Annotated in this window: 78 protein-coding genes; 29 read left to right on the forward strand and 49 right to left on the reverse strand. The window is 59.9% G+C overall.

Annotation, left to right across the window (positions count from 1 at the left end; translation table 11 throughout):
• Positions 1 to 116: 116 nt before the first annotated feature.
• The 3 genes from IEX85_RS22875 to IEX85_RS22885 all read left to right on the forward strand — a co-directional run bounded on the left by IEX85_RS22875 (position 117) and on the right by IEX85_RS22885 (position 1199).
• The gene (locus tag IEX85_RS22875) at positions 117 to 308 is read left to right on the forward strand and encodes a hypothetical protein (protein ID WP_188862964.1); all 192 of its coding nucleotides are present in this window, start codon (positions 117 to 119) and stop codon (positions 306 to 308) included.
• A gap of 2 nt (positions 309 to 310) precedes the next feature.
• Positions 311 to 475 (forward strand): hypothetical protein, encoded by a 165-nt coding sequence (locus IEX85_RS22880; protein WP_188862965.1) that lies wholly within the window; start codon positions 311 to 313, stop codon positions 473 to 475.
• A gap of 145 nt (positions 476 to 620) precedes the next feature.
• Positions 621 to 1199, forward strand: coding sequence for a formyltransferase family protein (locus IEX85_RS22885; RefSeq protein ID WP_188862966.1), 579 nt, complete (start codon positions 621 to 623; stop codon positions 1197 to 1199).
• Here the strand turns inward: IEX85_RS22885 and IEX85_RS22890 are convergent.
• From IEX85_RS22890 to IEX85_RS23115, 47 genes are all read right to left on the reverse strand, one after another.
• Complete coding sequence (locus IEX85_RS22890) at positions 1177 to 3279, reverse strand: exo-alpha-sialidase (protein ID WP_188862967.1); 2103 nt, start codon at positions 3277 to 3279, stop codon at positions 1177 to 1179. The genes IEX85_RS22885 and IEX85_RS22890 overlap by 23 nt on opposite strands.
• Positions 3279 to 4025 carry a hypothetical protein gene (locus IEX85_RS22895; RefSeq protein WP_188862968.1) on the reverse strand — a complete coding sequence of 249 codons (747 nt, stop codon included), beginning with the start codon at positions 4023 to 4025 and terminating at the stop codon, positions 3279 to 3281. Before IEX85_RS22895 ends, IEX85_RS22890 begins: the two co-directional genes overlap by 1 nt.
• Complete coding sequence (locus IEX85_RS22900; protein WP_188862969.1) at positions 4025 to 7057, reverse strand: phage tail protein; 3033 nt, start codon at positions 7055 to 7057, stop codon at positions 4025 to 4027. Before IEX85_RS22900 ends, IEX85_RS22895 begins: the two co-directional genes overlap by 1 nt.
• An 11-nt stretch (positions 7058 to 7068) precedes the next feature.
• Positions 7069 to 8088 carry a phage BR0599 family protein gene (locus IEX85_RS22905; protein ID WP_188862970.1) on the reverse strand — a complete coding sequence of 340 codons (1020 nt, stop codon included), beginning with the start codon at positions 8086 to 8088 and terminating at the stop codon, positions 7069 to 7071.
• Entirely contained in the window at positions 8085 to 9251 is a 1167-nt protein-coding gene (locus IEX85_RS22910) for a hypothetical protein (protein WP_188862971.1), read from the reverse strand. Before IEX85_RS22910 ends, IEX85_RS22905 begins: the two co-directional genes overlap by 4 nt.
• Positions 9251 to 12622 carry a hypothetical protein gene (locus IEX85_RS22915; protein WP_188862972.1) on the reverse strand — a complete coding sequence of 1124 codons (3372 nt, stop codon included), beginning with the start codon at positions 12620 to 12622 and terminating at the stop codon, positions 9251 to 9253. Before IEX85_RS22915 ends, IEX85_RS22910 begins: the two co-directional genes overlap by 1 nt.
• Positions 12623 to 12660: 38 nt before the next feature.
• Positions 12661 to 12993 (reverse strand): hypothetical protein, encoded by a 333-nt coding sequence (locus IEX85_RS22920; RefSeq protein WP_188862973.1) that lies wholly within the window; start codon positions 12991 to 12993, stop codon positions 12661 to 12663.
• 32 nt (positions 12994 to 13025) lie between these two features.
• Positions 13026 to 13394 (reverse strand): hypothetical protein, encoded by a 369-nt coding sequence (locus tag IEX85_RS22925; protein ID WP_188862974.1) that lies wholly within the window; start codon positions 13392 to 13394, stop codon positions 13026 to 13028.
• Between the two features lies 1 nt (position 13395).
• Positions 13396 to 13875 carry a hypothetical protein gene (locus IEX85_RS22930; protein WP_229722076.1) on the reverse strand — a complete coding sequence of 160 codons (480 nt, stop codon included), beginning with the start codon at positions 13873 to 13875 and terminating at the stop codon, positions 13396 to 13398.
• 11 nt (positions 13876 to 13886) lie between these two features.
• Positions 13887 to 14267: a phage tail terminator-like protein gene (locus tag IEX85_RS22935; RefSeq protein WP_268238111.1), complete on the reverse strand. Its 381-nt coding sequence runs from the start codon at positions 14265 to 14267 to the stop codon at positions 13887 to 13889.
• Positions 14268 to 14496: 229 nt separating this feature from the next.
• Positions 14497 to 14910: an HK97 gp10 family phage protein gene (locus IEX85_RS22940; RefSeq protein ID WP_188862976.1), complete on the reverse strand. Its 414-nt coding sequence runs from the start codon at positions 14908 to 14910 to the stop codon at positions 14497 to 14499.
• Positions 14911 to 15068: 158 nt separating this feature from the next.
• Positions 15069 to 16121 (reverse strand): phage minor head protein, encoded by a 1053-nt coding sequence (locus IEX85_RS22945; protein WP_188862977.1) that lies wholly within the window; start codon positions 16119 to 16121, stop codon positions 15069 to 15071.
• 9 nt (positions 16122 to 16130) lie between these two features.
• Entirely contained in the window at positions 16131 to 16538 is a 408-nt protein-coding gene (locus IEX85_RS22950) for a hypothetical protein (protein ID WP_188862978.1), read from the reverse strand.
• Positions 16539 to 16540: 2 nt separating this feature from the next.
• Positions 16541 to 16894, reverse strand: a complete 354-nt coding sequence (locus tag IEX85_RS22955; RefSeq protein WP_188862979.1) for a hypothetical protein — start codon at positions 16892 to 16894, stop codon at positions 16541 to 16543.
• A gap of 1 nt (position 16895) precedes the next feature.
• Positions 16896 to 17393 (reverse strand): DnaT-like ssDNA-binding protein, encoded by a 498-nt coding sequence (locus IEX85_RS22960; RefSeq protein ID WP_188862980.1) that lies wholly within the window; start codon positions 17391 to 17393, stop codon positions 16896 to 16898.
• 1 nt (position 17394) lies between these two features.
• Positions 17395 to 17643, reverse strand: coding sequence for a hypothetical protein (locus IEX85_RS22965; protein ID WP_188862981.1), 249 nt, complete (start codon positions 17641 to 17643; stop codon positions 17395 to 17397).
• Between the two features lie 53 nt (positions 17644 to 17696).
• Positions 17697 to 18827, reverse strand: coding sequence for a major capsid protein (locus IEX85_RS22970; protein WP_229722077.1), 1131 nt, complete (start codon positions 18825 to 18827; stop codon positions 17697 to 17699).
• 121 nt (positions 18828 to 18948) lie between these two features.
• Positions 18949 to 19719, reverse strand: coding sequence for a DUF6651 domain-containing protein (locus IEX85_RS22975; protein WP_188862983.1), 771 nt, complete (start codon positions 19717 to 19719; stop codon positions 18949 to 18951).
• Positions 19720 to 19767: 48 nt separating this feature from the next.
• Positions 19768 to 21150: a DUF4055 domain-containing protein gene (locus IEX85_RS22980; protein WP_229722078.1), complete on the reverse strand. Its 1383-nt coding sequence runs from the start codon at positions 21148 to 21150 to the stop codon at positions 19768 to 19770.
• Positions 21143 to 22528, reverse strand: a complete 1386-nt coding sequence (locus tag IEX85_RS22985; RefSeq protein WP_188862984.1) for a PBSX family phage terminase large subunit — start codon at positions 22526 to 22528, stop codon at positions 21143 to 21145. The genes IEX85_RS22980 and IEX85_RS22985 overlap by 8 nt, the downstream gene beginning before the upstream one ends.
• Positions 22500 to 22943, reverse strand: coding sequence for a helix-turn-helix domain-containing protein (locus IEX85_RS22990; protein WP_188862985.1), 444 nt, complete (start codon positions 22941 to 22943; stop codon positions 22500 to 22502). Before IEX85_RS22990 ends, IEX85_RS22985 begins: the two co-directional genes overlap by 29 nt.
• A gap of 50 nt (positions 22944 to 22993) precedes the next feature.
• Positions 22994 to 23167, reverse strand: coding sequence for a hypothetical protein (locus tag IEX85_RS22995; RefSeq protein WP_188862986.1), 174 nt, complete (start codon positions 23165 to 23167; stop codon positions 22994 to 22996).
• Positions 23164 to 23823 carry a lipase family protein gene (locus IEX85_RS23000; protein ID WP_188862987.1) on the reverse strand — a complete coding sequence of 220 codons (660 nt, stop codon included), beginning with the start codon at positions 23821 to 23823 and terminating at the stop codon, positions 23164 to 23166. Before IEX85_RS23000 ends, IEX85_RS22995 begins: the two co-directional genes overlap by 4 nt.
• On the reverse strand, positions 23808 to 24095 hold the full coding sequence (locus tag IEX85_RS23005) for a hypothetical protein (protein ID WP_188862988.1): 288 nt from the start codon (positions 24093 to 24095) through the stop codon (positions 23808 to 23810). The genes IEX85_RS23000 and IEX85_RS23005 overlap by 16 nt, the downstream gene beginning before the upstream one ends.
• On the reverse strand, positions 24095 to 24553 hold the full coding sequence (locus IEX85_RS23010) for a lysozyme (protein ID WP_188862989.1): 459 nt from the start codon (positions 24551 to 24553) through the stop codon (positions 24095 to 24097). Before IEX85_RS23010 ends, IEX85_RS23005 begins: the two co-directional genes overlap by 1 nt.
• 68 nt (positions 24554 to 24621) lie before the next feature.
• A complete protein-coding gene (locus tag IEX85_RS23015; RefSeq protein WP_188862990.1) occupies positions 24622 to 24807 on the reverse strand; it encodes a hypothetical protein in 186 nt (61 codons plus the stop codon).
• Positions 24804 to 25052 carry a hypothetical protein gene (locus tag IEX85_RS23020; RefSeq protein ID WP_188862991.1) on the reverse strand — a complete coding sequence of 83 codons (249 nt, stop codon included), beginning with the start codon at positions 25050 to 25052 and terminating at the stop codon, positions 24804 to 24806. Before IEX85_RS23020 ends, IEX85_RS23015 begins: the two co-directional genes overlap by 4 nt.
• Before the next feature lie 207 nt (positions 25053 to 25259).
• Positions 25260 to 25574, reverse strand: a complete 315-nt coding sequence (locus IEX85_RS23025) for a hypothetical protein (RefSeq protein WP_188862992.1) — start codon at positions 25572 to 25574, stop codon at positions 25260 to 25262.
• Positions 25575 to 25585: 11 nt separating this feature from the next.
• Positions 25586 to 26038, reverse strand: a complete 453-nt coding sequence (locus tag IEX85_RS23030; protein ID WP_188862993.1) for a hypothetical protein — start codon at positions 26036 to 26038, stop codon at positions 25586 to 25588.
• 12 nt (positions 26039 to 26050) lie between these two features.
• Positions 26051 to 26269, reverse strand: coding sequence for a hypothetical protein (locus IEX85_RS23035; RefSeq protein WP_188862994.1), 219 nt, complete (start codon positions 26267 to 26269; stop codon positions 26051 to 26053).
• Positions 26270 to 26414: 145 nt separating this feature from the next.
• Positions 26415 to 26711: a PDDEXK family nuclease gene (locus tag IEX85_RS23040; protein ID WP_229722080.1), complete on the reverse strand. Its 297-nt coding sequence runs from the start codon at positions 26709 to 26711 to the stop codon at positions 26415 to 26417.
• 47 nt (positions 26712 to 26758) lie between these two features.
• Positions 26759 to 26986 (reverse strand): hypothetical protein, encoded by a 228-nt coding sequence (locus tag IEX85_RS23045; RefSeq protein ID WP_188862996.1) that lies wholly within the window; start codon positions 26984 to 26986, stop codon positions 26759 to 26761.
• Positions 26983 to 27288 (reverse strand): hypothetical protein, encoded by a 306-nt coding sequence (locus IEX85_RS23050; protein ID WP_188862997.1) that lies wholly within the window; start codon positions 27286 to 27288, stop codon positions 26983 to 26985. The genes IEX85_RS23045 and IEX85_RS23050 overlap by 4 nt, the downstream gene beginning before the upstream one ends.
• On the reverse strand, positions 27285 to 27833 hold the full coding sequence (locus IEX85_RS23055) for an HD domain-containing protein (protein ID WP_188862998.1): 549 nt from the start codon (positions 27831 to 27833) through the stop codon (positions 27285 to 27287). The genes IEX85_RS23050 and IEX85_RS23055 overlap by 4 nt, the downstream gene beginning before the upstream one ends.
• A complete protein-coding gene (locus tag IEX85_RS24165; RefSeq protein ID WP_268238112.1) occupies positions 27830 to 27955 on the reverse strand; it encodes a hypothetical protein in 126 nt (41 codons plus the stop codon). Before IEX85_RS24165 ends, IEX85_RS23055 begins: the two co-directional genes overlap by 4 nt.
• On the reverse strand, positions 27952 to 28218 hold the full coding sequence (locus IEX85_RS23060; RefSeq protein WP_188862999.1) for a hypothetical protein: 267 nt from the start codon (positions 28216 to 28218) through the stop codon (positions 27952 to 27954). Before IEX85_RS23060 ends, IEX85_RS24165 begins: the two co-directional genes overlap by 4 nt.
• Before the next feature lie 3 nt (positions 28219 to 28221).
• Positions 28222 to 28614, reverse strand: coding sequence for a DUF968 domain-containing protein (locus tag IEX85_RS24290; RefSeq protein ID WP_444543284.1), 393 nt, complete (start codon positions 28612 to 28614; stop codon positions 28222 to 28224).
• Entirely contained in the window at positions 28541 to 29209 is a 669-nt protein-coding gene (locus tag IEX85_RS23070) for an AP2 domain-containing protein (protein ID WP_188863001.1), read from the reverse strand. The genes IEX85_RS24290 and IEX85_RS23070 overlap by 74 nt, the downstream gene beginning before the upstream one ends.
• Positions 29210 to 29334: 125 nt before the next feature.
• Positions 29335 to 29775 carry a recombination protein NinB gene (locus tag IEX85_RS23075; RefSeq protein ID WP_229722081.1) on the reverse strand — a complete coding sequence of 147 codons (441 nt, stop codon included), beginning with the start codon at positions 29773 to 29775 and terminating at the stop codon, positions 29335 to 29337.
• A complete protein-coding gene (locus tag IEX85_RS23080; protein WP_188863002.1) occupies positions 29768 to 29950 on the reverse strand; it encodes a hypothetical protein in 183 nt (60 codons plus the stop codon). Before IEX85_RS23080 ends, IEX85_RS23075 begins: the two co-directional genes overlap by 8 nt.
• Complete coding sequence (locus IEX85_RS23085) at positions 29947 to 30264, reverse strand: hypothetical protein (protein ID WP_188863003.1); 318 nt, start codon at positions 30262 to 30264, stop codon at positions 29947 to 29949. Before IEX85_RS23085 ends, IEX85_RS23080 begins: the two co-directional genes overlap by 4 nt.
• A gap of 11 nt (positions 30265 to 30275) precedes the next feature.
• On the reverse strand, positions 30276 to 31136 hold the full coding sequence (locus IEX85_RS23090) for an ATP-binding protein (RefSeq protein WP_188863004.1): 861 nt from the start codon (positions 31134 to 31136) through the stop codon (positions 30276 to 30278).
• Positions 31129 to 32025: an LvrA C-terminal domain-related protein gene (locus tag IEX85_RS23095; RefSeq protein ID WP_188863005.1), complete on the reverse strand. Its 897-nt coding sequence runs from the start codon at positions 32023 to 32025 to the stop codon at positions 31129 to 31131. The genes IEX85_RS23090 and IEX85_RS23095 overlap by 8 nt, the downstream gene beginning before the upstream one ends.
• Before the next feature lie 380 nt (positions 32026 to 32405).
• Complete coding sequence (locus IEX85_RS23100; RefSeq protein ID WP_188863006.1) at positions 32406 to 32636, reverse strand: SEC-C metal-binding domain-containing protein; 231 nt, start codon at positions 32634 to 32636, stop codon at positions 32406 to 32408.
• Between the two features lie 7 nt (positions 32637 to 32643).
• Positions 32644 to 32877 (reverse strand): Acb2/Tad1 domain-containing protein, encoded by a 234-nt coding sequence (locus tag IEX85_RS23105; protein ID WP_188863007.1) that lies wholly within the window; start codon positions 32875 to 32877, stop codon positions 32644 to 32646.
• Positions 32878 to 33020: 143 nt separating this feature from the next.
• Entirely contained in the window at positions 33021 to 33455 is a 435-nt protein-coding gene (locus IEX85_RS23110) for a phage regulatory CII family protein (RefSeq protein ID WP_188863008.1), read from the reverse strand.
• 142 nt (positions 33456 to 33597) lie between these two features.
• On the reverse strand, positions 33598 to 33810 hold the full coding sequence (locus IEX85_RS23115; RefSeq protein ID WP_188863009.1) for a helix-turn-helix transcriptional regulator: 213 nt from the start codon (positions 33808 to 33810) through the stop codon (positions 33598 to 33600).
• Positions 33811 to 33913: 103 nt separating this feature from the next.
• Here IEX85_RS23115 and IEX85_RS23120 point away from each other — a divergent pair, with 103 nt between their 5' ends.
• Positions 33914 to 34324 carry a helix-turn-helix domain-containing protein gene (locus tag IEX85_RS23120; RefSeq protein WP_188863010.1) on the forward strand — a complete coding sequence of 137 codons (411 nt, stop codon included), beginning with the start codon at positions 33914 to 33916 and terminating at the stop codon, positions 34322 to 34324.
• Here IEX85_RS23120 and IEX85_RS23125 read toward each other — a convergent pair.
• Positions 34321 to 34515, reverse strand: coding sequence for a hypothetical protein (locus IEX85_RS23125; protein ID WP_188863011.1), 195 nt, complete (start codon positions 34513 to 34515; stop codon positions 34321 to 34323). The genes IEX85_RS23120 and IEX85_RS23125 overlap by 4 nt on opposite strands.
• A 242-nt stretch (positions 34516 to 34757) precedes the next feature.
• Here IEX85_RS23125 and IEX85_RS23130 point away from each other — a divergent pair, with 242 nt between their 5' ends.
• The gene (locus IEX85_RS23130; RefSeq protein ID WP_188863012.1) at positions 34758 to 35075 is read left to right on the forward strand and encodes a helix-turn-helix transcriptional regulator; all 318 of its coding nucleotides are present in this window, start codon (positions 34758 to 34760) and stop codon (positions 35073 to 35075) included.
• Positions 35076 to 35109: 34 nt separating this feature from the next.
• On the opposite strand, the gene IEX85_RS23135 is transcribed toward IEX85_RS23130, so the two are convergent.
• The gene (locus tag IEX85_RS23135; RefSeq protein WP_229722082.1) at positions 35110 to 35496 is read right to left on the reverse strand and encodes a hypothetical protein; all 387 of its coding nucleotides are present in this window, start codon (positions 35494 to 35496) and stop codon (positions 35110 to 35112) included.
• A gap of 552 nt (positions 35497 to 36048) precedes the next feature.
• Here IEX85_RS23135 and IEX85_RS23140 point away from each other — a divergent pair.
• The 24 genes from IEX85_RS23140 (at position 36049) to IEX85_RS23255 (ending at position 46650) form a co-directional block, all read left to right on the forward strand.
• Positions 36049 to 36198: a hypothetical protein gene (locus IEX85_RS23140; protein ID WP_188863013.1), complete on the forward strand. Its 150-nt coding sequence runs from the start codon at positions 36049 to 36051 to the stop codon at positions 36196 to 36198.
• A 9-nt stretch (positions 36199 to 36207) separates the two neighbouring features.
• Positions 36208 to 36423: a hypothetical protein gene (locus IEX85_RS23145; protein ID WP_188863014.1), complete on the forward strand. Its 216-nt coding sequence runs from the start codon at positions 36208 to 36210 to the stop codon at positions 36421 to 36423.
• Positions 36424 to 36522: 99 nt separating this feature from the next.
• Positions 36523 to 36699 carry a hypothetical protein gene (locus IEX85_RS23150; RefSeq protein WP_188863015.1) on the forward strand — a complete coding sequence of 59 codons (177 nt, stop codon included), beginning with the start codon at positions 36523 to 36525 and terminating at the stop codon, positions 36697 to 36699.
• Between the two features lie 12 nt (positions 36700 to 36711).
• A complete protein-coding gene (locus tag IEX85_RS23155; RefSeq protein WP_188863016.1) occupies positions 36712 to 37062 on the forward strand; it encodes a hypothetical protein in 351 nt (116 codons plus the stop codon).
• On the forward strand, positions 37052 to 37396 hold the full coding sequence (locus IEX85_RS23160) for a hypothetical protein (RefSeq protein WP_188863017.1): 345 nt from the start codon (positions 37052 to 37054) through the stop codon (positions 37394 to 37396). Before IEX85_RS23155 ends, IEX85_RS23160 begins: the two co-directional genes overlap by 11 nt.
• Positions 37393 to 37629, forward strand: a complete 237-nt coding sequence (locus IEX85_RS23165) for a hypothetical protein (RefSeq protein WP_188863018.1) — start codon at positions 37393 to 37395, stop codon at positions 37627 to 37629. The genes IEX85_RS23160 and IEX85_RS23165 overlap by 4 nt, the downstream gene beginning before the upstream one ends.
• Complete coding sequence (locus IEX85_RS23170) at positions 37626 to 37823, forward strand: hypothetical protein (protein ID WP_188863019.1); 198 nt, start codon at positions 37626 to 37628, stop codon at positions 37821 to 37823. Before IEX85_RS23165 ends, IEX85_RS23170 begins: the two co-directional genes overlap by 4 nt.
• Positions 37820 to 38644 (forward strand): PD-(D/E)XK nuclease-like domain-containing protein, encoded by an 825-nt coding sequence (locus IEX85_RS23175; protein ID WP_229722083.1) that lies wholly within the window; start codon positions 37820 to 37822, stop codon positions 38642 to 38644. Before IEX85_RS23170 ends, IEX85_RS23175 begins: the two co-directional genes overlap by 4 nt.
• Before the next feature lie 9 nt (positions 38645 to 38653).
• Positions 38654 to 39478 (forward strand): hypothetical protein, encoded by an 825-nt coding sequence (locus IEX85_RS23180; protein WP_229722084.1) that lies wholly within the window; start codon positions 38654 to 38656, stop codon positions 39476 to 39478.
• A 177-nt stretch (positions 39479 to 39655) separates the two neighbouring features.
• Positions 39656 to 39844, forward strand: a complete 189-nt coding sequence (locus IEX85_RS23185) for a hypothetical protein (protein WP_188863020.1) — start codon at positions 39656 to 39658, stop codon at positions 39842 to 39844.
• Positions 39845 to 39903: 59 nt separating this feature from the next.
• Complete coding sequence (locus tag IEX85_RS23190; RefSeq protein WP_188863021.1) at positions 39904 to 40365, forward strand: hypothetical protein; 462 nt, start codon at positions 39904 to 39906, stop codon at positions 40363 to 40365.
• Positions 40362 to 40724, forward strand: coding sequence for a hypothetical protein (locus tag IEX85_RS23195; protein ID WP_188863022.1), 363 nt, complete (start codon positions 40362 to 40364; stop codon positions 40722 to 40724). The genes IEX85_RS23190 and IEX85_RS23195 overlap by 4 nt, the downstream gene beginning before the upstream one ends.
• A complete protein-coding gene (locus tag IEX85_RS23200; protein WP_188863023.1) occupies positions 40724 to 41461 on the forward strand; it encodes a hypothetical protein in 738 nt (245 codons plus the stop codon). The genes IEX85_RS23195 and IEX85_RS23200 overlap by 1 nt, the downstream gene beginning before the upstream one ends.
• Before the next feature lie 59 nt (positions 41462 to 41520).
• Positions 41521 to 41961: a single-stranded DNA-binding protein gene (locus IEX85_RS23205; protein ID WP_188863024.1), complete on the forward strand. Its 441-nt coding sequence runs from the start codon at positions 41521 to 41523 to the stop codon at positions 41959 to 41961.
• A gap of 75 nt (positions 41962 to 42036) precedes the next feature.
• Positions 42037 to 42498, forward strand: coding sequence for a hypothetical protein (locus IEX85_RS24095; RefSeq protein ID WP_229722085.1), 462 nt, complete (start codon positions 42037 to 42039; stop codon positions 42496 to 42498).
• Complete coding sequence (locus tag IEX85_RS23215) at positions 42485 to 42970, forward strand: hypothetical protein (RefSeq protein WP_188863025.1); 486 nt, start codon at positions 42485 to 42487, stop codon at positions 42968 to 42970. The genes IEX85_RS24095 and IEX85_RS23215 overlap by 14 nt, the downstream gene beginning before the upstream one ends.
• The gene (locus tag IEX85_RS23220) at positions 42967 to 43182 is read left to right on the forward strand and encodes a hypothetical protein (protein ID WP_188863026.1); all 216 of its coding nucleotides are present in this window, start codon (positions 42967 to 42969) and stop codon (positions 43180 to 43182) included. The genes IEX85_RS23215 and IEX85_RS23220 overlap by 4 nt, the downstream gene beginning before the upstream one ends.
• Entirely contained in the window at positions 43179 to 43535 is a 357-nt protein-coding gene (locus tag IEX85_RS23225) for a hypothetical protein (RefSeq protein WP_188863027.1), read from the forward strand. The genes IEX85_RS23220 and IEX85_RS23225 overlap by 4 nt, the downstream gene beginning before the upstream one ends.
• Positions 43532 to 44095 (forward strand): hypothetical protein, encoded by a 564-nt coding sequence (locus IEX85_RS23230; RefSeq protein WP_188863028.1) that lies wholly within the window; start codon positions 43532 to 43534, stop codon positions 44093 to 44095. Before IEX85_RS23225 ends, IEX85_RS23230 begins: the two co-directional genes overlap by 4 nt.
• The gene (locus IEX85_RS23235; RefSeq protein ID WP_188863029.1) at positions 44085 to 44531 is read left to right on the forward strand and encodes a hypothetical protein; all 447 of its coding nucleotides are present in this window, start codon (positions 44085 to 44087) and stop codon (positions 44529 to 44531) included. The genes IEX85_RS23230 and IEX85_RS23235 overlap by 11 nt, the downstream gene beginning before the upstream one ends.
• 58 nt (positions 44532 to 44589) lie before the next feature.
• Entirely contained in the window at positions 44590 to 44961 is a 372-nt protein-coding gene (locus IEX85_RS23240) for a hypothetical protein (protein WP_188863030.1), read from the forward strand.
• Complete coding sequence (locus tag IEX85_RS23245) at positions 44958 to 45245, forward strand: hypothetical protein (protein WP_229722086.1); 288 nt, start codon at positions 44958 to 44960, stop codon at positions 45243 to 45245. Before IEX85_RS23240 ends, IEX85_RS23245 begins: the two co-directional genes overlap by 4 nt.
• The gene (locus tag IEX85_RS23250) at positions 45242 to 45442 is read left to right on the forward strand and encodes a hypothetical protein (protein ID WP_188863031.1); all 201 of its coding nucleotides are present in this window, start codon (positions 45242 to 45244) and stop codon (positions 45440 to 45442) included. Before IEX85_RS23245 ends, IEX85_RS23250 begins: the two co-directional genes overlap by 4 nt.
• Positions 45397 to 46650, forward strand: coding sequence for a site-specific integrase (locus IEX85_RS23255; RefSeq protein WP_188863032.1), 1254 nt, complete (start codon positions 45397 to 45399; stop codon positions 46648 to 46650). The genes IEX85_RS23250 and IEX85_RS23255 overlap by 46 nt, the downstream gene beginning before the upstream one ends.
• Positions 46651 to 46748: the final 98 nt, after the last annotated feature.

A 46748-nucleotide genomic window follows, 5' to 3' on the forward strand; every position in this document is an offset into this window, starting at 1 on the left:
CACCGTGCGCCCTATGTGTGTCATTTTCCCACCCGGAGGATGGCGCAGGTAGGGCGCTTTTTTTTGGCTATGCTGTACCTGTCACGGAATGACACAGCAGGCACAGGAGGTGCGCCATGTCCCCCGAGAAGCTGCTTGAGATTGCCGAGCGCGTGGAAGCGCGGATCTATCCGGAATTCAACACGACCACGGACCCGGCGCGCTGGCGTTACTGCAGCGACCAGATCGACAGAGCGTGCGTGCTCAGGATCTGCAGCCATCTGAAGCGTCAGGGATTGCCGCTGCCGAGCATACGGCGACGGAGGTAGGGATGGCAGAGGAAGAACAACCGGACGAACTGCCGACACTGGAAGAGCTTCAGCGCGGCAGCCTCATCGACTATGTCGTCGACCGGATGCTTGATGGAGAGGATTCGGTGGAGGTGCTGGATAGCGGCGAGGTGGTGATTGATATCGGTGGGCTGACGAAGGCTTAGCGCATCTACGGGCGCCACTGTACAGCGGCATAGCCTGACGAGATAATGCCGGCCAAGATGCGGCTGGCGGCGAACTCTACGTATCGCTGATAGTATGAAGTCGACTTCATACTAAATTAGGCTCCAGTTGCAACGAGGTAATGCTATGACTGACACAATACTATTTCTCGGTCCTGAGGATTCGCCGCTAATCAGCTGGCTTCAATCTCAGGGTGAAGTTGTCATCCAAACAGCAGACAAAATATCGTCTAAGTTCATAAGGGACAGCGGTGCATCATTCATAATAAGCTACGGATATAGGCACATCCTGCGCGCCGATGTCCTCGACCTTTTCCCAAGTAGGGCAATAAATCTACACATCTCATATCTCCCATGGAATCGCGGAGCCGACCCTAATTTGTGGAGTTTTGTTGATAACACCCCGAAAGGAGTTACGATCCACTACCTCGATGAGGGAGTTGATACGGGCGACATTATCGCGCAAGAGGTTGTTAGGTTTGACCTAGAATCGGACACGCTTGCCACGTCATACGAGAAACTGCATAAAGCCATCCAGCTACTATTCAAGGCAAACTGGTCGCACATTAAAGACGGCACCTGCCAAAGGCAAAATCAGTCCAGTGGCGGGACTATACACAAGATAAAGGACAAGAGCGCTGTAGACCACCTGATAACAGACGGGTGGAATACAAGGGTTAGCGCTATTGCGTTTTCGAAAACATAACATCAGCAACCGACGCGGCAGAGTCTTCCTGCGCGTATGCTAAGTACAGCTCACCGCTCGAACCTTCTTGAAACTGCCCGTAAATCATTTGCAGGTTTGTGAAGTTTGGCGATTCGTCAAACTTATGCCCCAACTGCCATGTCACCCCATCATCTGGACTAAACAGAACTTGACATCGGCGACCTGTATCGTTTGCCCGTTGTGGTGCTATGATTTCACCTGTGGACAACTTCAGCGGCGTCATCAGCCCGCCAACATCGGCTGCGTACGACACGCTGCCCCATGTTGCCCCATTGTCGGTTGACACGGCGATTCGGCAGGACTCATTAAGATTATCTCTGATCATGGCAACGACATCGCCGTTATTACGCTGGAACAGCCCTGGTTCAACGTAGTCTCTAGCATCAGCAGGGCCATCCGCGACCATTGCAAGATGAGTCCAGGTGCTGCCGCCATCAGTTGATCGCATAACAGCCGAACTGCGACGGTTTGCTGCGTCACCAGTATCCTTACCGTAGTAGGGATACAGAAGATCGCCATTCGCCAGCTCTAAAACGCCTCCGCCCTCTGCGGCCCAGTCTGTAAAAACCGTTCCTGTTATCTGTGTTGGTCCTGTCCATGTCGCGCCATTATCATTGCTCTCAAAATAACCAATTCCGTCAACAACCGGCGACTGATTTACCCGCAGACCCACAGCCATCAGAACACGGTTGTCACCCAGTGTAGTAAACCGAGGAGTGAACCATAGATCGGTACCGCCACCATCGGTGCTGTAGTCCCATAGAACGGATTCGGCGCTCCATGTTTCGCCGGCATCGCTGCTTGATCTGACAACCAGTTCCCCGTCCTGTGATGGATGCGAGGTATTTTTGCTGTATCCGAGTATTAAAGTGCTGTTTGAGGCCAGCCCAAGCCCAGGAAAGTCATTGTGATCAAGCCCACTAGTGTCATGCTGCACGACAACCGAATCCCCAAACCAGGCATTTCTGAATGCGTAATCTTCAGAGAGATAGTCCTGAATTGCTTGGTGATTAGCATCCGACACTGTACCGCTGACTATGAAGATGCGAGCCCAATCCCCGACAAGGTTTAGCGTATTATTTTCTCGCCCACCCACGGCAAGCGCCGAGGTTGGGTTGCTCGTAGACGGGGCTCCGTCAGGCGTGTCGCTACTATAGCCACCAAGATGGCTATCGTTATAATTCTCAAATACCGTTGAGTTCAGTCGCAATGCCGATACATGCCAAGCCCCGGACTTTACGGTTTCTGCGGCTGTCAGGGACTGTATTTCATAATTTCCAGCAGACGCCTTCGATACATTAACCCTTAACTGGTCTGCGAACGATGACCCGGACCTATCGTCAAACTCCAGAGATACGCCAACGCCACCACTCGCCACACCCCCCGTATCCAAGATCACGTATACCGCGTTTGGATTCGCACTTGTCGTCTTCCAGACTATATAGGCGGCGAACTCGGTGCCGTCGTGCATAAATTTCCAATCAGACGCCGTCGCAGCTTTTAGGATATCGCCAGCCGCATGGCGTATCGTCGGCAAGCCATTCAGCTGGCTGGTTTTCCAAACCGGTTTAGCGCTGGGCGTGGTCTGGGTGATATGGCGACCATTCCCGGTCTGGTCCTGCACCTGCCCCACAGCATCACCGTCAGACGCAACAGGGGTAGTTCCGCTGTCGGTGTAAACGCCAGCATTGGCGTCGTACTCAGCGTAGAGCGTCACGTCTGAAAGCTGAAAAACCGTAGCGCTATCGCTGTTGCTCCAGGCGCTATTGCCCGCCCCGTTGGTTGCACGAATGCGGAAATAGTAGGTCTGGCCGCGAGTCAGGCCGGTGATTCTGTGTAGCGTCCGATTGGCAGCCGGGTACACCGTCGTCGGCGATCCGAATCCACTGTCGGTATCGTACTGCAGTTCGAAACCTGTCTCGTTGCTACTGTTATCGCTCCACGTCACCCAGACGGCGGTGTAGCCGCCATCGCGGGCAGCGACCAACGACGAAGGCGCTGCCGGCGCAGATCCGGCCTCCATGGCCACCACAAGCAAGCTGAGACCTCCCGGAAACATTACGCCCACCCCTTATTGATCGCGATGTCGATTTCCGTTGCGCTGCGCACCCGGTATTCCAGCGTGTCGATGGCGTTTGCCGCGGTACTCAGTGTGATACCGGCGCCGCCAGCGGTTTTGTAATAACTCCCGAGCGCCAAAGTTCGACTACCGGTCGCGTCCTGCTTTACCTCAATGAAACCGGACTGCCCGGCCACAATACCGGCGCTGGGATTGGCCAGGGTCCTATTGCCGCCCAGCGTCACGGTGAAGTTGTTGCTGTCCGAAAAATCCGGCGTAATGGTGGCGCCATCGGTCAGCGTGGTGACTTCGCCGCGCTGCGCCTTAGTCCAGGTGTTCGCCGTATCAAGATCGGCGCCGCCGCCGGCACCTACGAACGAGGCCAACTCATCCAGCGTCATTTTGTAACTGGCATCAATCTGCTCGACCGTAACGGATTGACCGGCAGCTTCATCGGCGGTAATCGAGGTCGCCACCACAAGCTTGCTTGCGCTTGATGAGACCACGGTATGATCCGCATTCAATTCCGCCTGCACGTCGGTAAAGCCGGAGACTCGAACAGTCTTTCCAACCGGAATCACCGGCAGCCCCGCAGCGGAATCGTTGATGCTGTTGTCCGAGGCCTGGGCACTGATCGTTGACACAGTGTAAGTCGCGGTCGGAGTGTCTCCGATACAGACAATCTCGCCGCCGGTCACGTTGGCGCCAAGCATGGCGGATAGCGCAGACCATTTAGTTCCGGCCATTATTCACCCTCCAAAATCATAAAGTTGCCGAATTCGTCAAGCATCTGATCGCCCGCCGCTTCGGACTCGAACAGCATTTCCGGCTCACTGGTAAACAGGAATGTATGTGTCAGCGACTGCCAGCCATCCTTCGCATCGCGCACCGACTTCACCTCGAGTCTGACTTCGCCGTCATAACCCGGGGTGAATACCTTCGATGTGGCGTTATCGCCGGAATAGGACTGCAGTACCGCCTCGGTATCCGTCCGGTACAGTGTCCAGGTGTAGGTGACGCCAACCTCCGGGCCGATGTTGCTGTAGGTCGTATCGTGCAGGGTGCCGGAAGTCTGCTGAGTGCGATCCCGGTGTGCGACCGATGCGGCGAATGTCGCGCTACCACTGATCACGGCCGGATACGCCTGCGAATCGATCAGTAGATTACCGGGCGGGTACGGGCGAAATGCCCGGGTCGCCATCGTCACCGTATCGGCGGTGATGTCGGCAATGTCGGCGATGCCCGAGCCAGACTCTGGCACGACCTTGACATCGATCTCATCGCTTGCGACGTAGTCGTCGCCATCCGTTTCGGCGTAGTCGTCCCAGAAGAATATCGAGGCTCCAGCGGTATGCGGAACGGGCACCGTGTCGAGCACGCCTCGACCGACCGTCACCTGGGTGTCAGATATCGCATCAACCCGGAATAGCTCGCCATCGATCTGAGCATGAGAGCCAATCCGCACATCCGTAAGATCGACGCCGGCGGTGATACTCCATACGGTGTCGGTCGGCCCGATATCTACCGCCAGCACCGCATGCGGACAAAAATCGACCTCCTCCGACTCTTCGTAACCGGCACCTGCATCCGTATAGAGGGAGGCGTTGATGGCGTAAGCCGGCCGCACAGCAGTGGCCAGGATAATCCCAACCCCGTTATTTTCCGCGAGCAGGGCATCGGTTGCTGATTGACCGGCGCGCTGAATAAGCTCGAAGTACGGCGCCTCGACAGCAATATGGTAATCGGTCGCCTCTGGCGGCTGTGCGGTGTCGACCCACTCGTCTGTCGGTGCGGATACTGGCGCGATATCCGGCAGCGCATAGACGTCGGTCGAAACCGGCAGTCTGATTTTGTTCCTGCCCTCGACCTTCGGGCCCTGCGTCACGCGCATGATCATGTTGCTGATGCCGTATTCCGGCCAATCCAGCTTGATCACATCGCCAGCGTTGTAGTCGAGCAGCGCCCGGGTGCCGATCAGGTCGGTGGTGAATATCTCAGAGCCGAGTGATTTAGCGTCACGCGCCGCCACCCGGGCCGCCAGATCAGCACGGTGAAACCCGGGGTACTGCAGGGTTGTTTCTTTCTCCCGCTGCTGCAGCGCCGCAAGGGCCGGATTTGAGAATGGCGCCGATGCATCTTTGCCATTGTCTGGGTCGGTGTAGACGACCGTGACCGCTGTCGGCAAATCGCCAAACGTCCTCCAAGCCGGCTTATCGAGCTTCGTGATGACTGACTTGTCGAGCACATCCAGAGTATCCGGATCATAATTGAACCGAATGGGCTTCAGTTCCCACTTGCCCGTTTTGCGGTCTTCATAGAGCGCAGCGTCGGCGTGCGCTAGAAGCACTTCAATAAATTCCTCGATTGGCTTCTGACGGTCCCAGCGCAGACTAATACCCATGCCTTCATCGAAAAACACGTCCGCCGCCGTTGTGAACGAATCACCCATGTCGACCTCAGGTAGACCGCGACCCCAGTCTGGGTCCGTGAGAGCGTCACGAATGTAGTGCGCCACATTGATATCGAAAATGCCGATCGACTGAAGCGCCGATAGCGCCGCCTCTGTGATTTCTCCACCGCCCGCGGATGAAACAACATCCGCACCACCTGTGTTATCAAGCTGATTCGAGTACGTCAGGCTCGCCAAATCAATGTTTAGCACGTGAACTTTGACGTCTGGGATAGTGTTGCGGATGGCAATAGCAGCATCGGTCTCCGTCTGCCCCCCGGTCGGAGCGCCGTCCGTCGTAAACACCACAACAGACTCACCGTCGCCGGCCCACGCGAAGAAATCCGCCGCCCCTTGCATACCATCCGACCAGTAAGTACCTAGCGGAATAGTTATCGGAAAATCCGAAATAAACTGTTTTAGTTCATCAATATCAGAGGAGGAGTCGATGCTCCTGAATAGATTCGCCGGGTTACCTTCGTCGCCATAGATCGTAATACCAACCTTAGCCTTTCCGGCCAGCGGCTTCAGCGCCTCCAGAGCGCTATGTATTTCAGCCTCCTGTATATCCCATCGCGTCGTTGTACCTGAAACAATATCCAACATGGACCCAGACCCATCAAGCACGAATGACAGGTTCAGGCTCTCTCTTGTATCGCGCAAAATTGCGGCTTTCTCGTCATACCACTGCGCAATCCCATCCTGCCGCGTATGGACGCACTGCGCGAGGACGGAGATCTTTTTCAGGTAGGTCGAGGTGCCGAAATAAAACTGACGAAATACTAACGCGAACAATCCGCGATAGGCTGGAATATCGTTTCCGATCTGGCCTTGCAAGTAGGCATTGCGACTCTGGTCCGATGCGCCGAATTCGATATCAACCAAGCCGCCGACACCACCCTCTTTTTTCTTACCCCCGAATAAATTACCTTTATTGACGGTGATCGTGCCGTTCTCGGCCTGCTCACCCTCCCAGCCAATACGCTTATCTTCCCCGAACGCCAGCTTAAGAAACTTGTCGATTGGTCCGATCGACCAGAACAGCTGCAAGCCGAGGTAGTAGTAATACCCGATTGTCTGCTTTTTGCTCCCGCCAAATAACCCACCACCCGATTTGACCTTAATCGCCTTGGCGCGAAAATCACCCAGCCATCCAGTGTCTGACGCCTCCAGCCAGCAAGTGCCGCGAAAAACAGGAAATTCCCGCCCATCCTCCGAGGTCGGCGTGTTGACGTCGTTGATACCGTTCGGCTTGACCGACTGCGGCTTGGGCATCAACGAATAGGCAACGACGACAGCCAGCACAAGGCCAGCAACAAACCAAAACATGTTGGACTTCCTTATGCGATGGAGGCGCCGCCGAGGACGTTCTTTTTCGGGCGATACGGCTGCCCGCCGAAGTTGTCGAGGTTGTCGTTAAACTTTGCACTGCCACAAGTGGTGTGCAGCTTGTCGCAGCCAGGGTAGAGCTTGACGCTGTCACCGGTGGTGACGGTGACAGATGCCCCAGCCGCCTCGTCTGCGGTAATAGAGACTGCCAACACCAACTTGCTCGCTGTCGACGTCACAACGATGTGCACGCCGTTCAGTTCACCCTCGGCATCGGTGAATCCTGAGATCGCCACATGGTCACCCGTGGTCAGCACCGGCAGCCCATTGGCGGAGTCGTTGATCGAGTTGTCTGAGGCCTGCGCGGTGATTGTTGTGGCGGTATAGCTGGTGCTCACGCCGGTCAGTGATGGCAGCGATCCGAGAATGCCGACCTGGTCGCCGGTATGGCTCGAGATATAGCGCAGGATGCCGTCCGAGGCGCGCAGCATCCCGGCCAGGTACCAGCCGTCTGCCTGATTGGCCGCCTCCGGCACCGTGGCAACGAAGCCGGTCGAGCTAAGTGCGGTAACGACCGCCAGCACAGCAAAGTCCTCAGCATTCATCTTGCAGCCACGAGTGCTGTAGTGCGTATGCGTGCAGTTGCGTGAGGTGCGCCGCTTGAGGCCTGGGTCGCGCATCGCTGCAAAGCTGTTCTCACAGCGCAGCACCAGCTTGTCCGGGTTTGGCTGCCGAGACTTCACGACGCCCTTGAATGCCTGCTCGGTGACGCCGTCGACCTGCGTGAATACCGTGACAGACGCGGCGCCATCCATGTATGGAATCAGCAGCGCCTGCGCCACTACGTGCTGCAGGTCGATGCCGATATCGACGTTGTTCTTCGGCACTTTGCTCGAGTAGTCGAGCGACCCCATACCAATCGGCGCAGGCTGGTAGGTGTCGCCGTTGTAGGTGACGAAGCCGTTACCCGAGGTCAGGAACCAGACGTCATCCCGGTAGGCGATCCGGAAGAGCTCGCGATAGCTGCTCATGGCTGGATTTCCTTAATCTTCAGGTCACACTGGCAATTCCCTGCCCCGAGCCAGTCGAGTTCGATGGCGTCACTGTCCAGGCGCTTCAATCCCAGATAGCTGATGCGCGTCACGGTGCTGGCGTCGATACCGCCGAGCGAGGTGTCGAGCGTCAGGTCCAGATGGTCGGCATCCACGGGGGTCACTGTGGTGATGGTGCGCGGATACCAGACCCCGCCCGCCTCGATGGCGATATGGGTGCGGATCTCGGCCTGGTCTTCATAGTCGTCCGGGTAGACGGTGATCGTAGTGGTCAGGCTGCCCGAGTCGTTGAGACGCAGGTCATGCTCCCAGGATGGCTCCCAGTACGGGCGATAGCGACCGGCACGGCGGTACAGCCACGACCGGAACGCGCGTACCTCGGCCAGGCTGTGCATCATTCTGTGCTGCGGGATCGTCTTCTTGTTGTGGTCCCACGCCGAATAGAAGTTCGTCGGACCCAGGTTGAAGTCAGCCACCTGCAGGTCGCGCTCCAGCGTGTGCTCCGGCATCGCCGAGGGCAGCACCACCCTGTCGGTGTAGAAGTCATTGCCGAGGAACTGCGTCGGCACCGTGGTGGCGATGTTCTCGACGTCATCGACTTCCCACTGCGCCCGCACGACGATGTGCTGATGCTTCGCCGGGCGCTTGCGGCTGCCGATCATGCGCCCCACTCGCACCGGGATGATCTTGAGATTCGAATAGGCGGCACTGACCGGGGTGAAGGTGATCGAGTCCGCGGCCACCGCCGATATCTCGACGATCTGCCAGTTGTCCGGGTTGCCCCAGAGCAGCGCCAATGAGTCCTCGCGCAGATCCACTACGGTGGTGTCGATGCTGATGTTGTTGAAGCCGCCGGCATGGGCGCCGATAGTCTGAATCTCCGGCCACACCGGTACCGCCCACAGCGACGCCAGACCGCCAACGAGCGCGTTGGCGGCACGCTGGATTACGCCGTCCGCCAGTGCCGGTAGATCGTAGCCGAGGCGCTGGCGGGCGACAGGGCGGGATTCCAGGGGGGATTCGTCGCCGCCAAAGGATTCCTCGAGGTCAGTCAGCCATTCCAGCCGTTCATTGGCCGTGACGGCGCCGGGCGCCGGGATGAAGTAGAGGTCGCCGAATAGCGATGTCGTGACAATCGCCATCAGCTCGCCCTGCTCAGTCCTTCGCGCTCGAACACTGCCGTCAGGGTCTGCGCACCCTCACTGCTGTTGAGCCAATCACTGGCTGCAGCAGCAAAGTCAGCATCGCCGAACACCGCCTTCACGTTGACGCTGGTGTTGCCGCCACCCCCGCCGAAGCCGCCGGATGCCAGCGCCTCCTTCAGATCAGCATTGGTGCGGCGATCCACGACGCGCTCGCCGCGGTCGAGCAACCAGGTGCCTTCCCGGGGTACGTTGTCGATGCCGTCGTGAGCGACACCGACCATGCCGGCCGACAAGGCTGTGATGGATGCGGCCATCGGCTGTGTGGCGGCCAATGCGGCAGCAGCAGCCGCCGGCGCAGCGGCCGGGCCAACAATCGGGATGGCTGCAGTTGAAGCAAAGGCATTGAGCGCCGCCAGTTGCGACTGCGCCTGCGCCTGAATCCCGATCATGCTGGCCGCTGATGTTGCCGCGGTCTTGCCTGTCAGCTTCTGCACGGCCTGATACATCAACCACTGCGCCGCCATCTGACCGAGAGTATTGGCCGCCTGCCGGCCCAGACCGATGAACATGTTGCGCACAGCATCGCCGGCATTTTCGCTATCGAAGATGGCCGACTCGAAGGTATCGCCGAACCGTTGGGTGATGTTGTCCAGCGTGGCGCCGATCCGCTCATCCATGTTGGTGAGCGCGCTTTCGGCGGACGACAGCCACTTATCCCAGTACGTGGCGTTGAGCTCATCCATCTGCATCTGGAACTCTTCATCCAGGCGGCGCAGAACCTCGTTCTTCTCGATGCCGGTGCGCTGGGTGTAATCGAGGATCATGGCGCGGCGGCGCTCGTAGCTGGAGCGCAGACGCTCCTCCTCGGTCATAAGCGACTGCTCGATGTTGTCGAGGCCGTTGGCATTACTGACGATGCGGACTTCGATATCCTTGCGCTCAGTACCGGACAGACCCTCCATCTGCGCCAGCACCGCCATCTGCTCACGGATAGTCTCGGTGCGCCGCTCCTCTTCGGTGCGGAGGTTGCTGACCAGGTTGCGGTAGTTCTCTTCGGCCTGCTGCCTCTTCTCCAGCGCCTCGATGGTCGAGAGGATGGTGTTGGCGTAGCGCAGTTCGGCGGCGCTGGCGCCCTCGCGCTCCAGGCGCAGCAGTTCGGACTCGCGCCGGGACATGCCAAAGGCGACAGCCTCTTCTTCCAGTGCGCTGATGTGGTTGCGGATCGACTCAGTGGCGTCGTCGGCGCCTTTCGTCTGCTTGTCGTTCAGATCCTGAATGGCGTCGGCGCGCTTTCTGGCGGCCAGCGTCAGCAGTTCCTGCTTCTGCGTCAGCGTGAGATCGGCGTTGGTGATCTCGAGCACGCTGTCGGCGTAGGCCTTATTGATCGCGGCGACATCGTCGAGCTGCGCCTTCAGCTTGCGGTAGGCTTCCAGCTGCTTGCCGGGCTCACCCATACCGCCACCACCGCCGGTCTCGACTTCGCCCGCGTTGGCCTCATCCTTCGCCTGCTTCAGCTTGCTCCAGGCCATCTGCAGGGCTGCCAGGCGCTGCTCCTGGCCTTCCAGGTTGCGCTGGGCAGTGTCATAGCTGCCGTCGAACATATCGCCCCAGAAGCCTTTCGACTGCACCTCCCGCAGTTCATTGATGCGGGTCGCGGTGCGGCCGATCATGCCCTCGACTTCATCCAGGGAGTTTTTGGCCAGGCCACTGGCCATGCTGCTGACCTCGTTTCCGATACGGTTACCGGCGATCAGGTCGTACAGTTCGCGCAGCGACAGCGCCAGCTGGTCAATCGGGCCGATGCTCTGCTGTGCCGACAGCTTGGCCTTGTCGATGTTGGCGGCATAGTAGCCCATCGCAATAGCGGCCAGCGTAGCCGCGCCAAGAGGTCCGCCGACCAGCGCCACAGCACCACTCATCGCGCGCGCGGTGCCGGTCATCACGATCTGTGCAGCGGAGGCGCCACGAGTCGCGACCGTCAGCAGCCCGATGCGGGTGGTGGCTGCGGTGGCCGCAGTGGCGGTACCGGTCAACGCGGCATTGGCGGCTGTGGTGGCGGCGGTCAGCTCCAGCTTGGCAATCCGCAGTGCGCGGGTTGCAGAGGCTTCGGCGGCATTGGCGGCCGTCATGGCGCGGCTCGCGGTCGCGGACTGTGCCGACAGCGCGACCTCTGCGCGACGGATCTCAGCCAGCCGGGCCAGGGACTGCTGCCGACCGATGGCGCTGATCTGCGCCTGCAGCCTCTGTGTTTCCAGGGTGCGCTCGGCGACCAGCTGCTGCTGGGTCAGCTGAATGGACTGCAACTGCGCGGCCGTCTCGACCTTGGCGGCGGCGGCGCGCTGCTGGGCAACCCGGGCACTGGTGACGGCTGATGTCTTCTCGGCGGCGGCGCGTCGGGCCTGCATGGCGGCCATATCGGCTTCCATGGCGATACGCTTGGCGGTCACGGCGGCCGCAGCCTGATCGGCGGCCGCAGCCTCAATGGAGGCAGCCACTTTGGCCCGCAGACTGCCGACCAGATTGACGCCATAGATTGCGGCCAGCGCGATTGCAGCGGCGCCCACCCGATCCATGATCTTCTCAGCACCACCGGCCTCGCGGATTATGGTCGACAGACCCTGAACACCCGCAGCCAGACCCGGACCAAGTCCTGCCAGCAGCTCGTTGGACAGACCGCGGACGTTGGCCGATAGTAGCTTCATGGCGCGCGCCGCATCGGCCACGCGGTCGATGTCGTCGTCGTCCAGTGCGATGCCCAGTGAGCGCGCTTCAGCGCTGTAGCGGCGCAGGGCTTCGGCGTTGTTCTCCAGTAGCGGCAACAGGCGGCTGGCGTCGTCGGCCAGCGCCTCGAGGAAGAATACCCGTTGCGAGGCATCCGGAATGCGACTGATGGCCTCGCCGATCTTCAGCAGCTGCTGATCGGGCGCCAGGCGGCGCAGTTCGGCGATGTCGAGGTTCAGATTCTCGAAAAGGTCTTTTGCCTCGCCGCCACCAGTGGCCACGAAGTCGCCGATCTTGTCGCTGGCATCCTTGAAGATGTCGCCCATCTTTTCGGCGCTGATGTTCACCTGCTCGCCGGCGTACTGCCATTCCTGCAGGGCCCCGGCGCTGATCTTCAGGGTTTCGGCCAGGATCTTGGTGTCGGCGACCAGGCGCGACTGATCCAGCAGACTGCCGGCAGCAAAGGCACCGGCGAAGGCGCCCGCCAGTGGTGCGGCGAGGGAGCGGATCTTGTTGTCGATCGCATCCATCGCCTTGACGGTCTTGCGCTCGACGCGCTCGGACTCGTTGCCGAAGTTGCGCAGGTCGCGCTGGGCCTTGGTCAGCCCGTTACTCCGGACAGAAATTCCAAGTTCGGCCACATCCATAGGGATACTCTCGACAGGTGAGGGGGTTTAAATCGGGGTTACTTGGCGTTCTCACGCTCACGCAAACGCTCGGCGTTGGCTTTGATCTCGTCGATCATGTGGCGTACATAGGTGTCGTCCATCTGGCGCAGGATGCGCCACTCGATGACATCGACCGGGATATCCATCATCTGCGCCCAGGACAGCCAGTTATTGGGCTCGATGATGGCGGGGTATCCGGAATCCCAGCGCCGCATGGTGGAGGCGTCCCGGAACCAGCGGAACAGGTGCGCCCCACCGCGCGGAATCTCGACCTCAGGGGAGTCGAAGCCGAAGCGCTTGTTGCGCTGGCGCCGGGTCTCCCCGTTGGGGTCTGGGCTGTCGTATCGCACCGACAGCCGCACGGCTTCACATAGCTCAGCCGTTAGCCGGGAAAAAAACGCTTCTTGTCGTTCAGCCTCTTCTCGACCTGATCCCGGATCTCATTAACCGCCAGGACTTTGCGCAGGTTCTCGGTGCCGAACTCCAGCTTTTCCCCACCAAAAGAGGCATCGCCCTCCCAGCGCCAGCCGACACAGGCGCCGGCGATCTGGTCGATGCGGCGGCGCTTGTACTGGGAATAGGACGGCGCTTCGCCGCCCTCGGCTTCCGCCATCACACGCTCATACGAGTGCTGCTCGTACTTGTCGTCGTTGACGTAGCGCAGCTCAATGACTAGGCCGGTCGGCTGGTCCGTGGCCGGGTCTTTGATGGCCAGTTCACTGGTTGTGGGCTTGAGGTTGCTCAGATCCATGTTATGCGGCTTCCTTCACGATCTGCAGCTGGTTCATGCCGAGGGAGTAGATCTCGAGGTTGAAGTCCTCGTTCCGGCCGTTCGGGTGACGCGGGCCGCCGACCACGCCACGGTTGTACTTGATAGTGCCGTTGGTGCCGAGCGAATCGTCATGTTCAATTTTGAAGGCGTAGCTGTGCTTGGTCAGCGCAGCGGCGCGCATCTGGATCTGGCCGGGATCGGTACCCACGCGAGCAACTTCCACTTCCGGGTCGCCGCCGTTGGTGATGCCTTTGGCCTTCTGGGAGACGTCAGTGTCCCAGGTGTCATAGGTCAAAATGTTGGTGTTGGAACCGGTCTCGCCGAACGAGCCCACCTGCTTCACTTCCAGCCAGGTCAGGGCGTCGAACTGCGCCTCGGTGAGATCAGTGTTGTGCACTTCGGCATCGCCCAGTCCATCGACTGCGATGTACAATTTCCCGCCGGCATTAGAGTTAGCCATGAGTTAAATCCTCAGCTCGAGTAGTAGATAGAAACCGGGATCTTTACCCGGTCGCCTTCAACGATGTCCCCGGCCGAAGACGGCTTGCGGGTGACTTTGATGGAACCCGAAACCCGGGTGCCTTTTGGAAATGCTGCTTTGATCTGGTCGGCAAGCGTGTCGATCCCCACCAGGCCCTTACCGGGGCGACCGCAGGCGGAGACCTGCAAAATGCCGCGATCAGTCTCGGCGGCGTCATTAGCTAAGCCGTAGCTGGTCGGGTCGTTCTCGAACAGCCGGACCTCGATCCAGTGGCCGGAATTCGGCGGGGTGAAATCCACGCCAGGCCAGCTGATCGGCACACCAAAGGCGGCATCGCTGACTAGCTGCATGAGTGCGCTTCGTATCGTCATAATTCAGGCATCAAAAAACCCGCCGAAGCGGGTTGTTGTGGTGATGTTTATTGATCAGTCTCGGAATGAGTAACTGGTGACCATGGCTGTACCGATCAGCACCACCCACCATGCCGCGCTACCTATCGGCACCCCGTTGGCTGTCAGTCCAAGACTCAGAGGTAACTGGATTGAGGCGCAGCGCCCTATGCTCTTCAAATGCGACTTCATGCTCAGTCCTGATAATGGATTATCGGCCCGCTCGGCGTTTTAGCTCACCAGTGACTTCCCGCACAGTCTGCTGCCACTTCTGGGCAGCCATGCGGACAAAGCCATACCGGAATTCCATGTTTCTCGCGTAGTTGGCGACCCAGCCGATATACAGGGTCTGGCCGGGCTTCCAGGTAATGATGGTGCTGGCGATCTGCTGCTCGCCGCCGGAAGCCGGGCCTGCTGATCGATCACTATTGCCCGAAGGCATCGAGCCGATATTCGCGGTGCAGCTGTTGCGCAGGAAGCTGGTATCGACCGGCATGCGACCGCCCTTGGCCTGCGGGGTCTGGGCTTCGTCGACGGTGCGCTGTACGGATTCCTTGGCCACGGCCTGCATCAGGCGCTCAGACTTCTGGATCCATGCGTCTACGTCGGCGGTGAATTTGCCCATGTTGATTTCCTGCAGGCAACAAAAAACCCGCACTTGGCGGGCTTTCTGGAATTGTTGGAGCAGTCCCGGGATTCGAACCCGGACACCACCATTGTGAGCTCTTCCTGCGGCGATCAACCCGCTTGAGACTTAGTCACTGCTCCACCGATAACGCTACATCAGAACCCCTCCAGCCGCAACGCTGAACCCAGAAAATCCACCTTCGTGCGCTGCCGGCATCGGCATTGAATCGTCTGCTCAGCACTGGCACCCAACGATGAGTCGCCGGGGTACATCAGCCGGGAGCCGTCCGGAGCAATAAAGGGCTGATCGATCGGCACTGCCTGCCCTTCCATGCGGCGATGATCGGAACGGGTGCGCGAGTCTCCCGAGGCATCCCACTCCTTCTGGGCCTCACTGTGCCGGATGCCCTCGACATCCATGGCCTGCAAGACCGACTCCTGCTGACCAGCCCTGAGCGCATTGATCGACTCGGTGCGCCCTATTGTCTCGCCGCGCAGCTGCAGCAGCGAATCCTCGTAGCGGGCTGATATGGCGCGCACCTGCTGCGCGGTCAGGTCTTTGCCCTCATCAATCGCCCGGCGGATCACGCTATCGAAACGGCGGTCGCGGCGGTCGCGGCTGAAGTAGCGCCCGGCGCTAATCGGGTTCTGAATGTCTGTCAGGTCGTCGATCATGTTGCTGACGTACTGCGATTGATTGCGGGTCAGCCCGATCAGGCCGCCAGTGCGGCGCTTGGTGGTGCGATCGATACGCCCGACGATATCCAGCGCGGTGGTCCGCGGGTTATGCCCGGTCACCATTCGGCGCTCCAGGGCGTCGCGGATCATGTCGCGCTGATCCTGAATGATCTCGACGATCAGTTCGCTGGAGCGGTCCTGCAGCCAGCGCTCGGCCCGAGGTGCGCGGACATCGAAGCCGAACACCACGCGGGACTGGCCATTGTTCAGGGTGCCGATCACATTGGCGGTACGGGTGCCGCCGGCGGTATAGGCCGCGATCAGCGCCGCATCCATGGCGGCAAACTTGGCGGCGACCAGGTTGATCGCCGCCAGCGCCCCGTCGATATCTCCGGCCTCGATCCGCGCCACCAGGTCGGCCAGTACGACGTCGTTCTTGATGTCCGTGAAGGCGGACAGTACGGCGCGGCGCATGGCGCTGGAGTGGAGTTTGCGGATCTCCTCGGCTTCTCGACGGGTCAGGCGGGCCATTGTGCGCTGTTAGATCTCGACGCCGGAGCTGAGCATGGAGATTTTCAGCTGCGAGGTACTGAAAGCAATCCCGACAACAATCGGCGTCATGCCCGCAGCGACATCAGCGACCGGTGCAATACCGCCCGGCGTGCCCGACAGGTAGTAAGCGGTGCCGGCAGTCAGCACGGCACCCAAGGTGACCATGGAGCCCGGCGTGGCGTAGGCAACCGGCTGACCAGCAGCGGCGTCGTTCAATGCGATGCCGACTGGCTTGCGCAGCGCGTTGGCTGCACCCGTGCCGCCATTGGCGTCAGCCAGCACCAGAGAGCCGCCGGAGAGCGCCAGCACATCGCCTGCAGTTATAGCTTCGCCTGCGGTGCCAGTACCACCAGTTGTTCCGGAGACGCTGGAGGCGGTAATTACGAGATCTGCCATGGTTATTTCCTCGCCTGGAATTGATAGAGCAGGGTTGTGCCGCCCGGGTTGAGCGGCTGAAGGTCGATAAATTCGTAGGTGTCGCCGTCGATCTTGATCTTGTCCGACATCGCCGGCGCGATATCCAGATCGGTCGAGATCAGCCCGAGCTTGTCGCCCGCCTGAATCAGGGTTTCGCTGCGATAGGCCAGGCTGTAGCCGGTTTCGACCATGATGGCCGCGTGTTCGGTATCAGGCCCGGGTTGCGGATCCCATTCCGGGCCTGTGGGAGCCCCGGCGCGCACAAGGGTCACCGCCTTACCGTTGGCTGCAATCAGCCGCTGGGCGGTCGCCTCGAGTCGGACATAATCCACCATGTCAGATGCGCTCCGTGCGCCCGGTGATCGACGACGTGACGCTGCTGCCGGTCAGTACCGGGGCAATAATGGCGCCGATGATCGGGATGATCTTGCGCACCGAGTTCGGGCCATGCGCGGCGGTGTACTCGACATCGATCGGGCCGACCTTCTCGCGCTTGACCTGCGTCGACGGGTCATAGTCAGGATTCAGCGAGCCGGGTGTGCCCAGTTCGCGCAAGGCCGCCTCATAGGTGGCGTATTCGACCTCGCGCGGGATCTCGTCGTCGGCAATGCTCTGGCCTTCGGTGTCAGACGCGCCAACACGCGGCCATTCGCGCACCTGCGCCCGCAGGCCGGTCTTGTAGCCCGGGAACTGCGACCGGTAGGCGGCATCGATGTATTCGGCAGCGCGCAACAGGGCAGCATCCTTGTCCGCATCCAGACCGGTCCACGCGGTATTGCCGCGTTCGGCGTGGTAGGCGTCAGCACCCGCCCGAGTGCCGTATAGGTCGGCCATGTCAGCCTCTCAACTCGTTGGCCAGGGCTTCAGCCTCAGCCTTGGCAACCGGCTCATCGGTCACCACTTTACCGTCGACCAGTACGTTGTACTTGCCCGCCTGGCCGCGCTTGATTTCGATGGAGCTTGCCTTGCCTGCCGGCGCGTCGTCGTACAGCACATCATCCGGCGCCAGGTCGTCCTTGTTGATCACCACGTAGTCGTGCGGGTGACCCTTACGGACGATGCGTACAGTTTCGATATTGCTCATGCCTGTATGCCTCCAGTTAAAGAGGGCCGCCAATCGCTGGCGGCCCTACCCTGTTAGCCGAGCAGCAGCGCAATGTGTTCCGGCTTCACAGCCTTCACGCCCCAGGCCAGCGCAACCTCGTACTGAACCTGACGGTACTGCTTGTACATGGAGACCTCGAAGGCCAGGCCAGAGCGCGGATCCTGCACGATCTGGCGGTCGTCGGCAGAGTCACCCTCGACCGGCAGTGCCGGGGCACGGGTCGCCAGCGCAATCGCCGAGCGGTTGAAGGCCATGTTGCGCGCAGCGGCTGCAATCACGGTGATGTTGGTGGCGGATGCAGCGATAGCCTTGCGCAGACCTGGCGCGGCCAGGGTGATGGTGCCGCCATCGGTCACGTTGGTATCACCGGACAGCACCACGTACTTGTTGCTGTCACCGGCGAAGGTGATGACGTCACCCGCCACGATGGTGCCGGTACCCGCGGCCGCCAGGGTGATGACGGTATCGCCGACCGCATAGCCTGCGTTGTCGGTGGTGGCGCTGGCGCCGGTGCCGGCAGTTGAGGTCACGATCTGGCCCGACTCGCGGATGTCCATGCCATGCAGCGGCAGCAGGATGCCCTGGCGCTGAATGGTGTCGGAGCCCGCGTAATCGACGCGCGCCTGCTTGCCCAGGAAGGACGCGCCAGCAGCGGTATCGATCACCAGGTGGTTGTCAGCACCCGGGGCGCCGTTGTCCTTCAGGATCTTCAGGACGTTGGAGCCGTCGGTGAAATCACCGGCAGTCGCGAACGGGGTGGTGCCGGCGGTGCCGTAGGCGCGGGAGGCGTAGATGTGCAGCGCTGCCAGGTCGGCCTCGACCTCGTTGGCCAGGGCCCGCATCGCCTGGGCGAACTGATCGCGCATGATGTTGGCGCGGCCCGGGCCGGAGTTGAGACCCAGCGACTGCTCACCGTTCCAGCGCACCGGCACGCGGCGAGCTTTGGTGATCGACATATCGACGTTGCCGATAGTCTGGTCGCCGTCGTTCGGCGGGGTTACCGCCGGGGTGATATCAGACGCAGTGGACGCAGGCGCCACCGGGGAACGCACGGTCTGACCGACCGCGGCGCGCTCGAAGGTCATGTCGCTGGAGACAGCCGGGATCAGGCCGACCAGTTCGCGGGATACCACGTCGAGCGCGGCATAAATATCAGGTATCAAGTTTGTGATCGTGTTCGCCATGAGAAAGTCCTCGGATAGGCATTAGGTTTGGGTATTGCGATCCGTCCGGATCAATCAGCTGCCCCATCCGAGGCGATCTGCTGACAAGGGGTAAAACGGATTAATCGACGATTTTCATCTCGCCTTTATTCGCGGCCTGGGCATACTTCGCCTGATCAGCCGGGCTCAACTGGGAGAACTGTTCGCGTGTCACGGTGCGGACATTGCCGCCACCTTCAGGTGCGCCTGCGCCGGATCCGCTCTGGCCGGAGCCTTTCAGGATGCTGTCGCGGTGCGGGTAGGTTTCAACGATCCGCTCGAGCGCTTCATCGAAGCTGGCGATCTCGCCCGGGTTTGACTTCGAGTAGATCGGGTTGCCGTTGGTATCCTTGGCGACGATCTTGCCGTCCTTGTACTCGAAGTTTTTGCCGAACGCGGCCATTACCATGTCGCCCGGGATGGCCAGCTTTTCACCGATGAACTTGGACCCGGAGAACGCGGCGCTGATACGGTCCTGCGCGTGCTGGGTGCGCAGCTGCTCGGCTTCCGCCTTGGCCTGGTCCAGCTGCTTCTGGAAGGCACTCGAAATCTCCGCCTTGACCTTTTCCACCTCGCCGGCGTCGATCAGCTTTTTCTGATCCAGGTTGCCGACGGTCTCCAGCGCCTTGCGGGCCTTTTCCGGGTCCAGGTCGCCGAATGCGCCGATCTTGGCCTCCAGCGCCTCCTTGGCTTCGCGATGACCCTTGGCCTCAGCATTAAGCCGACCAATGGTCGCGTGCATTGCAGGGGCGTCGTAGGTGGTCACACTGCCGTCATCACCGGTATAGACCGGCTTGCCGTCCTGCACCTCGGCGTATTGCTTGCCATCCACCTCAATGAGCTTGAGTTTCACGTGTCGTTCTCCTGGTCGTCCGACCGATCAGTTGCCCCGTCCAGGGCGTTACATATCCCCGCTGGGGACTTCGTTTAGTAGCCGCTCGCTTTCGCGCTCGACGGTAAATTCAGGGCTCAGTGCGCCGCGGCGCTTGCTCTCTTCCCAAAGGGTTTCTGCCGACAGGTCGCCCTCTTTGCGCATCTCGCGCAGGTGGGTCAGCGACTCGATGTCGTCGTCGTCGGCAATGAAATCGGTGAAGATACTGACCTCGGCCTGGTGCTCGATACCGAGCCACATAGCGGTCAGGACAAACGCCTGTTCCAGCGCATCCTTGAGCTGCATCGCCCAGGCCTGCGCGGCGCTGTTGCCCTTGCTGGAGGCGAAGGAGGCGGCGATCACGGTCAGGTTACCGCTCTGAGCGGTCAGCGGCTGACGGCCCAGTTCGCGCAGTTCCTTGGCGGTGGCGGCAACATCCTCGGCCAGGAATCGCAGCGTCTGCGCATCGGTGCCGATCCACTTCCACTCGCCGTGGGTGCCGTCCGTATTGGGTGGCGCGTACAGCACCGCCTGCGGGCCGACCGGCACAGGGACCGGGTTGCCAGCGGCATCGGTGGGCGGTTCGACGCCATTACCGGCCAGCATCGGGAAGCAGGTCAGCGTCTTGATGTGCTTGAGCGCGGTTTCCTGCTGGTACAACTCGACCTGAAGATCGGCGGCGTCCTTCATCGGCGGCAGGAACTGCCACGCCTTGCCCTTCCTGCGCCCAGTGACGAACGGCACCATCGGGATCTGCTTGATGGTCAGGATGCCCTCATCCTCGAGCACCCAGTCACCCTTATCGTCCTCGACCTCGACACGCCAGGTCACCGCGGCGCCGTCACGCTCAAACGTCCGTACCCGGCCCTTCGCCTCAAGGATGGCAACCAGCGTCAGCTGCTCGCGCCCCTCGATGATCTCAGACTCGATATTGAGCACGTTGTCGGCCGGCACATGGACCCAGTACGGGCGCACCCCGGCGGCGCGCTCCTCGGCGACCGTGCGCAACCCTTCGGCCCGGGTGTAATCGACCAGGATCCAGTCGATCGCCTTGTTGATGCCGTTGAAGAACGTCTCGGCGGCGAACACGTGCAGGTGGTTGCCGCGGCCATCGATATCCTCAACGATCGATTTCACCCGATCTGGGGTTGTATCGCCCGTTAGCGCCACCTCCCGGCTGAACGGCTTCTGCGCCAGCCCTTCCACCACGTCGCGATAGACGTTTGTGTACTTGGCAGACGTCAGGCGGAAGGCGTAATCCTTGTCACTCTCGTTCGGGAACTTCGGCAGGTACAGCTGCCCGGCGGCGATCATAGCGTCGCGGCCCTCGACAATGGCGTTTACCTTGTCCCAATACGGGGACATCGCCTTGTAGTCAGGGCTTTTCCAGTCGGGCTTTTTATCGTCAGCCATTGCCATAAGTTCCAAATATCGGTGAGCGCTTGGCGCTTTCCATCGCCAGATGCGAACAAGCGCCCATGATGAAGGCGTCCGCCAGGTTCGGTGAGGCGATGCCGCGTTTCGCCAGATTCTCTTTCGACTCGACCATATCCAGGCCGCGCTTGCTGTAGGACTTGCGCGGGCTGCAGAGCTCGGTCTTCAACCGCTCCAGCTTGTCGAGGTCGCCGCGGATGCAGATCAGCTCGCTGGGCTCGTACTGCACGCCCTTGTTGACCGCGTTGAAGGTGTTGCGCAACCGGTCGGCGACGTCCTGCCAGGCTTGTGCCTTCAGGTTCTCGAACTTCTCGTCGTTCTTGATCTTCGGCGCGTATTCGGCCTTGGGATTAACCACCGCCGCGCCGGCGTTGAACTTGAAGTAACCGGCCTGGATGTTCATGTTGCGCAGCGTTGAGCCCACATGCGCACCGACCCCGATGGAGTCGTACAGCATCCGACCACCCTGGACGTGCGCCCATGCCCGCTTGGCGGACTCGGCCAGTTCATCCTCTGGGGCCTTCCACTCATCCAGTTCGATACAGATGGCGCCATTGAAGATCGCGGCAGCGTTCTTGTCCTCGCCACTGTCGGCCACGTCGTAGCCCACACAGCGAGCGCCGGTCAGATCCAGCCCCAGCTTCCGGTCAGCATCGATGGCCGCCTCGATCCAGGAGCGCTTGATCACCGCCGCGTCGTCATCGGAGCGCGGCACCCCCAGATAGACGTGCTCGTACTCGTCCCAGTCCTCTTCCCGTTTCGCCGCGATCACCTTTTTCATGGTGTCGGACAGGAACGGGTTATCGGGGTAGTTGACCAGCCGGGCTCGGGTACTGGGCGGCGGGTTGACGATGAACCGCTGGTAGATGAAATCCGTCATCAGCTTCGGGTTGAAGCTGATCCAGACCTCCGAGCCGTCCTTTCGAATCGTCGGCTCCAAGATCTCCCACTGCTCCCTGGTGAGGTTGTGCGCTTCCTCGATCCAGAGGATGTCCGCACCCTCGAAACTCTTGATCTCGTCGGTGTTGCGCTCGATACCGTAGAAGGCGAAGTCCGAGCCGTTGGCGTGGCGGATCTCGTTCGATAGCACTTCAAACCCACCGAGCTTGAAGTTCTCGATCTGGGCGCCGATCAGGGTGTAGACCGAGTCCTTGATCTTGTTCTGATACCGCCGCACACACAGGAACCGGGTGCGGCACTGCTGGGCAATGCTCCCAGCCATACCAGCGAACTCCCAGGACTTCGAACTGGCCCGGCCGCCGTACAGGACGCGGTTTCGAGCCTTGATGAAGTTCTGAGGCGCCGGCACCCCGTCCCGAAACCAGAAGTCACGAAGATTCGGATTCAGGCTGGCCATACATCTCAGAGAAGGACTTGATCGTCTCGCCGTTGCTGGTGTGGTCGACGTGCTGCTTGTCGCGCCACTTCTCAGGCTGCCGGTTCTTCAGCCAGAAGATCGCGGCTGTCGTATCTGGGGCGTACCGCTCTGTGTACGGCACTACCATTTCCTCGCCGCCGTTGTTGAAGATCTTCACGGCGTCGTGCTCGTAACCGGTGGCGCGTTTGTAGAGGCGATCGGCGACAGTGGCGTCAGCCAACTGCTTTCCGCTTTTTATGGACCCCATAAACTCTGCGTGGGCCTTTTTCCAGTTGTCGATAGTGGTCTCTGCCACCTCGAAGAAATCAGCCAGATCCTTGTCGGTCGCACCCAGCAGGCATAGCTTGCGAGCCTGCTCTGCGAACTCCGCTTTGTATCGTGTTGGTCGTGCCATATCGTCGGCCCTCTCCCGGGCTATTCATGCCCAGACTGCCAGGCCAATCGTTACGCTTCCCGCACCCGCTTGATCTCAGCCTCCAGCCGATCGATCTCGGCGGCCAGTTGCAGGATCTTCGATTCGTTCCGAACCTCCGGCGCCATCAGCATCAGCTGGGTGCGCTGGTCTTCCAGATCCCAGATCTGCATGCGCAGGGCGTTGCAGTGCTCGCGCGTCGTCATGCTGTCACCAGTTCCTGAGCAGCCATGGACTCGACGTAGGCCTCAATCTGGTGGCTCTCCCGCGGGCCCAACCCCTCAGTCTCAAGGATCGTGCGCGGTACGGTGCGGCCGTAGCCGGCAGCCTGTATCCAATCCCAACGGGTGCGGTATGACGTCGTCGGAATATTGAGCGCAGCGTAGTTGTCGCGACTACCCCAGTAGTGGCCGCCCGGCTCACCGAACAGCACCACCTCGTCGATCTGCCAGCCGTGCAGCTTCATCATACGGGCCAGTTGGGGCGCGATAGCGGCGCCCAGACTGTGGCCGGTCACGATGTAGCGGGTATTCGTCTTCTGCAGCGTGGTGCGGTACCGGCGGAACCAGGTCAGGGCGGACCAACCGAAACCACTGTGCACCCAGGTGCGGCTGACCGGATCCTTCCAGGGGAAGAACCATAGGTCTCGGGCAACGTCCCGCAGATTGCTCAAGCCTTCCCAGGACCAGTTCCGCGGCCAGGCGTTGCTCCACTCCGTACCACGGACGGCCAGGATGATGACGTCGCCGCGATCCTCGATCAGCACATCCGTCTCGTGACGGGAGCGAACCTCAGGCCCGCGCGCGTCGTAAACCCGGCTGCAGAGGTGCGCCAGTTCGAGGTGGCTTACTTGCTTGGCCATTGGTAACTCTCCGCCAGCTTGCGCTCGTGACGCTTGCGAGCGCGATGCAGCGACCAATCCACATACATACGATGGAGTACGCCGATAGCGCCAAGCGCCATACAGCCGGCAGTGAGGTAGTCCATCGCCGACCATGCCGCAATGTCGGTGATCATATGAGCCGCCCAGCTGGCCTTCGGCTCTGCGTCGCCGACCTTTTGGGCGACATAGCCGGTGCCGCCAGCGCCGACGTATGTGCCATAGCTCATGACCTGGTCCTTGGTGATCATCATCACTGGCTGTCCTTCTGAATTCCGGACAAACACAGCGCGCGCTCTTCAGCGCGTCGATTGACCAGGCCGGGGAGTTTCATGCCCTGGGCGTAGACCCAGCGCGGGAGCTCGTTGCAGGCGCCTGTACGGTCACCTGCGTTGAGCTTGCGCAGCAGTGTGCTGCTTTTGAAGTTGCCGATGCCGACGTTGTAGGCGAAGGAGGTATAAGCCGCCTGCTCTTCATGGGAGAGCGGAACGGTTGTGGCGTTACTGACCTCAAGGCCGAACTCGACGATCTCATCTGTCAGGAATGCCTTGCACTCCTCCATGGTGGCCGTGTCGCCCATCTGCACATCTGTCGTGCGACCGAAACAGATGGTGGGCACTTTGCCATATGGATCCCAGTAAGCCGCCGTGCGCACCCCCTCGAATCCCGCCACAGCGGTCAGAGCTATGGCGAGCCAGGTTTTGCGTTGCATAGCGCTCCTCACGGATGGCGGTTATTCAGTCCCGGAGAGCCCCGGGTGGCGCGTGCCTCACGGCAGGATTACAGCTTGCAGGCGTCGCCGCAGTCGTTCATGTCGAGGCTGTCCAGTTCGATCTGCTCTTCGTAGGTCTCAGACAGACGCTCATGCAGCTGCTCGTCGTCTGACTCCAGAGTGGCGAACGATAACTCAGCCAGACGGTACCAGTTGAGGATGCGGCCAAGCTCTTCGGTTGTCAGGTCGTTCATACCGCCCTCCACTCTTCCGGGCTCATGGTGGTCTGGTACAGCGGAACGCCGCGGTACTGGGCGACGTACAGGCCCTGAATACTGGCCGGGTCAAAATTGAGCTCGACCGGTGTTTCGTCGCCGATCAGTTCGGGATGGCAGGCGCGCAGGTCTTCGATGTCGTCCGCTTCAAAGATGGCGAAGTCCAGATCGGGCAGTTCGCCGTCGATGGCTTCGTCGATGATGTCGAGGATCTCGTGACGCATGCGAACCTCCAACAAAAAGCCCGCGCTGTCGAAACAGTGCGGGCTGATTGTGCTGCGCTGGGCGGGCCTTTGCGCAGTCTCGGAACCGGGCAGGCCGGAAACGAAAAACCCGCCGGGAGGTGGCGGGTTTCTGCTACGGTCAGTGCTGACCAAGATAGCAAAAAGGATAGCGAATGTTCCGTGTTTCGTCCAGTTTACACTGGTAATTTATTCAGGCTGTTTGGGTGTACAGGATTCAACTGCCCGATCAGCCTCAGCTAACACCCGATTACAGCGGTCGATGGTTGAGTTTGGTTTTGGCACACCGCGCTCTTGGCAAATTTCCTCAATGCTACCAACAGCAATGCGCAACGCCTCGACCAGATCATCATGGTGGTTAATAGCGAAGGCAGCGGCGGCGAAGTCTTCTTCATCATCTAGCGAATACCCCTTCGCGTCCCGCAGGCAGTTATGCGTTCGCCCCTCATCATCGATGCGATCGTCAGGCCTTACTGGCAATCTAAAAAAATAACTCATTCCCATTAAAATCACCTTTACGCCGCTGCTTCATTGTCTCCGGAAATTACTTTAGCCCCCTCAGCCTCTCGCAGCCACTGCCCTAGCTTGACCATGGCATGGTAGCGTCGGTGTCGGTATTGCTTCAGCCTGACGCCCAGTTCCAGCGCGATGGCGTTATCCGTCCAATACCGCCCCGTCGCCGGGTTGATGGTGCCCGCATACCGGTGGTGCACGATCAGAGGAATGGAGTGCTTCGGATTCAGCCGACCGATCAGCGATTTAGCCAGCGGCAGCAGCGCGTGTGGCTCGCGCAGCCAACGGATCTCATTGATCATCTTCACGTCGGCTTGATCGTATCCGCCGCCGCCCGGCAGTCGCACGTCCCCGCGATAGTCCCGCGGCTGATGCCAGCCAGCCTCTGCGTCCGTGCTGAGCAGCCAGCCCAGATAGACCTCGACCAGTTTCTCTACGCGCTTACTGTCGCTCATGATCGCCTCTCCTTATGCCTGTTCTCTGATTGACCGGTAAGCCTGTTCGCACCCTTCCGACTTGATCGGCTTGCGCACCGAGTCAGCCAGCCCTCTCGAAAGCACCTCACAGCTGCGCCGCAGCGTGTTGACCTCCTTGCGTTCATGCCTCCACACCACCACGCCGCCGATCATGGCGCCGAGACCGATGGCGCAGGCCGTCAGAACCACAAGGAACGTTGAGTCGATCATGGCTTCCTCCGCTGCTTGTTTACGAAGTCGACGTCGACCACCTTCTGGTCGACCTCGTCTGCGTTTGCCGCCGGACGCTCCGGGGCCGGCCGCTCAGATGGCAGCCAGCCCCAGAACCGGAACCAGGCACACCACAGGCGGATCATCAGAAGGCCTCCCTGATCCATTCACCCTTCTTATGCTGAACGGCGATGAATCGAAATTCCGGGAACTGGGCCGCGGCGACCTTGATCTTCACGCGAGCATCGTCTTCCCAGTAGCCCTTCACCTCGTGCAGTTCAATCTCGCCCGTCTCGTCGTTAACCACCTGGAAGTCCGGGGTATAGAACGTCCGATCAGCCAGGCGCAGCTTGACCGCCTCGAATCGAGCGCTGCGGTAAGTGCCGGCGGCGACAGCAGGCTCAAGCACCTCGGACTGGTACCGAGCTTCGGTCTTGTTCATGGCGCCAGGCGTCTGTCTTGGCCTTGGTCGCGCCTTCCTTGCCTGCCTCATGCCGCTCGCTCCAGCCGTTTCGCCACCCACGCCACTGCGGCCCGCGCACCCCGCCCCAGATCCCGCTCCAGACGCTCGCAAGTTTCCGTCAGATCCTCGCGGGTGATGCCCATCTTCTGCGCGATCTTGAGCAGATCCATTGCCGCGGCTTCACTCTGCGCCTCGAACAGGGCCCGGGTAATGGCCACGCGGTCGCCTGCTGTGAATATGCCGATATCGATCATGCCGCACCTCCGTCAACCTTGGCCTCTACCTTCGCCAACCACTCTTCGACGCGGTTAATCCGAGCACGAAGCTCCTCGTTCTCTGCGACCAGCCTGCTCTGCTCCTGCTGCTGCAGCCTGAGCATTGAGAGTGTGCTGCTGGCGAATTCCGCGTGATGCTCGTTCGTCACGGCTACCGGCTTGAGTGCTTCCGGTCTGGCTCGCTTGTTGGCGGGCAGGACGCCGAGCGCGAAGGCCGCCATGTAGGCAAATAAACACCCTATGGCAAGCACGAATGCGATTGGTATGACTTGCTCGATCATGCAGCACCCCCATCATCAGACCGCTCGCCACTCAGCAAAGCGACAGCATCAGCCCAGACCTTCCATGCCGCGGCCAGCAGATCAGGGTCAGCCTTATCCATTACCTCCAGCAGCGCGCGCTTTTCCTTCAAGTACACGCGCGCAAACTCCTTGTCGTGGACGACGATGCTGCCAGTATTCGAAATCAGGTCGGCACATTTGATGGTTTGCACTCGGTGGCAGCCGTTAGCGATGTGCAGTCGATCGATCGCCTTGCGTCGCTCCCTGTTGCCATCGGCGGGCTTGCTCACATCGGTCAGGCCAGATACAAGGCGCGCCACCTCATAACCAAAATTGTCGTGAACATCTGCAAGCCTGACCTCTGTATCTTCAACCACGTCATGGAGCCATGCTGCTGTGATCATGTGCTGCTCGCCGGTCGCAGTCGCAACGATTCCGGCCACTTCAGCTAGATGCTTCCAGTACGGTTCGCCGGTGTACTTACGCACTTGCCCGCTATGCGCCTGAATGGCAAACCGCATCGCCTCAATCGCAGACCTGTTCATGCAGCACCCCCGTCGTCAGGCCATTCACCGTCATCATCCCGACCCGCCATGCCTTTGATCTCAGCCCAGACGATGGCGGCGATCACCAGTACGATGCCGCCTATGATGTATTCCCAGTTCATGCCTCAACCTCCCACCCGCCGTTCGCCTGATAAACGCGACCAGTAGCGACCGTCGCCTCGATGAACGCCGTAAACGCCTCATGGTCGACGATCACGCCGTGGTTATCGCCCATGCCGGGCACAGGCTGCGTGCCGGGGAAGGCGCGCTTCATGGCGGCAATGAATTGCATGTAGGAGAACGACTCTCCTTCAGTGCCGCCAGCCCGCAGGTACGCCAAATAACGCGGGTTCGTGGCGCTAGTGATCTGTGCCAGGTCGTTCATGCCCTACCTCCCCCAGTCCTGAACAGCCTCGACCACCTCTGCCGGCGGCAGGATCGGTGCCTGTTCGATCAGTTCAAGCCACAGGTCCGCCTGTGTCCCAAACCGCTCCCGAAAGACGCGCCGACTTCCCTGCGTCACCACGCCGTCGTGGAATTCGCAAAGCGGCAAGATGAACCAGTGGCCGCACTTAACCTTGTTGTGCGCCCATGTGGCACCCTCACAGTGATGAGCAACACAGGGCCAACTCTGGCAAACGACGCACGCCTGCTGCTTCACCCATGACATGAACTTTCGCTCCAGGGCGGTCGGCCCTGGGCTTTGTTTAGTTGGGCGACGCCGCATTGTTCGACCCCCAATATTTGATCTCTGCCGCCCTTCTGGCCCTGATAGCCTCATCCAAGCTGTCGAATAGACCGATGTAGATCTGCTTGTAGTTGTGGCAAATATCGACTCGGAACTTATTGCCGTGCTTTCGCACTCCCTTTACGCCCGTCGATCCATTCCTTGTCGATCGATTCTCAGCTTGCTGCTTGTCGGTTGCCCATCGGCAGTTTTCTTTGCAGTAACCGAGAGCGCCATCGATGCGATCAAGCGTCAGACCATCAGGGCACTCTCCCATATCATCGAAAAATGCCTGGTAATCATTCGCCCAACGATCACAGACGGAAATACCAGCACCACCGTATCTTGGATAAGCAATATCGTTCTGGTTAAAACACCGATTCTTCATGCCCTTCCAGATTTGATACGTCCTCGTGCCGACACCGCCATGCCTTGTTTTGCTCCTCGAAATCAGTTCATTCCTTACACACCCGCAACTTGTCGACGCACCTGAACGTAAGTGGCCGCCCTGCACCGCCTTGACGACTCCGCATGAGCATTGGCACCGGTGGTGCCATTTTCCGTAGCGCTTCTCAAAGTACGCCGACACGACTGTGTAGTTTCCGAATACATCGCCGTCGCTGATATTTCTTGAGTTCGACTTACCCATAGCTAGTATCTCCATGGCGGTCTGCGATTGATGGCCCCGGCTGTTTGCAGATCACGCACGGTTGCTCTTTTACCCATGCCAGAAAGCGCTTCTCGGCTGCGTTCGGGCCGCGGGTTTGGCCGGCTTTACGCTGCATTGGTGGCCTCCCGATACTGCTCATACGCCCGCATCGCCGACTCGCTCCATTTCACGCCTTGCTCGGCGCCGAAGGCATACATGAGCTCGATCAGCTGGCTGAAGGTCTCTTTCTTCATCTTGCTGGTCGAGACACCCAGCACCACGAAACCGCCCTCGATGCCCGGCACGGCGCGCTGCTTCACCAGTCCGGCAGTCATGACGTGCTTCCAGTCCTCCGGACTCAGCTTCTCGCCATACCACTCCACCTGGTTGCTCAGGTCGGTCAGCATGGGCCACATCTTGGCGTTCTGGCTCAGGCTGCGCTTCTGGCGCCCCAGGGTGACAATCACCGTGCCGCCAGCCAGGCCTTTCTTCACCAGTTCCCAGACGCGGTTCATCTGCGGAACCAGATCCTCGGCGCCATCTATGCGGATTTGAATGTCAGCCACGATCCAACTCCCCCACCTCGCGCAGATGCTTCGCCAACACCTCTACCGCCTCGGCGCGCATGCCCTTCTGCAGCAGATCCATGAGCCTCTGATCGATATCCCGCTCTTTGCGAAGGGCGCGCTCCAGCCGCTTGTTGTTCTCGATTAGGCATCGTTCGACATAGGTCTCGCTCATACCGCCTCCCCCGCCAGCTTGACGTACTCGTTGATCGGCATCACAACCAGCGGCGTGCGGCCATACGGCAGAATCAGGTGTGCGGTATCGACTTCGCCCGGGTTGTTCTGCAGCGACCGCAACTTGATTTCGGGCATGTTCGGCATACCGGCGGTTGCGGTATCAATCCCGGCGCGGCGCAGCCTTGTCAGTAGGTACTTGCGATCGACTTCCCACTTATCGGCAATCTCATCCCAGGACATGCCGCCGGCGCGCAGGCCAATGATCAGCGGGAAGTCTTCGACCGGCACTTTGATTTCGGTTCGGATATCCATGTCACTCTCCCTCAGTCACTGCTCGGAAGCGGCCGCGGGCTCGCCGGCGCTTTCACCTGGTCAGCGCACGGCAGACCATCATCGTCGACCACCTGGCCGCGATAGCTGTCCCAGTCGAACACGACCAGCTTGCCGCCACCCTCGCGCAGGCGGTCCATGGCGCGCTCGCCGATGAAGGCCTTTATCTCGGTGGCGGTCAGGTTCGACAGCAGTACGGTCGGGGCGAAGACGCTGTTGCGCTCGTTCAGCACCTCGAACAGCAGATGCTCCTCGGACTCGGTACCGCGCTGGATGCCCACCTCGTCGATGATCAGAAGATCGACGTCACGCAGGGAGTCGATGACCTGCTGCTCGGTGTGCTCGGAGTCGCGACGGTAGGTCTCGCGGATCTTGCGGATCATCTTCGAGACGGTGATGAACACGGCGGTATGGCCCTGGCCGATGAGCTGGTTGGCAATAGCGCAAGCCAGATGGGTTTTCCCGGTCCCGGGGCGGCCAGTCATGATCAAGCCGGCACCGGTGCGCTGGAATTCGTGGAAGTTGTCCGCGAAGCGCTGGCAGGCGGTCAGTGCGCGGACCTGACCCTCGTCCTTGGCTCGGTAGTTGGCGAAGGTCCGGGTCTGGTACTTCGCCGGGATCTCGCTGGCCGACAGACGGCGCTCCAGCATCCGGCGCTCGTGCTCGATGCGGTTGCGGCGGAATTCCTGCTCCCGGGCGTCGCGATCACGCTCATCGCGCTCGCGGTCGATCTCGGCCTGGCACTGCGGGCAGTTGTTTTCGATCTCGCGGCCGCAGAACTTGGTGACTTCCAGCGTCCAGTCCAGGTCGTGCTTCTCGCAGTGGCGGGGTTCTGTGCGAACGGTATCAAACATGGTCGAAGCCCTCCGCGCCGCTGTAGTAATCCACCTGGTCGAAGCTGGGGGTCGGGCGGCGATTAGGTTGAGGCGTCTCAATGGGCTGCAATTCATCATCCCAGCACTTGCCGTTCAGCCAGGTGCTTGGGTTCTTCCACTGCGGCATCCACTGGCCCGCAGCCTTCGCCTCAGCCCGGTGCGCGACCTGCGCCTCGAGTGCGGTTAGGATTTTGTTGGTCAGGGTTTCGTCGGGGTTGAGTTTGCTGAATGTTATTTCAGCCTGCCCCTTGCTGGTTTTGTTCGGATAGGCCGACCAGAATCGATTGAAGGATTCCGCATCGAATTTCACACGCGGAGCGCGTTCACGCGCGTTGCTCTTTTCTTTGCTTTTAGTCTTTACCTTGTCTTCTTGTATAGTGGCCCTTTTGCTTGGCCCTTTTGTGGCCCCGTTGTTGGCCGACTCCTTGGCCCCGATATTGCTGGAGGCCGCGCCATTGCTGGGATTGCCTTGGCCCTCTGCTTGGCCCTCTGCTTGGCCCGAAACCGTTGGCCCTGCTTGGCCCCGTTTTTCCTGAAATTCACTGTATTTGCATACAGTAAAAACGGTGCCGGCGCGGCTGCTGGTCTTGGTCAGCATGCCCTCGTCGACGAAGTAATCGAGGATGCCGCGCATGGTTTTCTCGGTGGTGCCGACGATCTGCGCCAGGGCCTTGCGACCGGAGATAAACTGGCCCGCCTGGAGCACGACCGACTGATTGCCCAGCATGGTCTTGTGCGGCTTATGGGAGGCCATCAGGAGGATGTGCACCCAGGTCGACATGAACTCGGGACGATGCGCAAACGCACACTCCTGGAGCGTGCGAAAGAGCTTGATGTAACCCGTATCGGGCGTCTCGTCGTGCTCCATACGACCCCTATCGAATTGCAGTATCTGCGCTGTCTGGTGCATAATGACCTCTCTCTTGGGAACCCCCGTTGCGTGCTGCCCAGCACTTCCGCTTCGGGGGTTTTCTTTTGGGTGTTCGGTTTTAAATGCGGCGACCGGACGCGACAGTTACCCGGTTAACGCGATGTTTCACCGCATCCGACAGGGCTCTAACTGGGCCATCCAGCAGGCTGAGCTTAATGGACTAAGAGATCGTCAAAGCCCTGTCGCGATGCGCTTTGTGGAGCGGTTCGGTCTAGTTGAAAGCTCGGCAGGATCGGCACAGAGATCGCTGATTGAGTTTCCCGAACCGCTCTACAAAGAGCCCTGCGGTCAACTACGACGCCGCAGGTCGCCACTGCTTAGCTGTAACTAGACCAGCAACACTTCTTGAACTTGCTACCGCTGCCGCACGGGCAGGGCTGATTGCGCATCCAGTTCTTGCGCCGACCGTTCGACATAGGCTTTAGGGTTCTGGCTTCGTGATCGGATAGCTCGACTAGTCGCTGGTCACGCTGAGCCAAATCCTTCTTAAACGCCCGCAGCGCTTCTTCTGAATCGAAGTGGTGAATCTGTCCGGTGTCGATGTTCATGGCAGCCTCAGAAGAAATCCGGCTTTGCGATTGATCGAGTCAGCGCCATAAAGCCTTTTTGCAAATCAGTGCGGCCAATGCTGAACCACCGTTGATCCGCAGCGCTGTCACCCTGCAGCGCTGCCAGTTCGTCGCAGAGGTCGCCAACTTCCGCCGCCTTCTCCTTGATCTTGTTCATCATGTCGATCTCTTCCTGTGAGAGTTCGCGATACCCTTTGATCTTGCGGTGCTGGTTTTCCATCGATAACTCCTGCTTGGTTGTAAAAAGCCCCGGCGTTAACCGGGGAAGGCTCTCTGGAAGGGATGCAGCGAGCCAGGGTATAAAAAGGACCGCGGTTAAACGGTCAGGGTTATGCGGCCGTGCTGGAAAACCGCACAACAGGCTTACTGGTAATCGGTTACCGCCTTGCGCAGCGTCATCAGGGCGCTGATCGCTTCGTCTATCTCGTGGTGGCACTTCTCGCGTTCGCGGGCGGTCAGGCGCTTGTCAGCCATGGCGGTCTCCACGGCGCGCACTACATCGCCGTGCTCACTGGCGGCCTTAATCGTCGCCATCATCAAGCAGCCGGATTCTTCTGCGCCGGTGGCCAGCACCTGAACCCCGCCCACTTCCATGGCCATCGCTTCCAGGATGCGGGTCGAGCCGCTGGCCTTCATGAGGGCGACAGCTTCGTGGACATTCAGCTTGTTGTGCTCGCAGGCCTCATTGGCTTTGTTCAGCAGTACCTGGTGGCCGATACCGATCTCGACGGCCAACGCCTTTGCCGGTTTGCTGGAGTCGTGAACGGTGCTGCTGATGGCGGAGTAAATGTGGTCCATTGCCGGGCGTTCCCTTTACATGCTTTTTCGTGGCGTCAACTGGTTATGCTGAGGTTATGCAACACGGAGCGTTGCTATGCTCTCGGAACGACCACCCACCTAATGGGGAGGTGATGCCATGCGCACAACAACTCAGGCACGATCAGGCCGCCGTGGTCATTTCAGGTGCCGGGAACAGCTCTTCCACCGACACCCCCAGAATTGCCGCGTACTCGGCCGCGACATAAACGTCAGGTGTGCGCGCGCCAGTTTCGTGATGGCCAACCGCGCCCTGAGAAATTGGCGTTTTCAGCAGTGCGCCAAGCTGCGTCTGCGTCAGCCCCTTCTCTTTCCGGTAGTGCTTCAACTTGTTCATACCGTTCACCGTAGGATTCCAATCCCCTAAACAATACGTCACGTGCTTTTAAAGAACAAGACGTATTTATCGAAATACTACGCAGCGTGTTATAAATGCGGCTATGAATACGATTGGCGAAAAAATCAAAATTGCCCGGGAATCGGCCGGACTGAGCCAGCGCGAGCTTGCAGAGATGTGCGAGTTTGAGGCGGGTCAAGGCCGGATCGGAAACTACGAACGGGGTGTGCGATCGCCGTCAGTGCAGGATCTTCAGATCATCGCTAAGGCCGTCAGCCGAAGCATGTCATGGTTTTTCGATGAGGATTCAAACGGGCTGATCACAGACATCGCGCTGATGCGCCACGTGATCGAAATGATTCTGGAGGTTGAGCAGGAAGAAGGCTGTAAATTCACGCCAACGCAGAAGGCGCGCATGGCGATTGCGCTTTATAACGACTCAATTCGCCGTCATCGCTCGGCAACAGATCTGCACATGAATGATCTGTTGCCCATCCTTGAAGCAGTAAACTAATCCCCCATTAGGCCGTGCCGCTTGGCATATTCGCGGAAGTCGGCCTTCCATGCCGCCAGCTTCAATCCCTTGATCTCGCTACCACTGGGCATAGCTTCTATTGTGGCGCGCTGCTCGAGCAGACGCATACCCTCGTGAACCTTCCGGGCCTGGCTGTCCAGGTGGATGATATTTGACGCGCGTTCCTTCACTACCCCGCCTCCATGAGCCAACAGTACTGTATAAACATACAGTAGCTTTGAATAAAATTCCATTACACAGAGTAAGTCTACTCACCTGCTGCAAACCCTGTTTTGGTGCGCTGCGCGGCGCCTGCACTATACTGACCGTCATGGTCGCTGTGTCAAAAGTGCGCTGCAATACCCCACTGGCTGTACGCTTATTGGGGCGCTAGAGCGCTAAACGCTGCACTCCTGCAGCCTAAAATTGACGCATGACCAAACATGACCGCCTGCGCGCTGCCCGCAAAACAAAAGGACTGACCCGCGCCCAGGTCGCAGACGCGATTCATGTATCGGAATCCACATATCGGGAATGGGAGCGAGGCCGCGAGCCGCGCTCACTGGACACCGCTCAGCGACTGTGTGACGTGCTGGGTATCACGATGGAATATTACCTGACAGGCCGGGACCATTCGGCCAGCCTCACTCCGCCAGAGCGCGCTGTGGTTGATCTGTACCGTGCGATCCTGGAAGAGCGGCGTGCCTGCGTCGTGACTGTCATGGAGGCCCTGGCCGGGCGCTTGAAGTAGAAACCCGCCGGGCGGCAGGTTTCGTTTTGGTCGATCAGTAACTGGTACCCACTGCGGCCGGCGTAGCCCCCTGGGTGAACGTATAGTTCACCACCACCCCGCTGCTCAACAGTACATCCAGCGTCTTCTGGTAGCCGCTTGTTTTGACCGTCGAGGTGATCAGGTTGTAGCTCGCCTTGGCAGACCCTTCAGCATAGGTGTAGATCCACTTCTCATCGGTTGCTGATATTGGAGACTTCATATACGGCTGGCCGAACATGCGTACCAGATCCGCCTCGGTCGTGTACCCCTTCTGTATCCGCGCAACGCTCGCACTATTAAAGTCCGTCCCGCTGGAATAGTTCGACGTCGCGCATCCGGTTGCGATCAATGCCGCCAGCGCCAGGCCAGCCGCGCGCACCTTGATTCTCTGATCCTTCACTCCTTGCCTCCTTTTTGGTGATTTTCCAGGGAAGGATACGACACCACTACCCGCCGCGCTCATTTAACTGCACCGCATATAAACCCGCAGGCCGCGCAGCCTCTGGCGTTCCACGCCACCATCAAACACATAGCGTTATTTTTTACTGATTAGAACAACGTTACGTATTGACATACCCGCTAACTCGCAATAACCTGAATACGTAGCGTGATTAATCGCTACAGGGCAGCAACCGCAGAGGCGGTTAAGCACAGCGACCACTGGCCCGCTTCGGGTTGCTGCCCACCGCTCTTTAACAGACATAGATCCCCGCAGTGAGATCCCCCGGGAAACCGAGGTACAGGGCGGGCTACAAGCTTCTCACTCAACGCCGGTAGGACCGGCCAGCTGCAAGGCTGCTCGACTGCGCACTCCCTGCCGGGAGTCCCTAAGAACGGGACTTTGTACCCAGCACAGCACGCAGCGTGAACAGACGCGCCGGGGCTTCGGTCCCGGCTGCTTCCGAGATCGCATCCGGTGGGTGTGATGCCTGAAGCACGACAGGAGATCGCTATGGACAAGCGCAAACGCAAGCCCCGAGCCCAGATCGTGGCCGGGACCGGCAACAAGAGCAACCACGACCGCCTTGAGCTCTGGCGCCGCCGCAAGCAGTACAGCGAGCGTCTGAAGCAAACCCCACCGCTATTGGTGTACCAGCCATAGGACAGAGTGATGACCACCTGCGAACGGATTTACAGGTCGAAGCGAATTCAGGGGCACCCTGTGCAGTATCTCGCGACCGCATTGCTGATCAAGTACCTGATGGCCCGGTATCCGTGGTCATGGCAACGCAGAAACGAACGCAAAAAGCGCGACCCGCAACAGCTGGACGCGACGGAGTTTCTGGTTCTGCACATCCGGAATGAAGAAGCGAGGATCACCGCATGAACAAGCGCGCGAACGATATCTTCTGCGGCATTGCCTGTTGCACCCTGATCGCACTGATGGCCGCCAATCTGTTCGTCGGTCTCACCCAGGGCTGATGCCATGAAAGCCCTGCTCATCTACGCCCTGATGCTCCTCCTTGCCTGCTACGGCATCGGCGCGGCGTTCAAGGAAAACACCAACCGCCGACCGAAACGCCGCGATGAGATCGAGGCGGCTATTGATCGGGCGGTCTCTCTCAATACCTCATTCGAATGCGCACCCTGCGTTATGACCTGACAGGAGGCTGATATGGCAAAGAAATGGGATTACTACATAGACGACGCCCGCACCCACAGCTATGGCCTCATGATCTGTTCAGCTTGCGGCAACAAGATCACCAAGGGCGAGTTTCGCGTTCGTGAGACAGAAGACGCCTACATCACACAGCACCGCTCCTGCTCGCACACGGATGGGCAGTGGGCTCGACGGGATGCGCAGCGCGAGAATCGAATCCGTAGAGCCAAAGATCAGCTGGCGGCAGCGATTGAGTTTCGTGATCGCTGGGGAACTGAGGCGCTGAATGACGAGATAGACGACCTTGAGGCGCTCATCAACAAGCTTCAAGCCGATCAAAAGGAGGTCCGCCGGTATGTCCGCTGAATCGAATCACTGGTACCGGCGCGACCGGGCCGAAGAGGACCGCAGCGCTGCGGTCGATGCGCGGGAGTTGGCCATCGCCTATAAGGCCGACGCCTTCCGCGAGCACGGCTTTCTCTGGGTCGGTGGCGACATCATGGATATGGACGCCGCTTATCAGCTGATCTGGGATGGCGCGGCGTATACGGAGCACTGCCGGGCCAAGAACGAGGCGGCCACCACTGCAGAGTTGGAGCGACTGGCGCGCGAGTGCAAGCCGCTGATTAAGCGGGAACTGGAGATCGCCATTCTCACCATTGCGGCCTTGGCGGTCGATAAGGAACTGGAGGCAGCATGAATAACGCAGATATGCCGGCGATGCCGATGGATGTCGATCACATCGAATACGCTGAGCAGTGCCGGCCGATTAGAGGGTTCACCAAGCGCGAAGCTATTGCGATGCACCTCCATGCCACACTTCTTTCCGCGACTGACGCCGATGGCGCTTGGTCAGGGGTTGACGCCGGCGCGGCGGAGTGCGCGGTCCGCGAGGCCGACGCCCTTCTCGCCGAACTGGAGAAGCCGGCATGAAAACCACACTCTACCGCTACGCCCTGGAGCACCCGACAGGGCCCATTGCCACAACCGTCGATCACCCCATGACGGCAGACGACTACCACCTGATCGACACCGTGGAAGTTGATCTTCCACCCCACCCTACACAGGCCCAGATGCTGGAGGCGATTGCCGCCAGTAAGGCCAGACAGAAGGAGCAGGCAGCATGAATGCCGAGGTCAAACCGATCGGCCCGGGGCTTTACCCGGATATGCCGAACGAGGCTTACCACGTAGCGCCAGGCGTTTCGAAGTCAGTGCTCGATATGGTGGCTGAAGACCCTTCGATGGTGCCGTGGTATCGGTCAGCGCCGGTCGACGAGGAAAAGACCAAGGCGCTCGATATGGGGCAGGCACTGCACACCATCCTGCTGGAGCCGGATGAATATGAGGCTCGATTCATAGTCGCGCCAGAGTTCAATCGCCGCACCAATGCAGGCAAAGAGGAAGAGGCCGCATTCCTGAAGAAGTGCGAGGACACCGGCAAGACAGTAATGAGCGCCGAGGATGGCCGCAAGCTGCAGCTGATGCGCGACTCGGTGATGGCTCATCCGACCGCGCGCTGGTTCTTCGAGCAGGACGGCTTTAGCGAGCAGTCGATCTTTTGGAGCGACGAAGAGACCGGCGAGCTGTGCCGCTGCCGCCCCGACCGGCGCTTGGCGAACCTGCCGTTCGTTGGCGATGTGAAGAAGGTAGATGGCATCGAGCGCTTCCAGCGCCATGCCGAGGAGTTCCGCTACCACGTTCAGGATGCCATGTACTCGGACGGATTCCACAACGAGTTCGGCGCATGGCCAACCTTCCTGTTTATCGCCGTCAGCTCGACGGTCAACTGCGGCCGCTACCCGGTGCGCGTATTTGAGCTGAGCGCAGACTTCAAGGCCGCCGGGCATGAGCTGTACCGCCGCGACCTGCAGACCTACCACCGCTGTAGCGCCAATAACGACTGGATTCATAAAGTCACACTCGAGCGCCCGTACTGGGCCAGATAGGGACCAACCATGAACGAACTTGCCCATAACCCGTTCGCCGCTTCGCAGTCGGTACCGGCCAGCAATGCCCCGGCTCAGGCTGAGAGTCAGCGCGCCATTCAGGAAGTACAGGCCGCCATGGTGATCGCCAAGAAATTCCCCCGCGATATGCAGGCAGCGATGGATCGAATCCTGAATGCCTGCACCCGCCCCACGCTGGCAGAGGGCGCGCTCTACTCCTACAACCGCGGCGGCCAGGACGTCACCGGCCCGTCGATCCGGCTGGCCGAGGCGATTGCTCAGAACTGGGGAAATATGCAGTTCGGCATTCGTGAGCTTGACCAGAAAGCCGGCGTCGAATCGACCGTTGAGGCGTTCGCCTGGGATGTTGAGACCAACACCCGCCAGGTGAAAACCTTCACCGTGCCGCACAAGCGCTTCACCCGCAGCGGCACTAAGACCCTGACCGACTCCCGTGACATCTACGAATTGGTCGCCAACCAGGGCGCCCGTCGCCTGCGGGCCTGCATCCTTGGCGTAATACCGGGCGATGTGGTCGAGGCCGCTCAGAAGCAGTGCGAGATTACGCTGAACACCCATGCGGACACCTCGCCGGAAGCCATCAAAAAGATGGTCGCAGCATTCGGCGAGTTCGGCGTCAGTGGCGAGCAGATCCAGGACAAGCTGCAGGTGCGGCTGGAGGCGATGCGGCCCGCCCAGATGGTGCAGATGAAGAAGATCTATGCCTCGCTGCGGGACGGCATGAGCAAGCCGGGGGACTGGTTCGAATTCGAAGAGAAGCCGACCGGCGCGACCAGCATGAAGGACGTAGCCAAAGGCAATGACGCGGCGTAATCCCCTCCCCGCCGAAACCTTGGCGATCTGCCTTGACGCGATCGCCCAATCCCACACTCTCACTCAGCTCGAACAGACCGGCATCACCCTGGCCGAGGCCCGCGATTGCCTTCCGGGTCACGACTGGGCGCCGGTCTATCGGGCGTACAACCAGCGCAAGCGCGAATTGGAGGAAGCATGCAGCACAAAATAACGCGTGAATTTGGAGGCGAGCGCGAGATGGGCTGGATACAGCCTGTCTGCACCTGCGGCTGGAAAGGCAAAAAGCACTACGCCTACAACGACTACCAGCACTCAAATGCCCGAGAGGAAGGTGATCATCACATTCGCCAAGCTCAACAGCCTCGCATTGTAGATCCAGCCTAACCCTACCCGCGGATCCGCGCAGTACCGCACCGCAACCGAATCAAATCCGGAGGTGAATCATGTTCAATCCGCCCCGCCCGACCGTCACCGACGAAATCGTCCGTGAGGCTGCAGCCGAAATCGCTGAAAAGCTTGGTGGCAGCGTCGACGACATCGTGAAGGAATACAGCTATCCGATGGACGGGTATGAGCTCGCCAAGGAGCTCGAGAAGTGGCACTACTGGAATATTGGCCGAGACGACATCGACACGCTGGATGAAGTTGATTTTCGTGTCAGTGACCTGCTCAAGAAGGCCCAGCAGGAGTGGGCCGAAGCCCACAACATACAGCCGCCCTTTCCAGTCGGAACACGCGTGATGTGCCGCTCGCGACGTAACACCGGCGTGATCGACAGTATCTGCGACCACTCGCCCGCAGCCTACCTCATCAAGGCTGACGGCCATGATGACGAGAAGGACGGGTACAGCCGCTGGGTGTGCAAATTCGAGGCGGTCGAGCCAGCAGAGGAGACTGCCGCATGATCACCGTCACCCCTTACGAGCAGTGGCGCGCAGCCGTATCAGCTGAGAATCAGGCGCTGATCGATCAGGCCGAAGCCGAAGGCATTACCCGCGATTGCCGGGAATGCGATGGCGACGGATGCGTCGAGTGCGATCAGGGTCACAAGCACGAGTGCCCTATCTGCGAAGGCGAAGGCGCGCGGGTCGATGTCGAGAAACCGCGCCTCAGGGGTACGACCCGCATCGACTACTTCAACGCCACTATCCGAGAGATCCGCGAAGTCTGTGCCTGGACGCGCCGCGACTTCCTCGCCGAGGTCGGGCCGTTCGTTCGGGAGTTTCGGGGGTATGGTGCGCAGCAACAAACTGAGGCAGCTTGATGATTCACTATCACGGTACCCCTATTGGCGGAACGCGCCAGGATGCTGCCCGCTTTCTAATGGGGCGCCATGCCTTGGTGTCATTCTACCGCCCCGATGATATGGCTGCGGTACTGGAGTGCTGCCAGTCGTTCGTGATGGACAATGGCGCTTTCAGTCATTGGCGCGCCGGAAAGGGAGAGATCGACTTCGACGCCTACGTGGCGTGGACGCTCGAATACCACCGGCATCCGGCCTTCGACTGGTGCCTGATCCCAGACAAGATCGATGGCACGGAAAAGGAGAATGCCGATCTGGTGCGCCGCTGGCAGGGCCTAATGAATAAGCCGAAGGGTGTGCCCGTCTGGCACTTGCACGAATCGCTTGATTGGCTGGAGTGGCTCGTTGATCGCTTCGAGTGGGTCGCTCTGGGCAGTTCAGGCCAATGGGCAACACCGGGCACGCCTGATTGGTGGCAGCGCATGGCAACTGCAATGCGTGTTATTTGCGACGATCAGGGGCGTCCGCGCTGCAAATTGCATGGCCTGCGCATGCTTGACCCGGAGGTCTTCACCCGATTGCCGCTGTCATCCGCGGATAGCACCAACGCAGCCGTCAACTGCGGCAGCTTAAGCCGCTTCGGTAGCTACAAGCCACCAACCGCCGGGCAGCGAGCAGAAGTGATTGCCGCCCGCATCGAGCAGCACAACTCCGCATCCATTTGGTGCGGTCATCAGCAGAACAGCCTCACTATCTGAAGGCGCCTATTCGCGCTCCCAGCGGTTTTATCCACCCCCTGTAAAATTAAGGAAAATTCATGGCCAACGACCTCAATCTTTGCCAATTCATCGGCCGCCTCGGCGCCGACCCGGAAATTCGTTTTCTACCCAGCGGTGAGCCTGTCGCCAATATGCGCATCGCCTGTTCGGAAAGCTGGAAGAACAAGCAGACCGGCCAGAAGGACGAGCGGACCGAATGGGTCTCCCTGGTCATGTTCGGCTCCCTGGCCTCCATGGTTGAGAAGTTCTGGCAGAAAGGCACCCAGGTGTATGTCGCCGGCAAGATGCGGACCCGGAAATGGTCCGATCAGCAGGGTAATGACCGCTACAGCACGGAGGTGATCGTCAATCAGGTGCAGACGCTGAAGGATGGGCGCCAGAACGGCCAGCAGCCACAGGGCCAGCAAGCCCCGCAGCAGGGCTACCAGCAGCAGCCGTCCGGAATGGACTTCCCTGACGACGGAGAAATACCTTTTTAATTCATTATCTTAACCAATGTCGACGGCATCAATGTCGTCGACATAGCCGCCCTGCGCGGCCCTTACGGAGGCGGTATGAGCGATATGACGGATTTGGAATTCGCAGCCCGAACGCTGAATAAATGGACCTCTGCGCGCAATCACTTCTGGGTTTCAGGCAAGGGCGCCACCCGAGAAATACGATTCTGCGCAACATCGTGCGAAGAGCCAAAAACGCACAGCCGTGATGAGTGGCAGGCGGAGCGTGAGCGGCTTGGTCTGGATATGAGCACCAATACGAGCGCGCTCATAAATACGAGCACCCCGAAATCCAAATACCACCGCCAGATCGCGCCCGGCGTCTGGGTTGACGTCTACGACGTGATCGATGCCTTCGATGTTACCTGCCCCGCCCTGCAGCACCTGATCAAAAAGGCGCTGGCGCCCGGGCGGCGTGGACACAAAGACACAGAGCAGGATCTGCGCGACATCATTGTGTCGGCTGATCGAGCGCTCGAACTGCACCAGACTCGGAAATCCCTCCATGAAGAAGCGTAAAGGCCACTCCATCCACAAACGTCACGCCGCCTACTCCCGCGCACTGCTTCACCGGCTCAGTGCGGTGGTGCTCTGGGTCGCCGGGCAGAACGACAACAAGTGCATCCTGGTATCGCTCAAGACCGGCAAGGCTATCACCATCGGGCCGGAACTGTACCGCGCCATTGATGGGGTGCAGCACGACTGGGCGACCTACTGCGCCGTATTCGGACGCCGGCAGGATGGCGAGGAGTATATGCAGGGCGCAACGATCATGGCCCCGCGCTGCTACCAGTCCCAGATCGCCACTCAGCTGGGCGAGATCCACACCGAGATCCTGCGCGGCATGAATCCGCAGCACCGGGTGGGTATCGGCTGGATTGGATGCCCCTGGGGCCAAGACATCAGTGAAGCCGATGCTGGCCGCCTGTTTGAAATGCACGACGGCTGGAGTGCGGAAAAGATCGAGATCAAGGAGGCGAGTGCAGCATGAGCGACGGAATCCTGACAGAGGTCGATCTGCGCGACTGGCACCCGGCCAGCACACTACCCACTCCTGGCGCGCCGCTGATTGTGCGCCTTGACGACGGCAGCGAGGTGGACGCCATCCGGCCGCGCTACGTCGAGAGCTACAGCGTAGATCCGGACTACCGGGATATGTGCGGGAACCAGTTCAGCAACGTTAGAGAGTGGAGTATCAAATGAATGTCGCCCTAATCACCCCGCTGATTTTTATCACCATGGCCGTTGCGGTATTTGCCGACTGGCAGCATGGCGTCGAATGGGGCGGAAATATCGCCCTGTTTGCTAGCTGGCTGCTGATTGCCGTGTGTTTTTTCGGCCTGCTCATAAAGTATGACAACTGGCTGGAATCAAGCCGCAACGCAGACACGAGCGAAACCATTTACATCAGCCGGATATGCCTGATCGGCATGATCGTGATGCAGGTCGCCGCCGGCTGGGTATGGACGCCCGCCATACTGACCGCCGTTATTTTGCTGTGCTGGTCAAAATTCGCAGAGTTCAAGAAGCGCAAGAGGCAGGAGGCTGAGCTATGAACACCCAATCCGCACAACTCAGAATCAAAGAACTCGAGGAGCAGATCCGCGAGCTCAACGTCGCCTACGAGGGCATGCAAGCGCAGCGCAATGGCTACCGGCAGCAGCTGTCCGTCGCTGAGCGAGAGAAGGGTCAGCTGTGGGATCAAGCTCAAACGCTGAGCATGGTCGCCATCAAGCTTGGACTCAAGCCGGGCCCGGATGCTATCCGAACGGTACCGGAGGTGGTGCTGGCGATGATGGAGAGGCGGGATAGTCTATTTTCCGCCATAGAGCACGGCGATGACGAGCACAGAGATTGGCTGAAAGAAGCTATTGATAGCCACTTTTCTGGCAATCCATGTCCACCATGCCGCGGATTTGGCGTGCTGGAATCGGTCACGGCGGAGCGGGACGAGCTGCGCGCCCGTCTCGATCACATTACTGAACACGCCACCCATGCCGCTCGGTCGCAGTTATGCCGGGAACTGACTGAACTGTTCGACTCCGACCAGATCATCACCGTCGAGCAGGTTGTGGATTTGATTGCAGCACCGGAGGGACAGAGCGATGCGGCATAACCTAATCGACCGCCTCAAGATCGCAGCCAATGAGATCGACGATACCGGCGACGCGGAACTGCGCGGCCTGCTGAATGAGGCTGCCATGGAAGTGGAGAGACTCAAAGAGCGGATCACCCGCCTCTGCGTCGCTGCCGCCATCATCATCGACGAGAACAATCAGCACCCGGATAACCGATTCAGCGTCATCCAGCTGGCAGGCGCAGCGTCACGAGCCAAAGACGAGGCGCCGGAGGCGCAGGATGCGTCGGACGCCGTGCATAGGCTGCGGGCGGAAGTGGATCGGGTGCGCCAGGCGGTAACCGGATACTACCTCGCGCTTGATAAGCGGCAGCATGGTGGCGCAGCGCAGAACCAGGCCTTCAGTGAAATCGAGCGCGCGCTGGGGATGAACTGGGAGCAAGGGGTGGCGCTCAAGCAGGAGCAGAAAGCATGAAAACGACCTATTGGGACTGGCGCGCCTACTCGCGCCACGTTAACCGCCGGAGGAAGGTATGAGCGAAGAATTGAAGATCTGCCCGCTTAAAGACGGCGAGCGCCTCGGCTTGATGAATCATGACTCGGTGCGCGCCGCCACCATTGAGGATATTCGCAGACTATTGCCAGAAGGCTATGCACTGGTGCGGAACAATAAGCCAGAAGACGGCAGCCCTGATTATGGCGAACCGATACTGGTTGCCCTTAATGGCGTCTGGCAGCACGTTACGTACATGCGAGACGGAGCAGATGATTGTGAAGACTGGGTTGAGCCGTACCACTTCGACCACGACGACAGCTGCAAATCATTTTGGCGCAATGTGACCGCGTGGGTTCCGGTGAGCGATCTTCCGCTAGCGGCGCACACAGCGCAGGAGAACAGTGAATGACTAAACCGAACTGCTGCGAGCACTGCAATGACGGTGATGGCAATTGCGCCTACCCCTATTACGGCGTAGCGCCGCACGAGTGCTTCTGGAAAAAAACGGGCGGATTCAATAATCCGCTTGGAACCAGCACCCTGCTTCCGCGAGAGGAGTGGCCTGAAAACTTTTCGGAAGATCCGGAGGCACCCGGCTGCGGGATTTATACGCATTGCACGGAGTGCGGTCGCCCAAATGAGACGCCAGCCACAGGCGACGCCCAACACAGCGAACAGGAGAGCACGCCATGAGCATGGTCACGCTACGCAAATACCTGGAAAACAGCGGAGAGTCACGTTCGCGGTTTTACGACCTGCGCGAACAGGGGGAGTACCTGGAAGGCGTGCACTACCATTATGATAAGCGCGGCAAGGTCTGGATTGATGATGAGGCAATGGCAGCATGGGTAAGAGGCGAGAAACCGAAGCGATCCCGGCGCGTGGCGTAAGCATCCGCACGACCCAGGCCGGCACCGAAATCCTGCAGCTGGCTTTCTCATACAAGGGCAAGCGCTACCGCAAGTCCCTGAATGTCTCCCCCACCCGCAACAACATCCTCGCCGCCAACCGCCGTCTCGAGCAGATCAAACTCGATATCCAGATGGGCGTATTCGACCTGGAGAAGTATTTCGACACGCCGGATCCGCTGGCCCAGGCCAAAAGCGCCACCATCGGCGACCTGGTTTGGGAGCGCATGGAGCGCAAGCGGCGGATCGAGGGCGCCAACGGCTGGGATGCCTCAACCTATGGCGAGCGGCTGAAGCTGTACCGCAACCACATTGCGCCGAACTTTGGTCACCTGACCGTACCGGAGCTCACCGCCCGGCATATCAAGGACTGGCTGACCAGGCAGACGTTCTCGCTGAGCTACGGACAGATCATCATGTCGCTGCTGAACCCCATCGTCGCCGAGGCCCTGGCAGACGGCGTGATCGACCGCCACCCGTACCAGCATATCAAGCTGGCCGACTACCTGACGCAGCGCACCACCCGGCAGCGCAAGGAGCGTATCGATCCGCTGGACGAGCAGGAGGTGCATGCCCTGCTCGGCAGCATCCGCAAGCCGCAGGAGCGCAACTATCTGCAGTTCATGCTGTTCAGCGGGTTACGGCTGCAGGAAGGCCCCCTGGTACGCTGGGAAGATATCGACTGGAACCACCGCACGTTACTGGTGAGCCGCGCCATCGGCCATGCCAACGACAAAGAGTATGTGAAATCGACCAAGACCGGCGAGGAGCGCACTGTCGAACTGACACCGCCCGCCTGGGATGCCCTGATGAGTCAGAGGCAGTTCACTCAGCTGCAGGGCGAACTGATCTTTGTGCCGCCCTATCACCGCCGGGATATGGCCTACGAATGGATGTCGCGCACCTATATCCGCAGCCTCTGGGCCCGAGCGCTGAAGCAGGCCGGCATACGCTCAGCCAACCGATCGCCGAAGCAGACCCGACACACCTTCTGCAGCCTGATGATCGCCGCCGGCAAGCCGCTGACCTGGGTGGCGCAGCAGGCCGGGCATTCCTCGCTGGCCATGCTCGAGCAGCACTACGCCAAGGCAGTGCGCCTGGCTGCCAACCGGCATCAGGAATACAGCTTTGAAGGCGCGCTTCAGGAAGCGATTGAGCGCGACGAGACTGCCAAAAAACTCCAGTCCTGAGCGTGTGTCGCTCGTGTGTCATTTGTGTGCCTTTTTGCTGGACTGTATAGGACACAATAGGACAAACAACCGCGCCACAGACGTACATCAAGTTATTG

The sequence above is a fragment of the Marinobacterium nitratireducens genome (assembly GCF_014645375.1).
Taxonomy (GTDB): Bacteria; Pseudomonadota; Gammaproteobacteria; order Pseudomonadales; family Balneatricaceae; genus Marinobacterium_A; species Marinobacterium_A nitratireducens.

What these genes read in the sequence shown, in the direction of transcription:
- IEX85_RS23005 (WP_188862988.1), bottom strand. Translation starts at nt 24,095, where the DNA reads ATGATGATCACCAAGGACCAGGTCATGAGCTATGGCACATACGTCGGC.
- IEX85_RS23185 (WP_188863020.1), top strand. Translation starts at nt 39,656, where the DNA reads ATGCAGCACAAAATAACGCGTGAATTTGGAGGCGAGCGCGAGATGGGC.
- IEX85_RS23245 (WP_229722086.1), top strand. Translation starts at nt 44,958, where the DNA reads ATGACTAAACCGAACTGCTGCGAGCACTGCAATGACGGTGATGGCAAT.
- IEX85_RS23050 (WP_188862997.1), bottom strand. Translation starts at nt 27,288, where the DNA reads ATGATCGAGCAAGTCATACCAATCGCATTCGTGCTTGCCATAGGGTGT.
- IEX85_RS22895 (WP_188862968.1), bottom strand. Translation starts at nt 4,025, where the DNA reads ATGGCCGGAACTAAATGGTCTGCGCTATCCGCCATGCTTGGCGCCAAC.
- IEX85_RS23190 (WP_188863021.1), top strand. Translation starts at nt 39,904, where the DNA reads ATGTTCAATCCGCCCCGCCCGACCGTCACCGACGAAATCGTCCGTGAG.
- IEX85_RS22900 (WP_188862969.1), bottom strand. Translation starts at nt 7,057, where the DNA reads ATGTTTTGGTTTGTTGCTGGCCTTGTGCTGGCTGTCGTCGTTGCCTAT.
- IEX85_RS23085 (WP_188863003.1), bottom strand. Translation starts at nt 30,264, where the DNA reads ATGGATATCCGAACCGAAATCAAAGTGCCGGTCGAAGACTTCCCGCTG.
- IEX85_RS23155 (WP_188863016.1), top strand. Translation starts at nt 36,712, where the DNA reads ATGGCAAAGAAATGGGATTACTACATAGACGACGCCCGCACCCACAGC.
- IEX85_RS23000 (WP_188862987.1), bottom strand. Translation starts at nt 23,823, where the DNA reads ATGGCCAAGCAAGTAAGCCACCTCGAACTGGCGCACCTCTGCAGCCGG.
- IEX85_RS22940 (WP_188862976.1), bottom strand. Translation starts at nt 14,910, where the DNA reads ATGGGCAAATTCACCGCCGACGTAGACGCATGGATCCAGAAGTCTGAG.
- IEX85_RS23255 (WP_188863032.1), top strand. Translation starts at nt 45,397, where the DNA reads ATGGGTAAGAGGCGAGAAACCGAAGCGATCCCGGCGCGTGGCGTAAGC.
- IEX85_RS22880 (WP_188862965.1), top strand. Translation starts at nt 311, where the DNA reads ATGGCAGAGGAAGAACAACCGGACGAACTGCCGACACTGGAAGAGCTT.
- IEX85_RS23215 (WP_188863025.1), top strand. Translation starts at nt 42,485, where the DNA reads ATGAAGAAGCGTAAAGGCCACTCCATCCACAAACGTCACGCCGCCTAC.
- IEX85_RS23225 (WP_188863027.1), top strand. Translation starts at nt 43,179, where the DNA reads ATGAATGTCGCCCTAATCACCCCGCTGATTTTTATCACCATGGCCGTT.
- IEX85_RS23070 (WP_188863001.1), bottom strand. Translation starts at nt 29,209, where the DNA reads ATGGGTAAGTCGAACTCAAGAAATATCAGCGACGGCGATGTATTCGGA.
- IEX85_RS23160 (WP_188863017.1), top strand. Translation starts at nt 37,052, where the DNA reads ATGTCCGCTGAATCGAATCACTGGTACCGGCGCGACCGGGCCGAAGAG.
- IEX85_RS23045 (WP_188862996.1), bottom strand. Translation starts at nt 26,986, where the DNA reads ATGATCGATATCGGCATATTCACAGCAGGCGACCGCGTGGCCATTACC.
- IEX85_RS23115 (WP_188863009.1), bottom strand. Translation starts at nt 33,810, where the DNA reads ATGAACAAGTTGAAGCACTACCGGAAAGAGAAGGGGCTGACGCAGACG.
- IEX85_RS22955 (WP_188862979.1), bottom strand. Translation starts at nt 16,894, where the DNA reads ATGGTGGATTATGTCCGACTCGAGGCGACCGCCCAGCGGCTGATTGCA.
- IEX85_RS23175 (WP_229722083.1), top strand. Translation starts at nt 37,820, where the DNA reads ATGAATGCCGAGGTCAAACCGATCGGCCCGGGGCTTTACCCGGATATG.
- IEX85_RS23195 (WP_188863022.1), top strand. Translation starts at nt 40,362, where the DNA reads ATGATCACCGTCACCCCTTACGAGCAGTGGCGCGCAGCCGTATCAGCT.
- IEX85_RS23220 (WP_188863026.1), top strand. Translation starts at nt 42,967, where the DNA reads ATGAGCGACGGAATCCTGACAGAGGTCGATCTGCGCGACTGGCACCCG.
- IEX85_RS22965 (WP_188862981.1), bottom strand. Translation starts at nt 17,643, where the DNA reads ATGAGCAATATCGAAACTGTACGCATCGTCCGTAAGGGTCACCCGCAC.
- IEX85_RS23165 (WP_188863018.1), top strand. Translation starts at nt 37,393, where the DNA reads ATGAATAACGCAGATATGCCGGCGATGCCGATGGATGTCGATCACATC.
- IEX85_RS23170 (WP_188863019.1), top strand. Translation starts at nt 37,626, where the DNA reads ATGAAAACCACACTCTACCGCTACGCCCTGGAGCACCCGACAGGGCCC.
- IEX85_RS22985 (WP_188862984.1), bottom strand. Translation starts at nt 22,528, where the DNA reads ATGGCCAGCCTGAATCCGAATCTTCGTGACTTCTGGTTTCGGGACGGG.
- IEX85_RS22925 (WP_188862974.1), bottom strand. Translation starts at nt 13,394, where the DNA reads ATGGATCTGAGCAACCTCAAGCCCACAACCAGTGAACTGGCCATCAAA.
- IEX85_RS23030 (WP_188862993.1), bottom strand. Translation starts at nt 26,038, where the DNA reads ATGAGCGACAGTAAGCGCGTAGAGAAACTGGTCGAGGTCTATCTGGGC.
- IEX85_RS23020 (WP_188862991.1), bottom strand. Translation starts at nt 25,052, where the DNA reads ATGCGTCACGAGATCCTCGACATCATCGACGAAGCCATCGACGGCGAA.
- IEX85_RS22885 (WP_188862966.1), top strand. Translation starts at nt 621, where the DNA reads ATGACTGACACAATACTATTTCTCGGTCCTGAGGATTCGCCGCTAATC.
- IEX85_RS23025 (WP_188862992.1), bottom strand. Translation starts at nt 25,574, where the DNA reads ATGGGAATGAGTTATTTTTTTAGATTGCCAGTAAGGCCTGACGATCGC.
- IEX85_RS23250 (WP_188863031.1), top strand. Translation starts at nt 45,242, where the DNA reads ATGAGCATGGTCACGCTACGCAAATACCTGGAAAACAGCGGAGAGTCA.
- IEX85_RS23010 (WP_188862989.1), bottom strand. Translation starts at nt 24,553, where the DNA reads ATGCAACGCAAAACCTGGCTCGCCATAGCTCTGACCGCTGTGGCGGGA.
- IEX85_RS23040 (WP_229722080.1), bottom strand. Translation starts at nt 26,711, where the DNA reads ATGAACAAGACCGAAGCTCGGTACCAGTCCGAGGTGCTTGAGCCTGCT.
- IEX85_RS22875 (WP_188862964.1), top strand. Translation starts at nt 117, where the DNA reads ATGTCCCCCGAGAAGCTGCTTGAGATTGCCGAGCGCGTGGAAGCGCGG.
- IEX85_RS22915 (WP_188862972.1), bottom strand. Translation starts at nt 12,622, where the DNA reads ATGGATGTGGCCGAACTTGGAATTTCTGTCCGGAGTAACGGGCTGACC.
- IEX85_RS23095 (WP_188863005.1), bottom strand. Translation starts at nt 32,025, where the DNA reads ATGGAGCACGACGAGACGCCCGATACGGGTTACATCAAGCTCTTTCGC.
- IEX85_RS23230 (WP_188863028.1), top strand. Translation starts at nt 43,532, where the DNA reads ATGAACACCCAATCCGCACAACTCAGAATCAAAGAACTCGAGGAGCAG.
- IEX85_RS22905 (WP_188862970.1), bottom strand. Translation starts at nt 8,088, where the DNA reads ATGAGCAGCTATCGCGAGCTCTTCCGGATCGCCTACCGGGATGACGTC.
- IEX85_RS22945 (WP_188862977.1), bottom strand. Translation starts at nt 16,121, where the DNA reads ATGGCCCGCCTGACCCGTCGAGAAGCCGAGGAGATCCGCAAACTCCAC.
- IEX85_RS24165 (WP_268238112.1), bottom strand. Translation starts at nt 27,955, where the DNA reads ATGAACTGGGAATACATCATAGGCGGCATCGTACTGGTGATCGCCGCC.
- IEX85_RS23235 (WP_188863029.1), top strand. Translation starts at nt 44,085, where the DNA reads ATGCGGCATAACCTAATCGACCGCCTCAAGATCGCAGCCAATGAGATC.
- IEX85_RS23015 (WP_188862990.1), bottom strand. Translation starts at nt 24,807, where the DNA reads ATGAACGACCTGACAACCGAAGAGCTTGGCCGCATCCTCAACTGGTAC.
- IEX85_RS22910 (WP_188862971.1), bottom strand. Translation starts at nt 9,251, where the DNA reads ATGGCGATTGTCACGACATCGCTATTCGGCGACCTCTACTTCATCCCG.
- IEX85_RS23035 (WP_188862994.1), bottom strand. Translation starts at nt 26,269, where the DNA reads ATGATCGACTCAACGTTCCTTGTGGTTCTGACGGCCTGCGCCATCGGT.
- IEX85_RS23180 (WP_229722084.1), top strand. Translation starts at nt 38,654, where the DNA reads ATGAACGAACTTGCCCATAACCCGTTCGCCGCTTCGCAGTCGGTACCG.
- IEX85_RS22990 (WP_188862985.1), bottom strand. Translation starts at nt 22,943, where the DNA reads ATGGCACGACCAACACGATACAAAGCGGAGTTCGCAGAGCAGGCTCGC.
- IEX85_RS23055 (WP_188862998.1), bottom strand. Translation starts at nt 27,833, where the DNA reads ATGAACAGGTCTGCGATTGAGGCGATGCGGTTTGCCATTCAGGCGCAT.
- IEX85_RS23100 (WP_188863006.1), bottom strand. Translation starts at nt 32,636, where the DNA reads ATGAACATCGACACCGGACAGATTCACCACTTCGATTCAGAAGAAGCG.
- IEX85_RS23200 (WP_188863023.1), top strand. Translation starts at nt 40,724, where the DNA reads ATGATTCACTATCACGGTACCCCTATTGGCGGAACGCGCCAGGATGCT.
- IEX85_RS22890 (WP_188862967.1), bottom strand. Translation starts at nt 3,279, where the DNA reads ATGTTTCCGGGAGGTCTCAGCTTGCTTGTGGTGGCCATGGAGGCCGGA.
- IEX85_RS22930 (WP_229722076.1), bottom strand. Translation starts at nt 13,875, where the DNA reads ATGGCTAACTCTAATGCCGGCGGGAAATTGTACATCGCAGTCGATGGA.
- IEX85_RS22995 (WP_188862986.1), bottom strand. Translation starts at nt 23,167, where the DNA reads ATGACGACGCGCGAGCACTGCAACGCCCTGCGCATGCAGATCTGGGAT.
- IEX85_RS23080 (WP_188863002.1), bottom strand. Translation starts at nt 29,950, where the DNA reads ATGAGCGAGACCTATGTCGAACGATGCCTAATCGAGAACAACAAGCGG.
- IEX85_RS23060 (WP_188862999.1), bottom strand. Translation starts at nt 28,218, where the DNA reads ATGAACGACCTGGCACAGATCACTAGCGCCACGAACCCGCGTTATTTG.
- IEX85_RS23120 (WP_188863010.1), top strand. Translation starts at nt 33,914, where the DNA reads ATGAATACGATTGGCGAAAAAATCAAAATTGCCCGGGAATCGGCCGGA.
- IEX85_RS23150 (WP_188863015.1), top strand. Translation starts at nt 36,523, where the DNA reads ATGAAAGCCCTGCTCATCTACGCCCTGATGCTCCTCCTTGCCTGCTAC.
- IEX85_RS23140 (WP_188863013.1), top strand. Translation starts at nt 36,049, where the DNA reads ATGGACAAGCGCAAACGCAAGCCCCGAGCCCAGATCGTGGCCGGGACC.
- IEX85_RS23205 (WP_188863024.1), top strand. Translation starts at nt 41,521, where the DNA reads ATGGCCAACGACCTCAATCTTTGCCAATTCATCGGCCGCCTCGGCGCC.
- IEX85_RS23130 (WP_188863012.1), top strand. Translation starts at nt 34,758, where the DNA reads ATGACCAAACATGACCGCCTGCGCGCTGCCCGCAAAACAAAAGGACTG.
- IEX85_RS22980 (WP_229722078.1), bottom strand. Translation starts at nt 21,150, where the DNA reads ATGGCTGACGATAAAAAGCCCGACTGGAAAAGCCCTGACTACAAGGCG.
- IEX85_RS22935 (WP_268238111.1), bottom strand. Translation starts at nt 14,267, where the DNA reads ATGACGATACGAAGCGCACTCATGCAGCTAGTCAGCGATGCCGCCTTT.
- IEX85_RS23240 (WP_188863030.1), top strand. Translation starts at nt 44,590, where the DNA reads ATGAGCGAAGAATTGAAGATCTGCCCGCTTAAAGACGGCGAGCGCCTC.
- IEX85_RS23110 (WP_188863008.1), bottom strand. Translation starts at nt 33,455, where the DNA reads ATGGACCACATTTACTCCGCCATCAGCAGCACCGTTCACGACTCCAGC.
- IEX85_RS22950 (WP_188862978.1), bottom strand. Translation starts at nt 16,538, where the DNA reads ATGGCAGATCTCGTAATTACCGCCTCCAGCGTCTCCGGAACAACTGGT.
- IEX85_RS24290 (WP_444543284.1), bottom strand. Translation starts at nt 28,614, where the DNA reads ATGAGGCTATCAGGGCCAGAAGGGCGGCAGAGATCAAATATTGGGGGT.
- IEX85_RS23145 (WP_188863014.1), top strand. Translation starts at nt 36,208, where the DNA reads ATGACCACCTGCGAACGGATTTACAGGTCGAAGCGAATTCAGGGGCAC.
- IEX85_RS23105 (WP_188863007.1), bottom strand. Translation starts at nt 32,877, where the DNA reads ATGGAAAACCAGCACCGCAAGATCAAAGGGTATCGCGAACTCTCACAG.
- IEX85_RS24095 (WP_229722085.1), top strand. Translation starts at nt 42,037, where the DNA reads ATGAGCGATATGACGGATTTGGAATTCGCAGCCCGAACGCTGAATAAA.
- IEX85_RS23090 (WP_188863004.1), bottom strand. Translation starts at nt 31,136, where the DNA reads ATGTTTGATACCGTTCGCACAGAACCCCGCCACTGCGAGAAGCACGAC.
- IEX85_RS22960 (WP_188862980.1), bottom strand. Translation starts at nt 17,393, where the DNA reads ATGGCCGACCTATACGGCACTCGGGCGGGTGCTGACGCCTACCACGCC.